The organism is Streptomyces albiaxialis (assembly GCF_039530985.1).
Taxonomy (GTDB): Bacteria; Actinomycetota; Actinomycetes; order Streptomycetales; family Streptomycetaceae; genus Streptomyces; species Streptomyces albiaxialis.
On the sequence record NZ_BAAAPE010000001.1, the window covers coordinates 894,091 to 949,991 of the forward strand.

Consider the following 55,901-nt stretch of genomic DNA (forward strand, 5'->3'; position numbering starts at 1 on the left):
TTCGGACCGTGCCGCCCTCTCCGCCCGTTCCGGCCGTTCCGGCCGTTCCGCCGCCGGGACCGGCGAGAGCGGGCTCGCCGCGCTGCTCGGGCACAGCCGCGCCGCCGTCCTCGAAACGGTCGCCGCGTACGACGGGCTGTCCACCGGCGCACTCGCCCGCCGTGCCGGGCTCTCGTCCCCCTCGGCCAGCGAGCACGCGAAGGTCCTGCGCGGCGGCGGGCTCATCGCGACCGTCCGCTCGGGCAGGACCAGCCGTCACACGGTCACCGAGCTGGGCGCCGAGCTCCTCCTGCGCGCGACGACGCCCGCCGAGCACACCGCCACCGCCAGCAGCGCCACGGCCAGCGCCGCCACCAACGCCGGGGGCACGAGGGCCGGTTCGCCGGGCGCGCGGGTCGCGCCCATGTAGTCGAGCGGGGGCATCCCGTTGACGACGACGTACCAGAGGGGCAGATAGACGGCCTGGAAGAGCCGGTGCGTGCGGCTCACCGTGCCCAGCGCGAGCGCCAGCGCGGGCACGAACAGCGCGCCCGCCGCCCAGGACGCGACCCCGTGCCCCTCCCCGTCGCGCACGAGCACCACGAGCGGGCCCAGCCCGAGCACGGCGGTGAGCGCGACGCCCGCCGCCCACTCGGCGCAGACCCGCCGCGCGGGGCGGGGCGCGGCGCCCAGCAGCGCCTCGACACCGTGCTCGCGCGCCTGCGTGCCCAGCCTCGACCACAGCACGACGGGCCACACCCACGCCATGGGCAGCACGACGCGCGTGGCGCCGCTGCCGGTCGCGGCCAGCGCGGTGAGCGAGATCAGCGCGGCACCCGCCCACCACCAGGGGGACACCCCCCGCACCAGCACCCGCAGTTCACCGCCGAGCAGCCGGGGCAGCGCGGGCCCGCCGGTGCGCGCCGGGGTCACGGGCAGCCCGGACGGGGGCGCCGACCAGGCCACGCGGGACTCCTCACGCCGCCCCCGCGTGCCCGTGCCCTCCGCCGCCGCCTCCTTCGCCCTCGCGCGCGCCGGGTCGAAGCGGGTGAACCAGAGCGCGGGCAGCAGCGCGCACGCCACGGCGCCCGCCATCAGCGCCGCGCGGCCCAGCAGAAAGCCGGTGTCCGGCGTGAAGCCGCCCCAGTCGAAGGGGGACAGCGGCTTCTCGACGTAGGTGAAGCCGAGGCTGAACTCCCCGCCGCGCACGTCCTCGCCGCGCAGCGCCTCCCGCATCGAGTCCGCCGCGACGTCCGTGCCGAGCGCGCCCTGGCCGCCGAGGACCAGCACCATCCACACGAAGAACCACACGACGTTGCCGAGCCCGCCGCGCAGCCCCGGCACCGCCTCCATCAGCAGCGCGGCGGCACCGGTCACCACGGCCAGCGGCAGCGCGATCACCACGAACGGCAGCAGCAGTTCGCCCGGACGCACCGCGTACGACTCGCCGCGCAGGAGCTGCATCGCGAGCGCGGTCACCGCCAGCACGCCGAGCATCGACGCGAGGACGAGCACGTTGCTCAGCAGCTTGCCCGCGAAGTACGTGAGGCCGCGCAGCGGCGTGGCCGCCAGGAGCCTGCCGACGCCGCCCGCCTCATCGCGCGTGACCGGCCCTCGTACGACGTAGAACCCGCCGAGCGCCAGCCACAGCGCCCCGGCGAGCGAGGTCGCGAAGCCGACGTACGCGCTGGTGTAGCGGCCTCGGAACGGGCCGATCTGGAGGATCGCCCAGTGCGATTCCGTGTCCGGCACGGCGAGATAGCCGAGCCCCACGGCGGCGAGCAGGATGACCAGGTACGCGGGCCGCCGCACCCGGTCCCGGAAGTCGGCGACCGCCACACCCCAGGCGCCGTTCACAGGGTCACCCCCGCGTTCACGACGGCCAGGTAGGCGTCCTCCAGGTCCGGCACGGCGGGCGCGGCGCCGGCCTGCGGGCAGGTGTGCGACAGCACCCGTACGCGCACGCCCTCCGCCGTGCGCACCATCCGGCTGACCAGGTGCCGCGCCCGTACGGCCGTGAGCGCGTCCGGCGGGATCGTCAGCTCCCACACCATCCCGGCGGTCTCGCGCAGCAGTTGCTCGGGCGTGGCCCGGCGCAGCAGCCGCCCGCCCGCGACGACGGCGATGTCGCGGGCCACGGACTCGACGTCGGAGACGATGTGCGTGGAGAGCATCACGACGCGGTCGGCGGCCAGGTCGCTCAGCAGGTTGCGGAACCGCACCCGTTCCTCCGGGTCGAGCCCCGCCGTCGGCTCGTCCACGATCAGCACCTGCGGGTCGGCGAGGAGCGCCTGCGCGATGCCGACGCGGCGCAGCATGCCGCCGGAGTACGCGCCGAGGGGGCGCTTGCCCGTCTCGGCGAGGTTGACGAGGTGCAGCAGCTCCTCGATCCGCGCCCGCGCGGCACGGGCCCGCAGGCCCTTCGCGGCGGCGAGGTACGAGAGGAACTCCCGCGCGGAGAGGTTGGGATAGACCCCGAAGTCCTGTGGCAGGTACCCGAGCCGGGCCCGCAGGGCGCCGGGCCGCGCGACGGCGTCCTCCCCGTGGAAGAGCACGCGCCCCGCCGTCGGGCGGGTCACGGTCGCCGCGACGCGCATGAGCGAGGACTTGCCCGCGCCGTTGGGGCCCAGCAGTCCCACCATCCCGGGCCCCATCCGCAGCGTCACGCCGTCGACGGCACGCTTCCCGCCCCGGTACGTCTTGCTGACGTCGACGAGCTCGAACACGCGGTTTCCTCCCGGCAGGCTGCTTTCGGTACGCCCCCGAGCCTGCGCCGGGACACCGGTCCCGCACATCTGCCGAACGGCAGATATCGCGCCCCCGCCTCAGCGCCCGCCCCCACGTCAGCGCCCGCGCCCGCTTCGGCGCCCGCGCCCGCTTCGGGCCCGCGTCAGCGGGGCAGCGTCGCCCGTACCCGCCAGCCGTCCCCGTGCGGCCCCCACTCCAGCGTTCCGCCCAGCGCCTCGACGCGCGCCGCGAGCCCCGCGAGGCCGGTGCCGCCGCCGTCCCGCGCGCGCTTCCTGCCCACGGGCGCCCCGCCGTCGTCCGTGACGGCCGCCTCGACGCCGTCCGCGCACCGCGCGACCCGTACCCGTACGGCCCGCGCGCCGGGCGCGTGCCGCCGTACGTTCGTCAGCGCCTCCGTCACCACCCGGTGCAGGGCGTCCTCGGCGGCGCGCGAGAGCGTGCCGGACACGTCGTCGGCGAGGTCGAGCCGCGCGCCCGGCACATGGCCGACCGTTTCCGGAAGGTCGGCGAGGCCCCTGACCCGTACGGGCGCCGACTCGGTCCGCAGCGAACGCACCGTGTGGTCCATGGAGTCCAGCGCCCGCGTCCCCGCCGCCTCGATACGGGACAGCGCCTCGCGGTCGTCCTCCTCGCCGCCCCCGAAACGGGCTGCCTGGGCCTCCAGCACGATGCCCGTCAGCTCGTGCGCGACGAAGTCGTGCAGGTCGGCGGCGACTTCGAGCCGCTGGGCGCGCAGCGCGTCGGAGACGGCACGGGCCCGGCGGTTGTCGAGCGTACGGAAGTACAGCCCGACGCCCACCGCGCAGCTTGCCGGGAAGAGGGCGAGCGCGCAGGTGAGGGCCACCGCCTGGCCCTCGGCGCCGGGGTGCGCGAACAGGAACCGCACGGGCAGTGCCACCAGCGCGCACACGGCCAGCGCCCCGGCCCCGGCCGCCTGCCGCTCGGGAGCCCGCCGTACGGCCCGCCCGGTGAGCACGAGCAGCGCCGGGAACTCCACCAGCGCCCACAGCACGAGCTGCGCCTTGGGCCCGTGGAACGCGACGTCGGCGCCGAGCGAGAGCAGGGCGGCACCGGCGACGAGCGGCGCGGCCCGTACGGTGCCGGGCAGCAGGGCCGCGAACGCCGCGCCCGCGGACGGTACGGCGACCACGAGCGCGAAGGGCAGCCCCGCGAGCGAGGGCAGCAGGACGACGGCTGCGGCGAGCCCGGCGAGGACCAGCCGCCCCCTGTCCCGCGCCACGGGCGTCACGGGGGGCGGCCCCGTCACGGCGTGCCCTCCGCGTACCCCATCTCCCAGGCGTGGACGGCGACGCCCACCCGGTTGCGGGCGCCGAGCTTGCGCTGGATCGCGGCGACGTGGGTCTTGACCGTGCCCGGCGAGATGAAGAGGGCACGGGCGATGTCGGCGTTGGTGAGGCCCTGCGCGACGTGCCCGGCGATCTCCTTCTCGCGCGCGGTGAGTTCCTCGTGCGGCGGCGCGGGCGCCTTCGGAGCCCTCGGGCCGGGGCCGGGGCCGGAGGCGTGGGCGGAGGCGGGCCCTCCGGTGACGTGCTTGAGGAGGCGGACCGTGACCGAGGGGCTGATCAGGCTGTCCCCCGCGACGGCCGCCCGTACCGCCTCCACCAGCAGCGCTGGCCCCGACCGCTTGAGCAGGAAGCCGGAGGCGCCGTACCGGAGCGCCGGGTAGACGTACTCGTCCAGGTCGAAGGTGGTCACGACCACGACCCGTACGCCCTCGGGGCCCCCGCAGAGGCGGCGGGTGACCTCGATGCCGTCGAGGCGCGGCATACGGACGTCCACGAGCGCGACGTCGGGCCGCAGCGCGCGGGCCTGCGCGAGGGCCGCCTCGCCGTCGGCCGCCTCGCCCACGACCTCGATGTCGTCCTGGCCGGAGAGGATGCGGCGGATGCCGCGCCGGACCATCTCCTGGTCGTCGGCGACCAGGACGCGGATCGGCGCGCTCACGCGGATTCCCCCTTCGGCGGCCAGTGGTCGAGCGGGAGCGGGCCCCGGCTCAGCGTCGTCCGGATCGCGAAGGAGCTGTGCGCGTCGCGCACGGGGTGGATGCCGAGGATGTCGTCGAGCAGCACCCGCTCGTACGCGGCGAGGTCCGGGACGACCAGCTCCAGCAGGAAGTCCGCGTCGGCGCCGGAGACGACATGGCAGGCGACGACGGCGGGCAGCGCGGTGAGCGCGTCCTCGATCTGGCGGGAGACGGCGCGCGAGTGCTGGTCGACCTTGAGCGAGACGAAGACGGTCAGCCCGAGGCCGAGCCGGGCCCGGTCGAGATCGGCGCGGTATCCCTCGATGAGCCCGTCGGCCTCCAGCGCCTTGGTGCGGCGCAGGCAGGCGGAGGGGGAGAGGCGGACGGCCTCGGCCAGCTCGACGTTCGGGATGCGCCCGGCGCGCTGGAGATGGGCGAGGATCTCGCGGTCCACACGGTCGTAGGCGGGGCGGGAGGAAGGCTTCGGCATGCTGTGCAGCGTAATCCCGCATTCGCGGCACGGAATTGTGCGGAAGCCCGCCGGCACGACCGAACTCGACACCGCGTGCGGCGCCTTCCGGGCCATTCTGCCGCCATGACTCCACCCGACACCTCCCTGTCCACGACCCGTGCCGCCTCCCTCTACATCGGTGCCCTCCTCGGCCCCGGCCTGCTCCTGCTGCCCGGCCTGGCGGCGCGCGCCGCCGGTCCCGCCTCGGTCCTCGCGTGGGCCGGACTGCTGGTGCTGTCGGCGCTGCTGGCGGCGGTGTTCAGCGGGCTCGGCACCCGCGTCGGCTCGGGCAGCGGCGTCGCCGGATACGCGGCGGCCGGGCTCGGGGCGCGGGCCGGTCGCGCGACCGCGTGGTCCTTCCTGGCGGGCGTGGTCGCGGGCGCCCCGGTGGTGTGCTGGATCGGCGGCACGTACGTGGCGGAGCTGACCGGCACCGGCCGCACCGGCACCTTCGTGGCGTCGGCGGCACTGCTGGCGGTGGTCCTCGCGATGCGGCTCGCGGGCGCGCGTACGGGCACGGGCGTGCAGCTCGCACTGGTGTCAGGCCTGACGGTCCTGGTCGTCCTCGCGGTGGCGGGCTCGGCCGGGTCGGTACGGGCCGCGCACTGGGAGCCGTTCGCGCCCCAGGGCTGGTCGGGGGTGACCCGGGCCGCCTCGCTGCTGATGCTGTCGTTCGTCGGCTGGGAGGCGGTCGCGCCGCTGACCGTGCGGCTGCGCGACCCGCGCCGGACGCTGCCGCGCGTCATGGTCCTCGCCTTCACGGTGACGGCCGCGCTCTACCTCGGCCTGGCCTGCGCGACGGTGGGCGCGCTGGGCCCGGACGCGGGCGGCGAGGTCCCGCTGGCCGACCTGCTGGAGCTGGCGATCGGCGGCGCGGGCCCCGCGGTCGCGGCGGCCATGGCGGTGGCGCTGACGCTGGCCGCGACCAACGCCTATCTGACGGGCGCCGCGGCGCTGGCCGCCGAGCTGTCGCCCCGGGCGGCGGGCCGGGGCGCCTCCCGCGCGCTGACGCTGGCGATCGGCGTCGCGGGCGCGGCGCTGCTGTCCCTGGCGGGCGCGGGCGCGGTCACCCCGGAGGCCCTGGTGACGGTGCCGACGGCGCTCTTCCTGCTCGTCTATCTGACGTGCACTGCGGCGGCGACCCGCCTGCTGACCGGCGGCTACCGCGCCGTCTCCGCCGTGGCCTGCGCCCTGGTGGCCCTGCTGCTGGCCACCTGCGGCTGGGCTGCTCCGGCGGCGGGCGCTGTGGCGACGGTGGCGGCGCTGGGCGCGCGAGAGCGCTCCGGCGGCAGCGGTGACGGCAGCGGCTCCGGCCTGTCCGGCACGGAGCCCGACCGGTCACGACGGCCACGCGGGCGCGCCCGCGTCCGCGCGGATTGACGACGCCGCAAGCCGCCCCCGCCGGGGACCGCTGGTCCGGCGTAGGCGCGCCCTCGCGTGCCCAGCGCCGCGTCCCCGGACGCGCCCGTGCTGTAGCGAACCTCGTGGCCGTCGCACGCGAGGTCACGCGCGTCCCCGAGACCGGCTGACGTCCCCGTACGGGCCCGTGGCTGCGCCCGCCTGCCGTCGGGCGTCAGCCGCGGGCCGTGGGGAGGGCGACCTGACCGGTGACGAACCGGCTCCAGAGCCCGAAGCCCAGGGCTTCCCGGGCGGAGCCGTGCTCTGCGCGAAGCTGTGCTTCGTCCCGTCCGCCTCCCGGACGGCGCCGAACGTCACCGTGAACCGGCTGACCGCCGGGCGGTCCTGAGGCGGGTCGGCGCTCGGAACGATCAGCTCGTCCAGGACTGGACGGCCGCGTCGAGCGTGTCGATGTCGACCGGCCCTTCGACCTCCGGTTCCCCGGGGTGCGCGGGCCCGCCCGGAGCCGGGTCGGGGAGTGCGGCGGCAGCGGACGGGGCGGCGAGTGGACCGGTCAGCACAGCGGCGGCGACGGCGGCCACGGCAGTGCGGACGGCGGCGGGCTTCGCGGAGCGGCGGGACGGGCGGGATCAGCGGCGGTTCACGGATCTCCGATCTCTTCGATTCGATTCCCTGCGATCCGATACGTATCGTCCGAGCGTTCGGGACGGAACACGGCGGCGCGGGCTACCGCACGTAGAGCAGGGTGCCGAAGCCCAACTCGTCGAAGCCGCCGCTGTTGCCGCCGTAGTCGCCGCCGCCGCCCTCCGGGGAGTTGGTCTCGGCCATCTTCCGCATGTTCGGGCAGTCCTGGTTCAGCCGGCCCGAGTAGTGGTGGTAGACCCGCTCCCAGACCGGGCGCGCCTGGCCGCGGCCTCCCTCTCCAGGAACGGTCTGGTTCACGTCGTCGCAGTTGTTGTAGGTGGTGTACGGCACATCGCGACCCAGGTTGTACCGGGCCACGTACTCGCACGCCTTGCGGAACCTGTGATCGTCCGCGGCGTAGAGGTCGACGCCCTGGCTGTACGCCATCTCGCACAGGGTGCCCATCAGGCCGATGCCCATGATGCTGTGCGCCTGGTCGCGGCCTGTCTCCTGCCACTGTGCGAGGCCCTCGTCGTCATGGACGAAGGGGATCGCGTTGGCGAGCGCGCCGGCGCCCGCGCCGTTGTGGAAGTAGTCCACCGCCTCGTCGAACGTGGCCTGGTCGTCGCAGAGGATGCCGATGGCCATGATCGAGGCCATGTTGCACAGGTCCCAGTTGGCCCAGTAATGGGTGTCACAGGTCCCGTTGTGACGGACCAGGAAGTCGCTGTTCAGCGGATAGAAGACGTCTTTCATCAGCTTCTGGAACCGCGGCAGGTCGAAGCCCTCGTAGTCGCGCATGATCTCGCCGACGTTGGCGAACTGATACCCGTAGATGCCCGACGCGAGCCGCGACTCGGAGTAGGTGGGGTCGAGGGACTTCAGCGTCTCCGACCATGCGTTGCAGATGTCCCGCGCGGTGTCGGCATGGGCGGTGTCGCCGGTCACCTTCCAGCGCAGCGCGTTCTGATACGCCGCGTGGACGTCTCTGTAGAGAATCCCGTAGTTCTCTCCCTTGCCGCCGCCGCGGATGATCGTCTCCTGCGGGTCGGGGGCCCAGTCCGCCGAGGAGTGCGGGTTGGCGGTGAGCCGTTCCCAGCCGGCCCGCCATGGCTGGTCGCCCGCTGCGACCTTCTCCGCCATCCGGTCGAAGGCCTCTTGGGTGTGCAGCGCACCCGGGTGCGTGAAGGGGGCTGCTTTGGCCCCTGCCCTGGTCCCTTCCTCGGCAGCGGCGTCGGCGGGGTCGCCGTTCCAGACGGCGGTCGCGCCGCCCACGGCCCCGGCCGCCGCCAGCCCTCCGGATATCTGCAGAACTCTGCGGCGGCTCATGCGGTGTGCGTTGTGGTGACCCATGTAAGGGCTCCTCTGAGTGGGGGGTGTGGGGATGTGGGGGAGAGATGGCGCGTCAGATGTTCCGGCCGAAACCTCGCACAGCGTTCGGAATTCCGAACAGAATCATCACGCCGCGCACTCAGCTTCGAAGTGGGCCCAAATGCTGTCAAGTGGCGTGCGCAGCATCGGATTTCCCCCCTGCCACGGCGGGGCCGCGGCCGACTCGGCCGCGGCCCCGCTCGGACATCGGGGGCAGGACGGGATCAGGACGGGATCAGGAGAGGTCAGGACGGGTCGCCGTACTGGAGGCCGCGCCCGTTGGTGCCGACGTAGACGCGGCCGTAGGTGTCGGGGTCGCCGGTGATGACGCCGGAGCCGCCGATGGCGCCCCACTGGTGGGCGTCGTCGTTGACACGGGTCCAGGTGGCGCCCTTGTCGGTGGAGCGGAAGATTCCGGTGACATCCTTGACGGTGCCGATCATGTACATGGTCCGGTAGAAGGCGCCGGGCTTGGCCTTGCCGAAGCCAAGTGCCGAGGCGGACTCGGCTGTCTTGAGCGTGGTGAAGGTCCGGCCGCCGTCGGTGGAGTGCAGCAGCCCCTTGTCCCCGCCGGCGATCCACAGGTCCCCGGCCTTGCCGGGCAGGGCCGTGAGCTTGCCGGAGAGCAGGCCGGAGGCGCGGGCGGTGAAGGTCGCGCCGCCGTCGGTGCTGGCGTACAGGGTGCCGCCGGACAGCGAGTAGAAGGTCCGGGGCGAGGAGCGGTCGGCGACGACCACGGCGCCGGTGTCCAGGCCGTCCGCCTTCTTCCAGCTCGCGCCCTTGTCGGTGGAGCGGTAGGGGGCCTGGCCGTCCTGGGTCCACACGATGCTGGAGCCGTCGGCGGCGAGCGCGACGTGGCCGGTGTCGGCGCCGGCGACCGGTTCCGAAGCGAAGCCGTGCCAGCTTCTGCCGCCGTCGGTGGAGTAGGCGCCGTCCTGCTTGCCGCCGCGGCCGACACGCACCATCGTCTCCGGCTCGGACTGGGCGAAGTCGATGTCGGTGCTGTTGGTCATCGTCGGGTTCTTCAGCCGGCCCGCGGCGGGCGACTTGGTCAGGGAGTCGTGGCGGAAGCCGCCCAGGTCGCCCATGGAAGTCACGACTTGGGCGCCGCCGGGCGGGGCGACCGCGTCCAGTACCGCGGTCTCCTCCAGCCCCCGGGCCCCCGGGGTCCAGTGGCTGGTGCCGCCGTTGTCGGTGGCGTCGGCGTCCTCGCTGCGCCAGATGCCGCTGCCGGTTCCGTAGAGCGCGTGCCCGGAGTCGAAGGGGTCGATGGCCAGGGCCGTCATCCAGTGCCCGACACCGTCACCGACGTAGGGAGCGGCGGAGGCGTCCCGGCGCGACCTCTTGCTCTGCGTCTTCCAGGACCTGCCGCCGTCCGTGCTGCGGTAGAGCTCGTCCTCGGGATACCAGCGGCCGAGCGTGGTGGCCATCACCGTGGACGGCTTGCGCGGGTCGACGGCCAGGCCGGAGAACCCGTAGTTGCCCTGGGAGGGGGAGATGTCCTTCCACTTCCCGCCGTCCGGCGTGTGCTTCCACACCGATCCCGCCGTCACGTCGTTGGGACCGAGGGTGTTGGTGTACGTCACGTACAGCGAGCCGTCACCGGAGAGCACGCCGTGCTGCGGTATCTGGCCGGTGGGCTGCCCGGGAACGGCCTGCCAGGTCCTGCCGCCGTCGGTGGAGCGGTACAGGGACCGGGACTTGTCGGCGACACCCACATAGACCGTCTTGCTCTTGGCCGGGCCGTAGGTCACGAAGGAGATGCCCCCGCCGCTGCTCGCCCCGTCCTTGACGGGAAACGAGGAGACCTGGCTCCAGGTCCCGCCGTGGTCGGTGCTGCGCCACAGGCCGTTCTTGCGGGTGCCCAGCAGCAGGGTGCCGTTGTCCGCGGGGTCGACCACGAGCCGTTCGCCCGCCCCGCGGCCGTCCTCGTTGGCGCCCAGCTTGAAGGGCAGGCTGGTGCGCTTGAAGGTGCGGCCCCGGTCGGTGGAGCGCAGGAGCGCGCCGTTGCCCGCCTTGTCGTCGGTGTAGGTGCCCGTCGCGAGGTAGAGCCGGTCGGGGTCGACGGGGTCGGTGGCCACCGAGTCGATGCCCAGGTGGTTCCAGTCCTTCTCGCCGAGCCAGTCGGTCAGCGGGATCCACCGCTCCGACCTGGCGTCCCAGCGGTAGGCGCCGCCCATGTCGGTACGCGCGTACAGCAGGCCCTTCTCCCGCTGGTTGAAGACCAGCCCGGTGACGTAGCCGCCGCCCACCACCTCCGCGTTCTTCCAGGTGTACGGTCCGGCTGCGCCCGCGGGGCCGGCCTGCGAGTCCTCCTGCGCGAACAGAAGATACGGCACGAGGATGGCGGACACACCGAGCGAGAGACCGGCGACGGTCCAGCGACGACGGCGGTGGCGCCCATGGCGTCTGCCGTTCGGAAGATCGTTCATTGGGGGGATGTTCTCCTTGCGGATCGTTCACCAGAAGAAGGTCGGATCCGGACGGTGGAGAGACCGGATCCGACTTCTTGTCGTCACCGACACCGCAAAGGGTTGCCACTGCACGGCGATCAGCCTCGTGGGAGGGGGAGGGCGTCAGAGACAGAGCTGACGCTCGCAGGCCCGGCGGTACGTCTCGCGTTCACCGACCCGGCCCACAGCACGCGCACGCTCGCGCGCCCGCGCGCCGGCAGTGCGGCCAACAGGTCCCCGTCACCCGCGGGTTCCGGTCACCGACCGCGCGACCAGCGGCCACCCGTCCCGCCCCGGTCGGCCGAAGGTCCCCAACGGCCCGGCACCGGTGATGGCGCCCGCCGCCTGGTCCTCGTTCATCGACGCCCTCAAGGGCGGGGACGGGGAACTCCCCGCCTGAGGCCGCGTCGGGGGCGGGGCCTCAGCCCAGGCCCCGCCCCGACAACGCCAGCGCCCGCTCGAAGTCCGAGGCCCCCGCCGGCACCGGCCGCGCCTCGGCGAAGCCGTCGTACTGGCGGTAGATCTCCGCGTGCTGCTCGACCACGCCGAGCACGAACGCACCCAGCGCGGGCGAGACCCGCACCTCCTGGCCCGTCGCCCGCGCGACGTCCCACCCGTGCACGGCCATCTCCTTGATGACCATCCCCGCGATCTCGGCGGCCGGCATGACCATGCCCCCGCCGAGGTCGATCTCCCCCTCCCATGGCTCCGGCGCGGCCCAGGCCGCAACCGCCCGTTCGAGCTGGGTGGCGTAGTCCGCCGCCCAGCCCGGCTCGGCCGGAAAATCGCGGGCCGACAGGCCCTCCGGCAGTGGTTCGCGCCGCGCACGCCGCTCCAGGCCGTGCGCGGTGTAGAGGACCCAGTGCTGGAGCAGCGCGCGCAGGTCCCAGTCGGCGCAGGGGGTGGGGGCGCCCAGGGGCGCGTCCGAGGGGACGCCGCGCGCGATGCGGGCCGCCTCGGCGGCGGCCTCGCGCATGCAGATCAGACCGTTTTCGTACACCTGTTCGCTCATGCGGCCCACGCTACGGCTCCGCCTCTCGGCCCTCTTGAAGAAATACGACACAGGGTGTCCGCATTACTGAGTACGCTGTACTCAATGAATCCCATGACCCACGCCGACGCCCACAACGTCATCGAGGTCCGCGGCGCCCGCGAGAACAATCTCGCGGACGTCGACCTGGACATACCCAAGCGCCGCCTGACCGTCTTCACCGGTGTCTCCGGCTCCGGCAAGTCCTCGCTCGTGTTCGGCACCATCGCCGCCGAGTCCCAGCGGCTGATCAACGAGACGTACACCGCGTTCATCCAGTCGTTCCTGCCGAGCCTGGGCCGCCCCGACACCGACACGCTGCGCAATCTGAGCGCGGCCATCGTCGTCGACCAGGAGCGGATGGGCGCCAACTCCCGCTCCACGGTGGGCACCGCCACCGACGCGTACACGATGCTGCGGATCGTCTTCAGCCGCCTCGGCACCCCGCACATCGGCACCTCGACCGCCTTCAGCTTCAACAGCGCCGAGGGCATGTGCCCGGAGTGCGAGGGCCTCGGGCAGGTCTCGACCATCGACGTCGACGAGATCCTCGACCGCGACCTCTCGCTCAACGAGGGCGCGATCACGGCGCCGGGCTTCGCCGTCGGCAACTGGTACTGGCAGGTGATGGTCTCCTCCGGGCTCCACGACCCGGACAAGAAGCTCAGGGACTACACCGAGCAGGAGTGGACGGACCTCCTCCACCGCCCCACCGGCAAGATCAAGCTCGACCCGGGCGCGGGGGTCACGAACGTCACGTACGAGGGCGTCGTCACCCGCATCCAGCGCACGATGCTCGCCAAGGACCGCGACTCGATGCAGTCGCACATCCGCGCGTTCGCCGACCGCGCCGTGGTCTTCGCCGCGTGCCCCGCCTGCGAGGGCACCCGGCTCGGCCCCGCCGCGCTCTCCTCCACCATCGGCGGCACGAACATCGCGCAGTGCTCGTCGATGCAGATCAGCGACCTCGCGGAGTTCGTGAAGACCCTGGACGACCCCGCGGTGGCGCCGCTGCTGGCCACCCTTCGCCAGACCCTGGACTCGCTGGTCGAGATCGGCCTCGGCTACCTCAGCCTCGACCGCACCTCCTCCTCGCTCTCCGGCGGCGAGGCCCAGCGCGTGAAGATGGTCCGCCACCTGGGATCGAGCCTGACGGACGTGACGTACGTCTTCGACGAGCCGACCGTCGGGCTGCACCCGCACGACATCCAGCGGATGAACGACCTGCTGCTGCGGCTGCGCGACAAGGGCAACACCGTCCTCGTCGTCGAGCACAAGCCCGAGGTCATCGCCATCGCCGACCACGTCGTGGACCTCGGCCCCGGCGCGGGAGCGGACGGCGGCCGGGTCTGCTACACGGGCGACGTCCCCGGACTGCGCGCCTCCGGCACCCTCACGGGCCGCCACCTCGGCCACCGCGCGCGGCCGCGCGAGACGGTCCGTACGCCCAAGGGCGAACTGCTCATCGAGGGCGCCTCGCTGCACAACCTCAAGGACGTCAGCGTGCGCATCCCGACCGGCGTCCTGACCGTCGTCACGGGCGTCGCCGGGTCCGGCAAGAGTTCGCTGATCCACGGCTATCTCGCGGGCAGGGACGGGGTGCTGGTCGCCGACCAGTCCCCGATCCGCGGCTCCCGGCGCAGCAACCCGGCCACCTACACGGGCCTGCTGAGCCATGTGCGCACGGCCTTCGCCAAGGCCAACGGGGTCAAGGCGGCGCTCTTCTCCGCGAATTCGGCCGGCGCCTGCCCCAAGTGCAACGGGATCGGGCTCGTCTACACCGACCTGGCGATGATGGCCGGGGTCGCCTCGGTCTGCGAGCAGTGCGAGGGCAAGCGGTTCACGCCCGAGGTGCTGACGTACACGCTGCGCGGCAAGAACATCAGCGAGGTGCTGGCCATGTCGGTCGCCGAGGCCCGGGAGTTCTTCCCCTCGGGCGCGCCCCGCGCGGTTCTCGACCGGCTCTCCGACACCGGGCTCGGCTACCTCCGCCTGGGCCAGCCGCTCAACACCCTCTCCGGCGGCGAGCGCCAGCGCGTGAAGCTCGCCATCCACATGGCCGAGAAGGCCACGACGTACGTCCTGGACGAGCCCACGACGGGCCTGCACCTGGCCGACGTCGACCAGCTCCTGGGCCTCCTGGACCGGCTGGTGGACGACGGCGGCACGGTCGTCGTCATCGAGCACCACCAGGCCGTGATGGCCCACGCCGACTGGATCGTCGACCTGGGCCCCGGCGGCGGGCACGACGGCGGCGAGGTCGTCTTCACCGGCACGCCCGCCGAGCTCGTCGCCCGCGGGGACACCCTGACGGCGGCCCATCTGCGGGAGTACGTCGGCGGCTGAGCGCCGCGCGGGCCCGGACGGCGCTCAGCGCGTGAGCAGTGCGGGGTCCAGTTCCCCGTCGAGGAGCTGCCGCGCGACGTCGGCCAGCCGGACCCCGTGCGCACGGGCGTACGTCCGCAGCACCGCGAACGCCTCGTCCAGGCTGGCCTGCCGGCGCTCCGACAGCACGCCCTTGGCCTGCTCGATCGCGATGCGGCTGGTGAGCGCGGCCTGCAACTGCGCCCTCTCCAGGTTGCTCTGGGCGAGGGTGCGCTGCTGCAGGATGGCGATGGTCGCCACGTCGGCGAGGGCCTGCGCCACCCGCGCGTCGGCCGGGGTGAGCGTGCCCGCCCGGGTGTGGAAGAGGCTCATCGCGCCGATGGGGCGGTCGCGCAGGCGCATCGGCAGCGCGTGGGCGACCAGATACCCGGCCTCCCGCGCCCGCCGCGCGAACGGGCCGAGCCCGTCGGCCTCCCCGAGCCCCGTCAGATCGACGTCGAGCCGGGCGACGCCGCTGCGGAAGCTCTCCGCGCTCGGGCCCCGGTCGTGCTGGAGCGCGAACAGCTCCAGCAGGCCCGCGTGTTCGTCGGAGGCGGCGATGGGCTGGAGCGCCCCGTGCTCGTCGGCGATCACCACGCCGACCGCGGCCACGCCGAGCAGCTCGACGCACCTCACCGACATCCGGTGCAGGAAGTCGATCAGGTCGAAGTCCTCGGTCAGCGTGTCGATGGCCTCGACGACGATCTCCAGAACCCGTTCCTCGCGGGCCATGTCCTTCATCCCCTCACCTCGACGGCAGGGTCGGTCCCCTGGCCGTCGTCTCGAAACCGCAGTCGCCGGGCGACGACGTCCTCCGCCACCTCCACCACCGGCCTGCCGTACCGGTACGCGTGGGCGCGCAGGAGCAGGAGCGCCTGGGCCACGGGAACGCCCGCCTGGACACTGACCATCCCGCTCGCCTGGTGCACCACCACCCGGTGCAGCCCGGAGCCGTCACCCTCCGGGCCCCCGGGCCGCCCGTCCCCGCCCAGCACCACCCCCGTCAAAGCGGCGCCGAGAACGATCGCGTCATCCATCTGTGCCGGGGAAAGCGGCCCGGCCCGTCCTCTGTGCAGCGTAAGTACCCCCACGCCCGCCGCACCCACCCTCAGCGGAAAACAGAAGACCGCGCCCACCGCGAGCGCGGTCAGCTCCGGGAGCAGCAGCGGCCACCGGGAGAGGGGGACTCTGCCGAGGTCGTGCTCCAGGACCAGCGAGAGGCTCTGGAGCGCCTCGACGCCCGGCCCCTCACCCAGGGTGAACTGGAGGTCGTCCAGCCGCGCGCTCACCCCCGGAGTGCTCCACACCAGCTCGCTGTGCCGGTCGCCGGCGGCCAGGGAGACGGCGACGCCGTCCACGCCCAGCACGCCCGCGTACTGCCGGGGGTCGCCCCCCACGAACCGCTGCGGCGCGGGGTCCCTGAGGGTGTGCAGCAACGCAGCCATCCGAGCACTGGCTACCATCGCTGTCCTTCCACGGTCCGGGCCCGGGGCCCTTTTTGTGCGCAGCCTAGCGCCGGGACCTCGGCCCCGGCGCGGTCCCGGCGCCCCGCCCGCCTCCGTCCGGATCACCGCCGGTAACGGCATAGCGCACCCCTGTCCAGAACTTCCCGGAATCCACACTCGAACGGGTGATTTCGCCCTCGGGTTGACGTGATGAATCGTCTCTTCGCACCACAGGCCGTACGGCGGCGATTAACCTCCCGGAATCCGGCCCCGGACCCCGGCCGCGCACACACCGGCATCTGCCGGGACCGCCGCCGCCAGGGATGAAGGTCCGCTCATGGTTACCACCCTGCACCACCCCACCACGGAACACAGCGGTTTCTGGCTCGTCCAGGCCTCCGGCGAGCTGGACATCGACACCCTCCCCGGACTGGAGCGGGAGCTGTTCCAGGCGCTCGGCGCCTCCCCGCCGCCCTCGACCCCGCTGCTCGTGCTGGACCTGCTGCCCGTGACGTTCCTGGACTGCGCGGCCGTGCGCCTGCTGCACCGGACCCGGTCCGCCGTCCTGGGCCGGGGCGGCTGGTTCAGCCTCGTCCACTCCGAGCGGCCCGCCGGGCTGCTGCTGCGCAGGCTCCACCTCCAGCACCTCTTCCCCGGCCACGCCTCCGTCGCGGACGCCGTACGCGCGGCCTCCGTGCCCGCGTGCGGTGGCGGGCCCGAGGGTTCCGCCCCAACAATGGCATATGAGCGGAATACCGGGTAACGACCCTCTCGCACCTTTCGCCCGGCTCGCCAAGAGCGCCTGGCAGACGGTGCTCACCGGCGGCGTGCTGGCGCTGGCCCTGGGCGTGCTGGTGCTGGTCTGGCCGGGCGTGACACTGCTCGTCGTCGGCGTCCTCTTCGGCATCTATCTGCTGGTCAGCGGCGTCGCCCAGCTCGTCGCCGCGTTCGGCACGCACACCGCGACGGAGCTGCGCGTGATGGCCTTCATCAGCGGCGCCCTCTCGGTCCTGCTGGGCCTCTTCTGCTTCCGGGGCGCGTTCCAGTCGATCCTGCTCCTCGCCCTGTGGATCGGCATCGGCTGGCTCTTCCGCGGCATCACCCAGACCGTGGCCGCCGCCTCCGACCCGGGGATGCCCGCGCGCGGCTGGCAGGTCTTCCTCGGCGTCGTCAGCGCGCTCGCGGGGATCGTCCTCCTCGTCTCCCCGTTCGAGTCGGTCGCCGTCCTCACCGTCGTCGGCGGCTGCTGGCTGATCGCGCTGGGCGTCGTCGAGATCGCCACGGCGCTCCGCGTCAGGGGCCGGCTCCGCGAGCACGGGACCACATCCCCGGCTCCGTGAACACAACGACCACAACAACCAATACTTTCCTTACCGCACGCGTGCAGACACCGCCCCGGCACCAGGGCACGATGTGGGCCACCTCACCCCCGTCCCCCTCGAAAGGCGGTGCCGCGCGTGCGCCTCCGCGCCGTCCTCCCCCCGCTCGCCGCCCTCGCGGCGACGCTCCTGGTGCCCCCGCTCCTCACGACCGGCAGCGGCGCCGAGACCGGCACGAACATCCCCGGCCTGCGCATCATGGTCCCCAACACCCCCGGCGGGGGCTACGACATCACGGCCCGTACGGCCGCGAAGGACGCGGAGGACGCCGGGCTCAACCACAACATCGAGGTCTTCAACCTGCCCGGCGCGGGCGGCACCGTCGGCCTCAGCCGCCTCGTGAACGAGCGCGGCAACGGCAAGCTCGCGATGTCCATGGGCCTCGGCGTCGTCGGCGCCGTCCACACCAACAAGTCCCCCTCGACGCTCGCCGACGCCACCCCCGTCGCGCGGCTCGTCGAGGAGCCGAACATCGTGGTCGTCGCCAAGAACTCGAAGTACGAGACCTTCGAACAGCTCCTCGCCGACTGGAAGAAGAACCCCCGCTCCCTCCCCGTCGGCGGCGGCTCCTCGGCGGGCGGGCCCGACCACCTCGCGCCCATGCTCATGGCCCGCGCGGCCGGGATCACGCCCAAGTCCGTGAACTACGTGCCCTTCGACGGCGGCGGCGAACTCCTCGCCTCCGTCCTCGGCGGCAAGGTCAAGTTCGGCGTCTCCGGCATCGGCGAGTACCGCGACCAGATCAAGTCCGGCGAACTCCGCCTCCTCGCCGTCACCGGGCCCGAGCGCGTCAAGGGCTTCAAGGCCCCCACCCTCAAGGAGACGGGCCTGGACGTCGAGTTCACCAACTGGCGTGGCGTCATGGCCCCGCCCGGGCTCTCCGGGGCCCAGCGCGACAAGCTCGTCCACTTCGTCTCCGAGCTGCGCCGCTCGAAGGAGTGGAAGAAATCGCTCCGTACGAACGGCTGGGACGACGCCTTCCTCCCCGGCGAGAAGTACGGCCGCTTCCTCAAGGCCCAGGACAGACGGGTCGACACCGTGCTGAAGGAGCTGGGCCAATGAGCGAGGCACGGACCATTCCCTCCTTCCTGCGCGGCCGTTCCGAACTCGGCGTCTGCGCCCTGCTCCTGGCCGTCGGCGTCCTCGTGCTGACGGACGCCCTCACCATGGACACCGTCGCCTCGGTACGCGGCCCCGTCGGCCCCCGCACCGTCCCGCTCGTCGTCGGCGGCGCGCTGCTCCTCGTCGCCGTCCTCCTCGCCGTGGACGTGCTGCGCGGCGGCCGCGGCGAGGCCGAGGGCGGCGAGGACGTCGATCTGACCGAGCCGGGCGACTGGCGTACGGTCGCGCTGCTGGCCGGTGTCTTCCTCGCGTTCGCCGCGCTCATCGAGCCGCTCGGCTTCCCCCTCGCCGGGGCGCTGCTCTTCTGGGGCTCGGCGTACGCGCTCGGCAGCCGCCAACACGCCCTCACCCGCGACCCGTTGATCGCCGCGGGCCTCTCCCTCGTGACGTACGTCGTCTTCGACACCCTCCTCGGGGTCCCCCTCCCCGGCGGCCCGCTGATGGAGGTGATCTGAGCATGGATTCCCTGAACAACCTCCTCGACGGCTTCGGCACCGCGCTCACCCCGCTCAACCTGCTGTGGGCCGCGCTCGGCGTGCTGCTCGGCACCGCCATCGGCGTCCTGCCCGGCATCGGCCCCGCGATGGCCGTCGCGCTGCTGCTCCCGGTCACCTACGGGCTCGACCCGACGGCCGCGTTCATCATGTTCGCGGGCATCTACTACGGCGGCATGTTCGGCGGCTCGACGACCTCGATCCTGCTCAACACCCCGGGCGAGAGCGCCGCCGTCATCGCCGCGATCGAGGGCAACCCGATGGCCAAGGCCGGACGGGGCTCGCAGGCCCTCGCCGCCGCCGCCATCGGCCACTTCGCGGGCGGCATCATCGGCACGGTCCTGCTCGTGGCCCTCGCGCCGACGGTCGCGGACCTGGCCGTGGACATCGGCGCCCCCGACTACTTCGCGATCATGGTGCTGGCCTTCGTCGCCGTGACCTCGGTCCTCGGCTCGTCGCGGATCCGGGGCTTCGCCTCGCTCCTGATCGGCCTCACCCTGGGCCTCGTCGGGCTCGACCAGATGACGGGGCAGCAGCGGCTGACGTTCGGCAGCCTCCAGCTCTCGGACGGCATCGACGTCGTGATCGTCGCCGTCGGCCTCTTCGCGATCGGCGAGGCGCTGTGGGTCGCCGCGCACCTGCGCCGCGAGCAGGACCGGGTGATCCCCGTCGGCCGCCCGTGGCTGAGCCGCGACGAGCTGCGCCGCACCTGGAAGCCCTGGCTGCGCGGGCCCGCGATCGGCTTCCCGTTCGGGGCGATCCCGGCGGGCGGCGCGGAGATCCCCACGTTCCTCTCGTACATCACGGAGAAGCGGCTCTCGCGCCACAAGAAGGAGTTCGGCAAGGGCGCGATCGAGGGCGTGGCCGGACCGGAGTCGGCCGCCTCGGCGTCGGCGGCGGGAACGCTCGTCTCGATGCTGACGCTGGGCCTGCCCACGACGGCCGTCGCGGCGGTCATGCTGGCGGCCTTCCAGCAGTACGGCATCCAGCCGGGCCCGCTGCTCTTCGAGCGCGAGCCGGAGCTGGTGTGGGGCCTGATCGCCTCGCTGTTCGTCGGTATGGTCATGCTGCTGGTGCTGAACCTCCCCCTGGCCCCGGTCTGGGCGAAGCTGCTGCGCATCCCGCGTCCGTACCTCTACGCGGGCATCCTCTTCTTCGCGGCGGTCGGCGCGTACGCGGTGGGCGGCGAGGCGATCGACCTGGTCATCCTCCTGATCATCGGCCTGATCGGCCTGATGATGCGCCGCTACGGCCTGCCGGTGCTCCCCGCGATCATCGGCGTGATCCTCGGCCCGGCCGCCGAGCAGCAGCTCCGCAGGGCCCTCCAGATCAGCGACGGCAGCGTGACGGGACTGGTCGACACCCCGTTCTCGGTCACGGTCTACGCGGTGATCGCGCTGCTCCTGCTGTGGCCCTGGCTCAAGAAGGGACTCAAGAAGGCCGTCACGCGCGGGAGTTCACGCGCGACCTGACCCCACCGTCCCTCCCAGACCCCGTGCCCCGCCGCGAGCCCCCCGCGCGACGGGGCACGGTCACGTTTCCGCAGGTCAGAGGCTTTGTAAATGGTTTGGTAAAGTAACTATTAACGCTTCCTTGACGATCTCTTGACCTTGCCGGAGGAGCCATCCCCTTGCTCACGCCTGCCCGCACGCCCATATCCGTCCACGGAGGCGGGTGATCATGGGGCACGCAGACACCCTGCTCGCCATGGGCGGTGCCTTCGTCGCCGCCGCCGTCCTCGCCCGCCTCGGCAGCCGTATCGGCCTGCCCACCATCCCCCTCTTCATCCTGGCCGGGATCCTGCTCGGGCCGAACACGCCCGGTTTCGTCCTGCTCCACGACCCGCACGACCTGGAGATGCTCTCCGCCCTCGGGCTCGTGCTGCTGCTCTTCTACCTCGGCCTCGAGTTCCACATGGACGACCTCAAGACCGGTGGCCGCAAGATGGCGACGGCCGGCGGCCTCTACCTCGCGCTGAACGTCGGCGCGGGCCTGGCGTTCGGATTCGCCCTCGGCTGGGGCACGTCCGAGGCCCTGGTCCTCGCGGGCGTCCTGGGCATCTCGTCCTCCGCGATCGTCACCAAGACGCTCGTCGACCTGAACCGGATCGGGAACCCGGAGACCAAGCCCATCCTCGGGATCATCGTCGTCGAGGACATCTTCCTGGCGCTCTATCTCGCCGCGCTCCAGCCGGTGCTGGCGGGCGCGGAGGACATCGGCAGCGCCGTCGTCCAGATCGGCAAGGCGTTCGGCTTCCTGCTCGCCCTCGCGCTGCTGGCCCGCTTCGGCACGAAGGCCATCGGCAAGCTCTTCGCCACCAAGGACAACGAGCTGCTGGTGATCTCCTTCCTCGGCGCGGCCGTGCTGGTCGCGGGCATCGCGGAGGAGTTCGGCGTCGCCGACGCGATCGGCGCCTTCATGGTCGGCCTGATGCTGGGCAACACCTCGTCCGGCGAGCGCATCCGCGAGCTGGTCCACCCCCTGCGGGACGCCTTCGGCGCGATCTTCTTCTTCGCCTTCGGCCTCTCGATCGACCCGGGGGACCTGCCGAGCGTCCTCGTCCCCGTGCTCATCGCGGTCGCCGTCACGATCGCCATGAACGTCCTCGCGGGCCTCTGCGCCGCGAAGATCTACTCCTTCGGCCCCGGCCAGGCGGCCAACGTGGCGACCACGCTGCTGGCCCGCGGCGAGTTCGCGCTGATCCTCGCGACGATGGCCGCGGCGGCGGGCCTCGACGCCCGCCTCTCCCCGTTCATCGCGGGCTACGTCCTGATCCTCGCGGTGGTCGCCCCCCTGGTGGCGGGCCGCAGCCACTGGCTGGCCCGCGTTCTGCCCGGCGACCAGGAAACCCCGTCAGGGGCGCGGGGAACTGCGCGGGAATCCACGGAGCAGCCGGAGTCCGCGACGCACGGCTAGGGGCAGCCCCTGCCCGGCCCACTCCACCGGAACGGCGAAAGGTCAACGACGAGCGTGCTTGCCCCGCCCGCCGGGGCGCGGCGGCACCTGACCGGCCGGAGAAGGAGCGGCGGCCTCCGCGGGGGCGCCGCTCTTCTTCCGGGAGCGGAGATACTCGATCACGATCGGCAGGACGGACAGCAGCACGATGCCGATCAGCATCGCCTCGATGTTCTCGTGCACGAAGTCGATCTGGCCCAGCGCGGCGCCCAGCAGCGTGACGCCCGCGCCCCACAGCGTGCCGCCGATGATGTTGAAGAGCACGAACGTCCGGTAGCGCATCCCGGAGACACCGGCGATGATCGGTGTGAACGTCCGCACGATCGGCACGAAGCGCGCCAGGACCAGCGCCTTCGGCCCGTGCTTCTCGAAGAACTCGTGTGCCTTCTCCACGTTCTCCTGCTTGAACAGGCGCGAATCGGGCCGCTTGAAGAGCGAGGGGCCGACCTTCTTGCCGAAGAGATAGCCGACCTGGTCCCCGAGGATCGCCGCGATCACGATCATCACGCACATCAGCCACAGCGGGAGGTGCAGATACTGATCGGTGACGATCAGCAGACCCGTCGTGAACAGCAGCGAGTCGCCCGGCAGGAAGAAGCCGATGAGCAGGCCCGACTCCGCGAAGACGATCGCCAGGATCCCGACCACGCCGAAGGTCTGGATCAGGTAATCAGGATCCAGCCAGCTTGGTCCGAGTGCGAGTTGGGTCACGGAGGGCTCCTGATCAGGGGCACGGGAGAGCGGAGTCGGAGATTACACGCTACCAACGCGGCCCCTCGCCCCACCGTTCCCCACCGGCCAACCACGGGCCGTAAGCAGTCATCGGCACCCGTGGCAATCCGTAAAACAGGCGTTCCGCACACCCCTGGGGCCCGCTACGTTCCCGCCGAACGGCACAGCACTGCGGCACCGTCCCTCGTACGGAAGGACCAGGTCTGTGAACGTACCGATCCGCAAGAGACCCCGGCGCGCGAAGGCGCTGGCCGTGCTCGCGGCCACCGCGCTCGCCGCGCCGCTCTTCCTCTCCACCGCCGACGGCGGCCCCGCCTCCGCGGTCGGCGACCCCGGCAAGGAGGGCGACAAGCTGGCCCGCAAGCTCGTCCAGCGCACCGGCGCCAAGGGCGCCATGAAGCACATGGTCGCCCTCCAGGCCATCGCCAGGGCCAGCGGCGGCGACCGCGCCGCCGGGTTCGAGGGCCACGAGCGCTCGGCGAAGTACGCGGGCGCCGTGCTGAAGGCGGCCGGGTACAAGGTCACGTACCGGAACTTCGAGTTCACGTACCGCGAGACCCTCGCCGAGAAGCTGAACGTCCTCACGCCCGAGCAGCGTGACGTGCCCATCACGCTGATGACGTACACGAAGTCGACACCCGTCGGGGGTATCGAGGCGCCCGTGGCAGAGGTGCCCGTGGACGCCGACGGCACGACCGGCTGCGAGGCGGGCGACTACGCCGCCGGGGCGTTCACCGGCAAGATCGCGCTGATCCGGCGCGGCGGCTGCTCGTTCGCCCAGAAACAGGCCACGGCCGCCGACGCGGGGGCGGTCGGCGCGGTGATCTACAACAACGTCGACGGCGCCCTGAACGGCACCCTCGGCGAACCGGCCGCCGCCCGCATCCCCACCGGCGGGGTCAGCAAGGCGGACGGCGAGGAGCTCTCCTCGCTCGTCGCCAAGGGCGGCGTGACCGTCAAGCTGGAGGTGCGCGAGCACCAGGAGCAGCGCACCACGCCGAACGTCCTCGCCGAGACCCGCGGCGGCGACCCGGACAATGTCGTCATGCTCGGCGCCCACCTCGACTCCGTCTCCGACGGCCCGGGGATCAACGACAACGGGTCCGGCACCGCCGGCATCCTGGAGGCCGCCCGCCAGCTCGCCAAGGCCGACCACAAGGGCAGGCACGCCAACAAGGTGCGCTTCGCGCTCTGGAGCGCGGAGGAGCTGGGCCTGGTCGGCTCCGAGAAGTACGTCGAGCAACTGCCGCCCGCCGAACGCGAGAAGATCGCCCTCTACCTCAACTTCGACATGATCGCGAGCCCGAACTACGGCCTGTTCGCGTACGACGGCGACGACTCGGACGGCACCGGCGCGGGCCCCGGCCCGGAGGGCTCGGCCCAACTGGAGAAGGACATCGTCGACTTCCTCGCCGGGCGCGGCCTGAAGACCCGCGGCACGGACTTCGACGGCCGCTCCGACTACGGCGCGTTCATCGCCAACGGCATCCCCGCCGGGGGTACCTTCACCGGCGCCGAGGGGATCAAGACGGAGGAGCAGCGCAAGCTCTGGGGCGGCAAGGCGGGCGTCGCGTACGACCCCTGCTACCACCAGGCGTGCGACGACATCAGGAACGTCAGCACCAAGGCGCTCGACGCCAACGTCAAGGTGATCGCGAACGCCGTCGGCCACTACGCGTGGGACACCGGCGGCATCGGCGGCGCCACGAAGGACGGCAAGTCCCTCTCCCGCGAGGAGAGTTCCGCCCCGTACCGGGGTGGCCTGCTCGTGCGGTGAGCGAGCGGCCGGGGAGTTGTGCACAGGCTGTGCACAACTCCCCACACCCGCGAGCGCGACCCCCTTCGAGCGAATCGCGCGCGGCCTGCCCTTTTTCGCCGCGAAAAGCCGGGATTGCACCAGTGACACAAGGCTGCGCCCGGTACCGCAAGCCCGGTAGGCTTTCCGTGTGATCTTCAAGCGAATCGGAAACGGGCGGCCGTACCCCGACCACGGCCGGGAGAGCACCCGCCAGTGGGCGGATGTTGCCCCACGCCCGGTGCGCCTTGACCAGCTCGTCACCACCAAGGGCCAGCTCGACCTGGAGACCCTCCTCGCGGAGGACTCGACCTTCTACGGCGATCTCTTCGCCCACGTCGTGAAGTGGCAGGGTGACCTCTATTTGGAGGACGGCCTTCACCGGGCCGTTCGGGCGGCTCTCCAGCAGCGCCAGGTGCTCCACGCCCGGGTCCTTGAGCTGGACTGACGCCCGTGGCGCGCCCCTGAGCGGGCCCGTACCCGCGTGTGGGGGTTGGCCCGTTCGGGTTGGCGCTGCGACCATTCGCTGATCGTTCAATAGGCAGCCCGACCTCAGCGCATTACGCTGCGCACATGAGCATGCTCACTCCCCCCGGCATGGGCGGAAAGTACCGCATCAAGGGTGACCGTTACCCGCGTATGCGCAGGTCGCGGGGGCGGGGAAAGATCATCGCGTCGTCCGTCGCCGCGGTCGTGGCCCTCGCCGTGACCGGGTGGGGGACGCTCCAGCTCATCGACATCTTCTCCGGCGGCGACAGGACCGCGAGCGCCTCCGACGGCCGCGACGACGGCCCCTCAGGCTGCGCGAGCGCGTCCGCCTCCGCGTCCCGCGCCGCGAAGAAGGCCGCCCCGCTCCCCTCCCCCGGCTCCGTCGAGGTCAACGTCCTCAACGCGACGTCCCGCGCGGGCCTGGCCAAGTCCACCGCCGACGAGCTGAAGAAGCGCGGCTTCAAGATCGGCAAGGTGGGGAACGCGCCGAAGGCCCTCGACAAGAAGGTCAAGAAGACCGGCGTCCTCATCGGCGCCCCCGGCACCGGCTCCGCGGCGGGCCTCAAGGTGCTCGGCACCCAACTCGACGGCGCCGACACCCGGCTCGACAAGGCACGCAAGGGCGCGGCCGTCGACCTGGTGATCGGGGAGAAGTTCAAGAAACTGGAGAAGGAGGGCGCGGCGGCCAGGACCCTGGCCGAGCTGAGCAAGCCCTCACCGGGCCCGAGCGCCACCCGCTGCTAGGCGTCCCGCCGCCGGACGGTCAGCCGGCGGTCCCGTACATCCGGTCCCCGGCGTCGCCGAGGCCCGGGACGATGAAGCCCTGCTCGTTCAGCCGCTCGTCGACCGAGGCCGTCACGACGGTGACCGGCGTGCCCGCCAGCTCCCGCTCCATGACCTCGACGCCCTCGGGCGCCGCCAGCAGGCACAGCGCCGTCACATCGTCGGCGCCGCGCTCGATCAGCTCGCGGATCGCGGCGACCAGCGTCCCGCCCGTCGCGAGCATCGGGTCCAGCACGTAGACCTGCCGCCCGGACAGGTCGTCGGGCATCCGGTTCGCGTACGTCGACGCCTGGAGCGTCTCCTCGTCGCGGATCATGCCGAGGAAGCCGACCTCCGCCGTGGGCAGCAGCCGGACCATCCCCTCCAGCATCCCGAGTCCGGCCCGGATGATCGGCACGACCAGGGGGCGCGGGCGCGAGAGCTGCACGCCGGTCGTCTCCGTCACCGGGGTCCGGATCCCCACCTCTTCGACGCGCACGTCCCGCGTCGCCTCGTAGGCGAGCAGGGTCACCAGTTCGTCGGCGAGCCGACGGAAGGTGGGGGAGTCGGTGCGCGCGTCGCGCAGGGTGGTCAGTTTGTGCGCCACCAGCGGGTGGTCGACGACGTGGGTCCGCATGCTCCGACAGTATCGGAGGGGAGGCGTGCGGGACCCGGGCGGGACCCGCGCGCGTGCACGGCGGCCCGCACTGGCGTACGCCCGCGCGGAGAGGGAAGGTAGGCAGGTACGCCGGAGGTGTGCATATGCCAGAACCGCAAGAGCCCACGAACTCCCGGGAGTCGGTCCAGGCGGCCCGACGCCGCGCCGCCGACGCCGAGCGGCTCCGCCGCAGGGCGCGTTTTCTCCGAGAGCTGAACGAGGCGAGGGAGCTGCGCGAACGCGTCCAGCCGCGCCGTACGCGCGTCGCCCGCATGCGGCAGCAGGCGCTGCGCATGCGCTCGTTCCGCTGGTGACCCCGGAGGCGAGCCTCCACGAAGTGGTCCAATCCTCAACCAGCTCACGCGCTCCGAGGTATCTCTGAGTCGCGAGGGATGACGGTGCGTCGCCGCCGCGCCGGATCTGCGCAAACACCGGCACGACGCACTGTCGAAGACCCTTCGCGCGGCGCGGGTTTCTGCCACGATTCCGATGGGGCGGGGGCACGGTCCTCGTCAGCACTCGGGCACATCTTGAATCAGTGGGAGAGTCACGGTGTATTTCGCCGCACTGCTCGCGCGCACCGAAGACGGGTGGGAAGCGAGCGACACGGAGCTGGATGATGTGGAGACCCTGGCAGACCTGGCCGACCTGGCCCGGGAGGCCACGACCGACGACGAGACAGTGCTGGTCTGCATCGAGCAGGAGGGCGCCTGGTTCGGCGTCGTCCGCGTGGACGGCGAGGACGATCCCCGTGTCTTCGTCTCCGACGCGGCGGCGGCCATGCGCAGCTCGTACGGCGAGATACTGCTCTCGGACGAGCTGCTGGGCCGCGAACCGGAGGACCCCGCAGCACTCGACCAGCTCGTCGACCTCGACGGCACGGAAGAAGGGGAGCCGGAGACCGGGTCCGACGCGGACGACGGCACGGACGGGGACGGGGACTCGGAGGCGGCCCCGCTCGGCCCTCTCGGCGACGCGAGCCTCCTGACCGACCTCGGCCTGGAGGACAAGGCCCTCCTCTCCCTCACACCGGAGGACGCCCTGAGCGAGATCGCCGACGCCCTGGGCTGCACCGACGTGCTGGAAGCGGTGCGCTGACCGGGCACCGCCGACGGAAGCGGACGCGCGGCGGGAGGGCCACCCCTTCCCGCCGCGACGGGCCCCCGGGCGACACTGTCCGTATGACCGCACCGACCGGACCCACCGGGCCGACCGGGCCGACCGGGCCCCGGGAAGAGCCCGACCCCGTACGCGATCCCTGGCTGCCCGCCATGCGCCAGGCCCTCGCAGAGGCGGCCGCGGCCCGTACGACCGGCGACGTCCCGGTCGGCGCCGTGGTGCTCGGCCCGGACGGCACGACGCTGGCCCGTGCCCACAACACCCGCGAGGCCGACGGAGATCCCACGGCCCACGCCGAACTCCTCGCCCTGCGCGCCGCCGCGCGCGCCCGCGGCACCGGCGACTGGCGGCTGCGCGGCTGCACCCTCGTCGTGACCCTGGAGCCCTGCGTGATGTGCGCCGGCGCGAGCGTCCTCGCCCGCGTCGACCGCGTCGTCTACGGCGCCCTCGACCCCAAGGCGGGCGCCGCGGGCTCCCTGTGGGACCTGCTGCGCGACCGCCGCCTCAACCACCGCCCCGAGGTCGTGAACGCCGTCCTCGCCGACGACTGCTCCCGCCTCCTCACCGACTTCTTCCGCTCCGGTCCCCCCACCCCCGAATCGGATTTCGGCTCAGGGCCCCCCTTGGGCTAGAGTTCCTCTCGGTAGCGTGTCCGAGCGGCCGAAGGAGCTCGCCTCGAAAGCGAGTGAGGGGGCAACTCCTCCGTGGGTTCAAATCCCACCGCTACCGCTGTGAGCAGCACCGGAGAAGGTCCGGATCCCCTCGGGGGTCCGGGCCTTCTTCGCGTGCCGGGCCCCCGGCCCTGGCGTACGTTGAGAAGGCCGACTGTTCCCAGGGGGGAGCGAGGAGCGGGCCATGCGTGCTGTGGCGGTGAAGGAGCCGGGAGCCGGGCCCGAGGTGACGGACGTGGCGCGTCCCGAGCCCGTCGGCAACGAGGTGCTGGTGCGGATCGAGGCCGCCGGGCTCAACCCGGTGGACTGGCAGATCGCCGACGGCACGCTGAAGGACGCGCGGGCGTACACGTTCCCGATGACGATAGGCGTCGACTTCGCGGGATACGTCGAGGACACCGGGCCCGACGCACGCCGCTTCCGGATCGGCGACGCGGTGTACGGACAGGTGATCGACCCCGACCGCGGCGGGACGTACGCGGAGTACGTGGTGGTGCCCGACGACGGGGCCGTCGCGCCGTCGCCCTCGTCCGTGCCGCACGACGTCTCGGCGGGCGTGCCGACGGCGGGCATGACGGCGCGCGGGATCGTCGAGGCGGCGGCGCTGCGGTCGTACGAGAGCGTGCTGGTCGTGGGCGCGGCCGGGGGCGTGGGCACCTTCCTCACCCAGTTGGCGGCGGGCCACGATCTGCGGGTCGTCGCGGCGACGCACGGGAACGACCAGCGCCGCATGGGCACCTTCGGCGCCGCCCTCACGCTCAACAGCAAGGAGAGCCCGCTGGCCGAGGGCGTACGCGCGGAGTACCCGGACGGGGTGGACGCTCTGGTGGACCTGGCCTCGGGCCCGGAGGATTTCGCGGAGCACGCGCGGCTCGTACGGAAGGGGGGCGTGGCCGTCAGCACGCGCTACGCGGCCGACCCGTACGCGCTGTACGCGGCGGGGGTGGAGGGCCTCAACTTCTCGGTCGGCGCCTCGGCGGAGCTGCTGGACGGGCTGGCCCGGGAGATCGACAGCGGGGCGCTGATCGTGCCGATCGAGGCGCGGGTGCCGCTGGACCAGGCACCGGGCGCGGTCGCCAGGAACCGGGCCGGCGGGGCGCGCGGGAAGACCGTCATCACCCTCTGACCCGGAGGTCCGGAGGTCCGGAGACCCGGGGGCCCGGCGGCCCGGCGGAGGCCGGAGAGGCGACAGGGGCGGGGAAAGCGGCTACGGGGGGACAAGCCGCTTCCCCCACCGTGGACGCGGCCCGGGCCCGGCGCCGCGCACGGGGGAAGCCGCGGTCTGCCGGGCCCCGCAGTGCGGGGCACGTCCCGGCCCGGGGGATTCCTGCCAGATCCTGCCCGGGCCCTGCCTCCATGGTTCCGGGCGGCCAGCCCCGGCGGGACAGGCAAAGGACCTTGTTCGCCGGGCCTTTGGTCCCCGAAGCCTGGTTCGCGCGGCGCGCACGGCCGCTACACTCACACAACTGCACAGGTGTACGCACGGGGAACAGGGACAGCATGGACCGCGTCCGGGGGGAGAGGCAGGACGATGGGTAACGCGAAGAAGGTCATCACGTACGCGGCCATCGTCTTCGTGCTCTACACGATCATCACGTCACCGGCCCGGGCGGCCGACCTCGTCCAGATCGGCTTCGAGGGCATATCGGACGCCGCGCAGGGCGTCGGCACCTTCATGACGGAGCTGATCAGCTAAAACCTCCGGTTCCTTTCCGCCCCTCGGCCGTTCGCGGCACGGGGGGCTTTTCCGTGTCCTGGGGGCGTTTTCGCTGGTCTCCCCTCCAACTGGCAAGCAACACGGAGTTATCGGGTGCTTGCACACGGTGCACATGTCTTGTGATGCTATGACCGCTTTTGGCGGATGAATGACCGAACCGTAAAGGGGTGGTGGCTGAGTGGACGGGACAGGGACCACCGAGGCTCCGCCTTCCCCAGCCGAAGCCCAGCGGGAGCGGGCCGCGCGGACCCGCGCGTTGACCCAGTCACTCTTCGAGCAGTTGACCGACCTCCAGCCGGGCACGGCCGAGCACGAGCGGGTGCGCTGCGCGCTGATCGAGGCGAACCTGCCGCTGGTGCGGTATGTCGCCGCGCGCTTCCGCAGCAGGAACGAGCCGATGGAGGACGTCGTCCAGGTCGGCACGATCGGCCTGATCAACGCCATCGACCGGTTCGACGCCGGCCGGGGCGTGCAGTTCCCGACGTTCGCGATGCCCACCATCGTCGGCGAGATCCGGCGGTACTTCCGGGACAACGTCCGCACCGTGCACGTGCCCCGGCGGCTGCACGAGATGTGGGTGCAGGTCAGCGGCGCGACCGAGGACCTGACGACGCTGCACGGGCGCTCGCCGACCACGTCCGAGATCGCCGAGCGGCTGAACATCACCGAGGAGGAGGTCCTCGCCTGCGTCGAGGCCGGACGGGCGTACCGCGCCACGTCGTTGGAGGCCGCCCAGGAGCGCGAGGACGGGATGCCGGGCCTGCTGGACCGGCTCGGCTACGAGGATCCGGAACTGGACGGGGTCGAGCACCGCGATCTGGTCCGGCACCTCCTCGTCCAGTTGCCGGAGCGGGAGCAGCGGATCCTTCTCCTCCGGTACTACCGGAATCTGACGCAGTCCCAGATCAGCGCCGAGCTGGGGGTCTCGCAGATGCATGTGTCGCGCCTGCTCTCGCGCAGCTTCGCCCGTCTGAGGGCCGCAAATCGAATCGACGCCTAACCGGATCGGGCGACCCTTGTCCCGGTCCCACAGCCCTCATCTGTGCAGTTTTATCGACATGAGGCTACGTCGCGTTGCCTACTTGTGACATTCTGCAAGAGCTGCGTTTGCCGCGGCGGCGGTTCCGGTAGGCAGGGGAGGGTGCTTCCCTCTCCCGGTGGCGCCGCAGCGACCCGTCCGCGACCTCAAGGGGGTGGCATGTCCGTAGAACTGGGCAGCTCAAAGGTGCTCACCGAGAACACGACGGCGGGAGGACCCCCGCCAGGGCCTCCGGCACCCGTGACCGCGCCGCACGACCTCGCGGAGACCCCAGGCACCCCCGAACTGGCCGGTGCCGCCGCCTCCGCGCTGTCCCCGCTGCCGTCTTCCAGTGACGCGATCGACACCCGCACGCTCTCCCGCTCGCTCTTCCTGCGCCTCGCGGCGCTCGACAAGGCGGCGGCCGAGGGCGGCCAGGGAGCGCCCAGCGCGGAGCGGATGTACGTCAGGGACACGCTCATCGAGCTGAACCTGCCCCTGGTGCGGTACGCGGCGGCCCGCTTCCGCAGCAGGAACGAGCCGATGGAGGACATCGTCCAGGTCGGCACCATCGGCCTGATCAAGGCGATCGACCGCTTCGACTGCGAACGGGGCGTGGAATTCCCGACGTTCGCGATGCCGACCGTCGTCGGCGAGATCAAGCGGTTCTTCCGCGACACCTCCTGGTCGGTGCGCGTCCCGCGCCGCCTCCAGGAGCTGCGTCTCGCGCTCACCAAGGCGAGCGACGAGCTGTCGCAGACCCTCGACCGCTCCCCGACCGTGACCGAACTCGCCACCTGCCTCGGGGTGTCGGAGGAGGACGTGGTCGACGGCCTGGCCGTGGGGAACGCGTACACGGCGTCGTCCCTCGACTCCCCCTCCATGGAGGACGACGGCGGCGAGGGCTCGCTCGCCGACCGGCTGGGGTACGAGGACACGGCGCTGGAAGGCGTCGAGTACCGCGAGTCGCTCAAGCCCCTGCTGGCCAAACTCCCGCCGCGTGAGCGCCAGATCATCATGCTGCGCTTCTTCGCGAACATGACGCAGTCGCAGATCGGCGAGGAGGTCGGCATCTCCCAGATGCACGTCTCCCGGCTGCTGACCCGCACCCTGGCCCAGCTCCGCGAGGGTCTGATCGCCGAGGACTAGCGGCGGAGGAGGCGGAACTGATTGCGGGGGATACGCTTCACATCTGACGTAGCGTCAGCAACACTGCGCGCATGCGACGGACTCATACGACGAGCCGCCGGGGCGGCCTGACAGCCGCCTCGGCGGCTCTGGTCTGTCTCGGCGGCGCCGCGCTGACGGGCTGCGGCGCGGGCCAGGACGACGGGTACGTGGCGGTCGGCACGGAGCGCTCCGGAACAGCCGAACGCCCGAAGGACGAGGTCTCCCTCGTCCCCTTGCCCGCGGACAAGCGCCGGGGACAGGACCGCGCCGAGAAGCGCGGCACGGCACGGGAGACGGGCGGGGCGCCCTCCTCACCCTCCTCGCCGTCCCCCTCGCCGTCGAACCGGGCCTCGGGCACCCCCGGCCCCGGGCCGAGCGGCAGCACGGGAGCACCGAGCGGCTCTTCCGATGCCCCGGAGCCGAGCGGGGGCGACAGCCCCGGCACACCGCCGGGCTCCGGATCCGGTTCCGAGCCCCCGAAGGGGCCCGCCCTCCTCAAGACCGGGAAGCCCGAGCGGGCGGAGGCGGAGGACCGGTGGTGCGAGAAGGTGACCGTGACGTTCCGGAACGCCGGAGGGCGGCCCGTGGACTCCGGCACCGTCACCTTCGGGACGCACGTGATCGACGCGCTGGGCACCGACTGGGCCACCCGGGAGAGCACCCGGAAGCTGCCCGTGCCGATCGCGCCGGGGAAGAAGAAGGAGAAGACCTGGAAGGTCTGCCTCGACGCGTGGCGCGTGCCGCTCGGCATGCACGTCGAGACGCGGGACGTGAAGGTCAGCGGCTGGCGCTAGGGGGTGTCTTGTGGGTCAGGGCGCCGTCAGCCGAAGGCCAGCCATCCGACGGCGGCGAGGACCACGACGACGGCGACGATGCCGACGATCATGCCGATCCGCGGACCGGACTGCGGCTGGACCGCCGCCGTGCGCTGCTGCGGGCCGCCCTCGTCGACGAAGGCGCGGAACATCTGGGTGCTGCCTGCCGGGTCCTGGTGACCGTCGGGACCCTGCGGAGCCTGCGGGTTGTGAGCCATGGGGCAGGACACTAGCGAACCGTGCGCGCGCGTTACAGCCCGGGCTCGCGGCCCGACTTGGGGCCCGACTTGGGGCCCGGCCCGGGGTCCGGTTCGGGGTCCGGTTCGGGGGTCCGGCGGGGCCCGGCGGGGTGTCCGGCCCGGGACCCCACTTGGTGTTCCGCACACGCTTCCTTTGTTGATTGTTTGCCTCGCATGCCCGAAATCAACTTGCGTGCAGCAACTAACCGACTCTATGGTTGCCCTAAGCAACAAGTTCATGGGGTACAGATGGCCGAACGCAGTCAGTACGAGGAGCTGGCCCGGCAGATCAGCGCCATCGGTGCCGTCAAGCGCGGAATGGCGCGCGAGCTTCCGCACGACTGTCCCCCCGCCTCAGCGGCCGTTCTGATGCTGCTGAGCAGGCACGGGGAGATGCGGACGAGCGGCCTGGCCGAGCTGATGGCCATCGACATGTCTGTCATGAGCCGCCATGTGGCACACGTGGCGGAGCGCGGCTGGATCGAACGCCACCCCGACCCGCAGGACGGCCGCGTACGGCTGCTGCGGATCAGCGAGGCGGGCGAAAGCCTGCTGGACGACCTGTCCGAGCGCACGGCCCTGGCGCTGGAGCGGCATCTGAGCGAGTGGAGCGACACCGACGTCGCCCAGCTCAGCGCGCTGCTCCACCGGCTCCGCACGAGCTTCGGGGACTGCCGCGCTCGCGGCCCCCACCACGAGACCAGCACCACCGCATCCGTAACGAGCACGACCGAGTAAGAAGGACGCCGAATGGCAACCACCCGCCCCCAGGCGCAGGGAGCACACGGGGCCGGGGGCGGAGCGAAGCACGCGGCACACGGCCACGCGCACTCCGCCTCAGCACCGACCCCGGCTTCCGCGTCCGCACCCCCGGGCTCCGGCGACGCGGCGCCGATGACCCACCGGCAGATCATGGAGGCGCTCTCCGGGCTGCTGCTCGGCATGTTCGTCGCCATCCTGTCGTCGACGATCGTCTCCACGGCCCTGCCGAAGATCATTTCCGATCTGAACGGCAGCCAGAGCAGCTACACCTGGGTCGTCACGGCCTCGCTGCTGGCCATGACCGCCTCCACGCCCCTCTGGGGCAAGCTCGCCGACCTCGCCAGCAAGAAGGTGCTGGTCCAGAGCGCGCTGATCCTCTTCGTCCTCGCCTCGGCGGGCGCCGGGCTCTCCCAGAACCCGGGCATGCTCATCAGCTTCCGCGTGGCCCAGGGCATAGGCATGGGCGGTCTCTCCGCCCTGGCCCAGATCTGCATGGCCGCGATGATCTCCCCGCGCGAGCGCGGGCGGTACAGCGGCTACCTCGGTGCCACGTTCGCCGTCGCCACCGTCGGCGGGCCGCTGCTCGGCGGCGTGATCACCGACACGAGCTGGCTCGGCTGGCGCTGGTGCTTCTACGTCGGCGTCCCGTTCGCCGTCATCGCCCTGATCGTTCTGCAGAAGACCCTCCACCTGCCCGTCGTGAAGCGCCAGGGCGTCAAGGTGGACTGGCTCGGCGCCTTCTTCATCGCCGCGGCCGCCTCGCTGCTGCTGATCTGGGTCACCTTCGCCGGGGACAAGTACGACTGGCTGTCCTGGCAGACGTACACCATGGTCGCGGGAGCGATCGTGCTCGGGCTGATCTTCGTGCTCGTCGAGTCGAAGGCCAAGGAGCCGATCATCCCGCTGCGGCTGTTCCGCAACCGCACCATCACCCTGGCCTCGGTCGGCTCGCTCTTCGTCGGCATCGCGATGTTCGGCGCGACCGTCTTCCTGAGCCAGTACTTCCAGCTCGCGCGCGGCAAGTCGCCGACGATGGCCGGCGTCATGACGATCCCGATGATCGCGGGCCTCTTCGTCTCCACCACCGTCTCCGGCCAGGTCATCAGCCGTACGGGCAAGTGGAAGTCGTGGCTCATCTCCGGCGGCGTGCTGATGACCGCGGGCATGGCCCTGCTGGGCACGCTGCGGTACGACACCGAGTACTGGCACATGGCGATCTTCATGGCCCTGCTCGGCCTGGGCGTCGGCATGATGATGCAGAACCTCGTCCTCGCCACCCAGAACCAGGTGTCCCCGCAGGACCTCGGTGCCGCCAGCTCCACGGTCAACTTCTTCCGTTCCCTGGGCGGCGCGGTCGGCGTCTCGGCGCTCGGCGCCGTGCTCTCGAACCGCATCACCCACTACATGGAGGACGGCTTCGCCAAGATCGGCGTGAAGCCGGGCGGCGGCGCGACGGGCGGCGGCGGCAGCGCCCTGCCCGACCTCGACAAGCTGCCCGCGCCGGTCAGGACCGTCGTGGAGAGCGCGTACGGGCACGGCATCGGCGACATCTACCTGTACGCGGCACCGATCGCGTTCGTCGCGCTGATCTGCGTGCTGTTCATCAAGGAGGTCCCGCTGAAGACCCAGTCCGGCATCGAGCAGGGCAAGGCCCCTGCCGCCACTCCGTCCGACGAGGTCCCCGCCGTTGAGCGGACCGCGCCGCAGCCGGTCGCGGTGGGCGCCTCCCAGGCCTCCCCGGCTCCGCAGGCCAACGGCAACGGTCAGGAGCAGGCACAGGCCCAGGCCCAGACCCAGCAGCTCCGCGAGTACGCGGCCATGGCCGCCGCGCCTGCCGCTCCCTCGGGCTCCGGCATCCACGGCACCGTCCGCAACGCGGAGGGCGTCGGCGTCGCCCGCGCCGCCGTCACGCTGATCTCGCTCAGCGGGCGCCAGTTGGGCCGCTCCGTCACCCGCGAGGACGGCTCGTACGGACTGGACGCCCCCGGCGCCGGCTCGTACGTGCTGATCGCCGCCGCCGACGGCCACCAGCCGCAGGCGTCGACGGTCGTCGTCGGCGACGAGCCGCTCAGCCACGACCTGCTGCTCTCCGGCACCAGCGGCCTCGCGGGCCAGGTGCGCAGCACGGTCGACGGCGCGGCCGTCCAGGGCGCGATGGTCGTCGTCACCGATGTGCGCGGCGAGGTCCTGGCCACCGGACTCACCGGCGAGCAGGGCGAGTTCCGCTTCGACGAGCTGGTGACCGGCACCTTCACGGTCGCCGTCAACGCCTCGGGCTTCCGCCCGACGGCCATCCCGGTCGACGTGCAGGGCCAGGGCATCACCCGCCTGGACGTCGAACTCGCCGCGGGCGCCCGGGTGTCGGGTGTCGTGCGTGCCGGGGCCGACCGCAGGCCGCTGGCCGACGCCCGGGTCACGCTCGTGGACGCCGCGGGCAACGTGCTCGCCACATCCACCACCGGTGAGGACGGCGCGTACGCCTTCACCGACCTGGACGCGGGCGACTACTCGGTCATCGCGAGCGGCTACCCGCCCATGGCCAACGCCCTGCACGTCACGGGCCCCGGTGTCGACGCGTACGACATCGAGCTGCACCACCCGGACGAGTGACCCGGGCGCCCGGGCACCAAGGACACCACCGGTGCCCGGGCGAGTAGACCCCCCGGTTCCGGACGGCGCGCGGATCGAGCGGAGCGCGCGGCGTCCGGCCCGGGGCGGGGAAGGGCCCCGGCAGCCGCGGCCGTGAGGCGGGCAGGGGACGGCCCGCCGGCACGGCGGCCGGGGCCCCGTATGCGAGCTATTGAGGAGCGAACAGGGATGTCAGCCGCAGGAGCGGGCGTACGCGCACGGGTGCGCACCCGGGACGGATGGGCGGTGCAGCACGCCGTGCTGACCGTCACGGACATGACGGGGACGCAGGTGCTGCGCGCCGAGGCCGACGACGAGGGGCTGGTACGCAGCGCGGAGCCGCTGCCGTCCGGCCCGTACACGGTCATCGCCACCGCCGTGGGCTACGCCCCCGCGGCCTCCACCGCGATGGTCACGGCCTCCGGCCGGGCCGACCTGGGCACGCTGGTGCTCGCGCGGCAGGGCGGCGTCGAACTGCCGCCGCCGGGCGCCTGGACCATCGACCCGATGCACTCGACGATCGCCGCGAGCGCCCAGCACCTGGGGATGACCAGCGTGCACGGCCGGTTCACGGAGTTCGGCGGGCGCGTGGAGATCGCGCAGGACCCGGAGAAGTCCCGCGTCGAGGCGGTCATACGGGCCGCGAGCATCGACACGGGCAACGAGATGCGCGACCAGCACCTGCGCTCGGCGGACTTCCTGAACGTCGAGGAGTACCCGGAGCTGACGTACCGCAGCACCGGCATCGTGCCCGCCGGGCCCGACCGCTGGACGGTCGAGGGCGAGCTGGCGATGCACGGCGTCGTCCGCGAGGTCGGCCTCGACCTCAGCTACCTCGGCACCGGCCCCGACCCCTGGGGCGGCGTCCGCGCCTCGTTCCGCGCGACGGCCGAACTGCGCCGCTCGGACTTCGCGATGAACTACAACCAGGTCGTCGCCGCCGGGATCGCCGCGATCGGCACCACCCTCAAGGTCGAGCTGGACATCCAGGCGGTGCAGGGGGAGTCACTGCCGTTCGGCTGAGCCCCGCGTGCGCCGGCCCGGTCGGCGCCAGCGCCCCGATGCCCTCGATCACGCAGTCGAGCGCGACGGCGAAGTCCCGCTCGCGCGCGTCGAGCCCGTCCCCGTCCCGCTGCCCCACCACCGGGACGGAGCCGGGGGAGGACTCCCGCAGGGCACGGCGGCACTCCCCGGGGCTGAGCCCCGCCTCCCGGCAGCGGCCGTCCCACCCCGTCTCGGCGGCCGCGTGCCCGTGCACGAACGAGAACAGCGCGGTGAGCGCCCCGTCCGCCTGCCGCTCCGGAATCCCGGCGTCCAGCAGAAGGAGGCGCACGCCGCTCGCGTACGCCCTCGCGCGGGGGCCGATGTCGAGGCACCGGCCGATCAGCGCCGGCGCCCACGGGTGACGGCGCAGGAGCGCGCGCCGGTCGTGGGCCACGGCCCGGAGCTGCTGCCGCCAGTCCCCCGCGCCGCCGGGCGCCTCCAACTCGCCCTGCGCGGCGTCCAGGGCGAGTTCGAGCAGGTCCTCCTTGCTGTCCACGTACCAGTACACGGACATGGCCGTCACGCCCAGCTCGGCGGCGAGGCGGCGCATCGAGAACCGCGCCAGCCCGTCCGCGTCCAGGATCCGCACCGCCGTGGCCGTGATCCGCTCGCGGTCCAGCCCGTCCGGCTGCGCGTCGCTCCCCGACCCCGAACGCCTTTTCACCCCGGGTCTCTTCGCCGCGGGCCTCTTCTCCAGCCACACGCTGACCCGGCCCCTGCCCTGCGTCATACGCGCCCGCTCCTTCGAGGGATGCCCGCCCCGTAACCCCTTCGATACTAAACCGTGTCCCGCTATACGGACGCCTGTCGGGCGCGGGTGCCAAGTCGCATACGTCCCTCTCGCGGCATGCGTCACGAGCCGGGCAGTTCCGAGAAGTTCGGGGCAGGTCCGGGGAGTTGAGGCGCGCCTCAGGCGCGGGCGCGCCGTGGACGTACGGCCACACCGAGCACGGCGTCGGCGCGGACGTAGCCGAAGTGCCGGGAATCCTGCGTGTTCTGGGCGTCGCCCCGGACGACGAGGCGGCCCCGGGGCACCCGCGTACCGGGGCGTGCGCCGACCGCGCGCAGCACCTCGGGCGGCACCGGCGCGCCCGGCAGCGCGGTGGCCCGCTTCACGAGCCAGCGCGGCCCGTCCGGGCTCCGCTCCTCCAGCGGGTTGCGGAAGACGACCACGTCACCGTCCCGTACGCGCGCGCCCGTTCGTACGAGCAGCCGTTCCCCGTCCTCGTACGTCGGCGTCATGCTCGTCCCCGTGACGCGGATCAGCCGGAGTCGGCGGCGGGCGGCGGCCCTCGCCCCCATGACGAGGACCGCCGCGGTCACCGCGAGGACCGTGCGGCGCCCGTGCCCGTGCCCGTGCCCGCGCCTCACCGCTCCCCCGCCGTCGCCTCGCTCACCGGTGACGCCTCGCCCACCCGCGCGTCCTGGTAGCCAGCCGCCTGGACGGCGAACAGGTGTGCGTAGCGGCCCTGTTCGCTCATGAGCGCGTCGTGTGTGCCCGTCTCGACGACCGCGCCGTCCTCCAGGACGACGATCACGTCCGCGTCGCGCAGCGCGCTGAGCCGGTGCGAGACGAGGAGGCTGGTCCTGCCCTCACGGTGCGCGCGCAGCGTCCGGTTGATGTCGTGCTCGGCCTGCGCGTCCAGCGCCGAGCTGGGCTCGTCGAGGATCAGCAGTTCGCTGTCGCGGCGCATCAACGAGCGGGCCAGCGCGACGCGTTGCCACTGACCGCCGGAGAGGGTGACGCCGGGCGCGGCGTCGTAGTCGTCCACCTGGACCCGGCTGAGCAGCGTGTCGTAGCCGCTGGGCAGGCCGGCCAGCTTCTCGTCGATCTCGGCCTCGCGCGCCGCCGCGCGCACTCCCTCGCGGTCCTCCAGGCGCGGGAGATCGCCGACGCCGATGTTCTCCTGGGCCGTGAGGTCGTACGCCATGTGGTCCTGGAACGTCACGCCGATACGGCGGCGCAGCTCCTCGACGTCGAGGGCGCGCAGGTCCACGCCGTCCCACAGGATGCTGCCGCGCACCGGGTCGTAGAACCGGCACAGCAGCTTGACCAGCGTGCTCTTCCCCGCGCCGTTCCGGCCCACCAGGCCGACCGCCGCGCCCGCCGGCACGGTCAGGTCGACACCACGCAGCACCCACGGCCCCGAGTCGTCGTACCGGAACCAGACGTCGCGCAGCTCGATGCCGCGCGCGAGGGGCCGTACGGGCGCGGAACCGTCACTTTCTTCCGCTGCCGTACGGAGGTCGTCCGGCAGTTCCATCACGTCGAGGTAGTGCCCGAACAGCCGGATGCCCTCGACCGCCATCCCGGCCTGCATCACGAACCCGCCGAACGTCGACTGGATCCCGGCCGCCGCGGCGATGAACAGGGTCACGTCGCCGACGCTGAACCGCCCCTGCGCCGCGCCCGTCGCGACGATGACCGTGCCGAGCCCGGTGACGGCCGCGTTCAGCAGCGCGAAGCCGGACTGGACGAGCGTGCCCCGGCGCGCGACGCGCAGTTCGGCGTCCGTCGCGTCGCCGAGCGCGGTCACGAGCCGGGAGTGCAGGAACCCGCCGAGCCCGAAGAGCCGTATCTCCTTGGCGGCCCGGGGGTCGGTCAGCAGACCCCGGTAGAACAGCCTGCGGCGGTACTTGCCCGAGACGATCTCGGAGACCTCGGCCTGGCGGCGGGCCTGGAAGAGCTGCGCGACGAGCGCGGCGCCGCCGGAGAGGAAGAGCAGCCCCACCATCGGCGGCCACACCGCGAGCAGCACCCCGGTGAAGCCGGAGACGGTGGCAACGGCCTGGACGCTGAGCTGGCTGAACATGGTGATGTTGTGCGGCGCGTCCTGCGCCGCCTCCTGCGCCAGCCGCAGCCGGTCGTGGAACGCGGGCGACTCGAAGAACCGCAGCCCCCGGAACTCGTTGACGCGCGCGAAGAGCCGGTCCTCGACGGCCACCACGAGCCGCTGCCGTACGACCTCGTCGAGGTACCCGGCGAGCTGCTGGAGGAGGGCGGTCAGCGCGCCGACGGCCGCCACGGAGAGGGCGAGATAGGTGGCGCGCGCGGTGTCCGCGTCGCCGCCGCGCCCGATCTCGTCGAAGAGCAGCTTGCCGAGCCACGCGCCGAAGGCGGGCAGCAGCCCGGCGGCCACGGCGGTGCCGAACATCGCGCTCGCACCCGCCCGGGTGGCCTGGAACTGGAGCGCCACACAGATCAGCGCGGCCCGCAGCCGCAGCCGGGAACGGGGCACGGTTCCGGGCGCTGTTTCGGGCACTGTTTCAGGCACGGTGCCGGAATCCTTCGCTGTGGGCGGCCCGTATGACGACAACGGCTATGACTGCGGATTGACGACGGCTGTGGCGACGGCCATGGCGACGGCTATGGCCACGAACGGCACGGCTCCCGGGCGATATCCGCGGTTCACCCGAGAGCCCTTCAGAACTGCCGGATCAGCAGCCCTTGGTGCTCTTGGTGCAGATCCCGTAGCAGTTCATGTAGTACTTCTTGCCGCTGCGGCAGTAGCAGTAGTTGCCGTGCTCCGGAACACACGCACCCGCGCGCTCCTCGCGCAGAACGAGCCCCAGAACCTTGTCGCTCAACTTGCCAAGCATGGGTTCTCCCCTCGGTGGCTGATCAGGACAGCCGGAACCCTACGTGGCCGAACACCCCCGCGCCAGAGGGGATTTGGGAACTCCGCTTCTCGTCGAAATGTTCTGGAATTCAGAACTCCGCTTTTCCCGCCGCCCGCTTCCGCCCGCCATTCCCCCCGACCCGTTTCCGGGGTTAGATTTCCTCCGACACCGAGCGGCACACGGGGGATTCCATGGACTACGCGCTGCTGACCTGCCGACTTCTGCTGGGCGGGATCTTCGTGGTCTCCGCCGCGAGCAAGCTGCGCGGGCGCGTCGCCTTCCGGGAATTCGAGTCCGCCGCCCGCGGAATGGGCGCCCCCGCACGGTTTCTGCGCCCGGTCGCGGTGGCCGTCGTGGCGGTGGAGTGCCTCATTCCGCCGCTGCTCCTCGTCCCGCCGGGCGGACTGCCCGGCCTTCTGCTCTCCGGCGCGCTGCTCCTCGTCCTCACCGCCGCGCTCGCGGGCGCCCTCCGGCGCGGCACGCGCACGTCCTGCGCCTGCTTCGGCTCCTCGACCGCGCCGGTCGGCCGCCGGCACGTCGCGCGCAACGCGGCGCTGCTGGCGGTCGTGGCCGCGGGCGTCCCCATGTCCCTCTCCGGCGCGCCCGAACTCCCCGCCCACCCCGGCGGAATCGCCACGGCCGCTTTCGCCGCCCTCGTCGGCGGCCTGCTGGTCGTCTCGCTGGACGCCCTGACCGCCCTGCTGACAGACGCCCCCGCAACACCCCGGGAGACCTGATGCCGTTCCTGACCGCAGCCGTCGTGATCCTGGCGGTGCTGTGCCTGCTGAACCTGCTGCTGACGTTCGGGATCATCCGCAAACTGAAGGCGGGAGGCGGGACGGGGGCCGCCTCCTCCGCCCCGGCGCTGATGCTGCCGAACGGCTCGGCCGTACCGGAGTTCGAGGCAGAGACGCTGGACGGCGACCGCGTCTCGGCGGAGACCCTGCGCAACGCGCTCGTCGGCTTCGTCTCGACGTCCTGCCCCGCCTGCAAGGAGAAGCTCCCGCACTACGCGAAGCTCGCCGAACGCCACCGCGCCCTCGGCCGTACGGTCGTCACCTTCGTCCACGGCGACACCACCGAGGCCCTGGAGATGGCCGAGCCGCTCCGCTCCCTCTCCCACGTCGTGATCGAGGACACGGAGGGCCAGGGCCCGACGGAAAAGGCGTTCGCCATCGAGGGCTACCCGGTCTTCGCCCTCACGGACGCCACGGGCACGCTGACGACGAGCCACTACGACCCCGCGAAGCTCCCCACCCCCGCGGAAAACCTCACCTCGGCCTGACGCCTCCTGACGCCGCCTGAGGCCCCTGACGCTCCAACGCAAGAGGGCCCCGGGATGACCCGGGGCCCTCTCACCTGCTGCGCGCTCGGCAGGATTCGAACCTGCAACCTTCTGATCCGTAGTCAGATGCTCTATCCGTTAAGCTACGAGCGCTTGTGCTTTCCGGCCTTTCGGGCCGGGCGGCGCGTTGCGGGAACAACATTACATGACCTGCGGCGCGAGGCGAAATCCGATTCGGATACCCGGCCTGACCTGCGAAAACGCAAGAGCCCCGGCCGATGGCCGGGGCTCTGGTGACTGCGGAGGCTGAGGGATTTGAACCCTCGATCAGGGGGTTACCCCGAAACCGCATTAGCAGTGCGGCGCCATAGACCAGACTAGGCGAAGCCTCCAGACACACTCGGGCCGTGGCCACGAGGTGTGTGCAGATGATGGCACAGCCGCGCGGGCTGTCTCCAATCGGCCCCTACCGTACTCGGTCCGGGGACCGCTGGGCAAAGGCGTTGTGCGGGAGGGCGCGAGGGCGCAACGAACCGCGCATATGGGCGTTAGTCGGAAGAGAGGGGTGGCTGCCCCTCGGTCCGTTCCCCTGCCGTACTGACGCCCGAACCGGGAGTGCCCATGCGCCGTCGCCGCCGCCGTCACCTCACCAGCACCACCACCCTCACCGCCGCCACCGCGCTCGCCGCGCTCGGCATGCTGGCGGAGGCGCTGTCCGCCCCGGCCGCGCTCGCGCGCGGCGGGGCCGACGAGCTGACCTTCACCGTCACGGACAGCGGGGGCAACGCGACGGACGGTACGTACACCGTGCGGTGCCGGCCCGCGGGCGGGGACCACCCCGAACCCGAACGCGCGTGCGCGGCGCTCGACGAGGCGAGCAGGGGCGGACGGGATCCGTTCGCGCCGGTGCCGCACTCCGAGCGATGCACGATGATCTACGGCGGTCCCGCGACGGCCCACGTCACCGGCGTCTGGCGCGGCCGTTCCGTGGACGCGCGCTTCAAGAGGAGCAACGGCTGCGAGATCGAGCGCTGGGACGCCCTCGTTCCCGCGCTCCCCAGGGCTTCCTAGCCGTACGTACGGCCGCGCGCCCCGTACGCCCGTACGTCACGTCCGTACCTCACACCCGTACCTCGCATCCGCTCCGTTCCGTATTCGTTCCGCATCCGTCAGAACTCATCCGTACTCGTTCGCACTCGTTCCTACTCGTCCGTACGAGGCCGTGGCGGCGGGCTTCGAGGAGGGGGCTTTCTCCCCGCCCCGGTTCACGTTCCTCCCCCACATCCGCCGCCGCGCGCACAACCGCTGCCCGTAGACTCCCCCTAGTGGCACGCCCGGGGCGAGCGGCAGACTGACTGCCGTGATCTGACCGACCGGCCCCCGACGGGCGGACAGTCACGCGCACCGTGGGGTCAGCAGGGAGGAAGAGTCGCCGTGAGCAGCAGGCCATCCCGAGGCGCTGCTCGCCTCGCCGCCATACTCGACGCGCTGCCCGATGCGCTGCTCCTGGTCAACTGCAACGGCACGGTGGTGAACGCGAACGCCATCGCGCTCGAAGCCTTCGAGACCCCGGGCACGGCGCTCGTCGGGCGCGGGCTGCTCGACCTGCTGCCGGAGTTCGACTCCAAGCGGATCCCGGGTTCGATGCGGCGGCCGGACGAGATGGCCGCGCAGGCGCAGGGGCGTACGAAGCCGACGCGCATGGTCGCGCGGCGCACGGACGGCACCGAGTTCCCGGTCGAGGTGACCAGCGCCAACCTGGAGGACGGGCGGACGCCGTACGCCTCCGCGTTCGAGGCCGCGTTCGCCGACCACGGCGGGGGCCCCGGGTACACGGGGGACGAGCTGCTGATGCTCGTCGTCCGCGACCTCACCGGGACGCTCGACACCGAGGCGGAGCTGGGGCGCCAGCAGCGGCAGACGGAGATGATCCTGCGCGCCGCCTCCGAGGGCGTCGTCGGTGTCGACGCCGAGGGCCGCGTCGTGCTCGTCAACCCGGCGGCCGCGCAGATACTGGGCTACCGCGCCAGCGACCTCGGCGGCCAGCCGCTCCACCCCCTCGTCCACCACTCGCGCCCGGACGGCACGCCCCTCGCGTACGAGGAGACGCCGCTCGCCGACACGCTGCGCTCCGGGCGCAAGCACCGGGTGCGGGCCGGGCAGGTGCTGTGGACGAAGGACGGCACCGCGGTGTCCGTGGACATGACGACGGCCCCGGTGCGCGACGGGGAGCAACTGGTCGGCGCGGTGCTGGCCTTCACCGACCGCCGCCCGTACGAGACCGTGGTCGCCCGGCACCGGCAGCTCCGGGCCCTGCTCGGCGAGGCGCTGCGCGGGCCGCTGGAGCAGTTGCGCGGCGACCTGTCCGGGCTCGCCGCCGACCCGGCGGGTCAGCTCTGGCCCGAGGCCAACCAGGTGCTGCACCACCTCGCCGCCGGATACGCCCGGATGACGACCCTGGTGGACAACGTGCTGGGCTTCCAGCGCCTGGACGCCGGGCAGGACAAGCTCGCGACCGAGCTGGTCGCGCTCGACGGCGTGGTGTCGGCGGGCGTCGAGGGCGCGGTCGAGCTGATCGGTCCGGGACGGGCGCAGTTCGCGGTGCACGCGCCGCCGATAGAGGCCGAGGTCGACCCGGAGCGGATGGCGACGGCGCTGGCGCACCTGATCGCCGACGTCGCGGGCGTCGACGCCACGGGCCAGTCGGCGGTCGCCCCGCCGCCCGGCGTGGACCCCACGATCGTGGTGGCGGCGGCCCAGCGCGGCGATGTCGTACGGATCGAGGTGCGCGGCCCGCACAGCGGCGGCAGCCCCGTCCACGAGCCGATCGTCCGCGGCATCGTGCGGCGCCACGGCGGCGTGCTCCAGACCCACGAGGTGCCGGGGGCCGCCGGGGGCAGCGCGTACGTACTGGAGGTGCCCGTCGCTTCCACGGGCGGTACGGGTGGTACGTCCGGTACGGGCGGTACGGGCGCCGGTCACGCCACGAACGGGCGGGGGAAGGCGACCGGCGAGACGACGGTCATGCCCGTCCCCGCCGAACCGGCGCGCGGCACGGAGCAGGCGCCGGGGTCCGCGCCGGGGCCGGCCGCCCCGATGATCCCGGCACAGCCCGCGCAGGAGCAGCCGCAGGAGCAGCCGCAAGGCTCCCCGGTGCCGGAGGCGCAGGGTCAGATTCCGGGTCCGGTTCCGGGTCCGGAGACCGGTGGCGGCGGCGTCGAGGCCGTACCGCGGCCGACCGGGCGGCGCCGCGGGCGCCCGAGCCCCGCCGAGGAGCAGCACGAGCAGGCGGCGGCGCTGGAGCAGGCCGCGACGCGCGGCGGCGCCATCGCGCTGCCCCCGGGCGGGAGCCCGGGCGGGAGCGAGGGCGCGAACGCGCCCGTGCCCGCGCAGGGTTCGGGACGGCGCGCCCGCCGCGCCCTCGCCGACCCCACCGAGAACCAGAGCCGTCAGCCGATGCCGCTCCCCGCGGGCGCGAGTACGGGCGAGGCCACGGGCGACACGCCGGGGCACGCGATTCCCGCCCAGGGGCACGCGCAGCAGCAGCCGGAGGAGACCCAGCAGGCTCAGCAGGCCCAGGCCCTCCAGGTGCAGCCCGGTACGGGCCGGCGCGCACGTGGCCGTGCCGTCGAGACGGCCCAGGCCGAGGGCGTGTCCGGCGTCCAGGAGACCGACCCCGGCGCCGCCGGGCAGAGCATCGGCGAGGGCGAGCAGCTCGCGCCCGGAACGGCCGGGGCACCCGAAGCGCCCGGAAGCGCGTTGGAGGTGCCCGCGAGCGGCGGGCGCCGCGCGCGGCGTATCGCGGCGGCGCAGGCGCGTGCGCGGGCGCAGGCGGAGGCGCAGCAGGGCCCGCAGCACGCCCCGTTCGCGCTGCCGCCCGCTCCCACCAGCGCGGACGACGCCGAGGGGGCGGCCGTGGCCGTCCCCACCGAGCCCGCCCCGCCCGCCGCCCCCGTCGAGCCCACCGCCGACCAGGCCGCGTTGCCCGCGCAGGCCGATGAGGCCGCGCAGGAGGCCGCGCCGCAGGCCGTCGAGCACACGGTCGTCGCGGCGAGCCCCATCCTGGGCGGCGGTCCGTTCCCGCAGCAGCCCTCGTCGCAGCCGCAGGGCCTGCCCATGCCCGAGCGGACCGCGCCGCCCTCGTACGGGGACGACCAGGGCCCGCGCGTACGTACCCTCGGGCAGGGGATGCCGTTCAGCCAGCGCGTCGCCGAGCAGGCGGCGCAGCAGTGGCACGGCCAGGCGCCCTCCGCGCCCTCACCGGCGCCCGCCATACCGTCCACGCCCTCCACGCCCCTCCCCGCGCCCGGTTCGGGCCGTCGGCGGAAGCTGGGGACCCCGCAGGAGAAGAGCGAGGGCGACAACGGGACCGCTCCGGCCCCCCAGGCCGGGCCCGGACCCATGCCGATGCCCCACGAGCAGCAGCAGGGCGGCGGGCTGCCGACCTCGCCGCGCGAGTTCAGCATCGGCTCCATCGGCACGCCCGGCGGTTCCGTGACCGAGGGGCCCGAGCCCCTGGACGGGCCCGACAGTCCGGTCGAGATGACCGACGGGCGCGGCCTGTCGCTGCCGCCCCAGGCGGTCGACGACGAACTGCCGCCCGAGCCGCTCGACAACCCGCGTCGGCTGCTCGTCTGGCCGGAGCCGGACGTCTCCACGCAGCAGGCCCTGTCCGACCGCGGCTACCGCCCCGTGCTGGTGCACTCGCGTGAGGAGGTGGACGCGCAGATCGCGGCGTATCCGGCCGCGCTGTTCGTCGACCCGCTGACGGGCCCGATCACCAGGACGGCGCTCCAGTCGCTCCGTACGGCCGCGGTGGCGGCCGAGGTGCCGGTGCTGGTCACGGCGGGGCTCGGGCAGGCGACGCGCGAGGCGGCGTACGGCGCGGACCCGGCCGTGCTGCTCAAGGCGCTGGCCCCGCGCGACAGCGAGCAGCATCCGCCGCGGGTGCTGCTGGTGGAGGAGCACGAGGCCATCGCGGGCGCGTTCGCGGCGACGCTGGAGCGGCGCGGGATGCAGGTCGCGCACGCCCCGACGGACTCGGACGCGGTGAACGTCGCCGCGCAGGTCCGGCCGAACCTGGTCGTGATGGACCTGATGCAGGTGCGCCGCCGCCGCGCCGGGATCATCGACTGGCTGCGCGTGAACGGGCTGCTGAACCGCACGCCCTTCGTCGTCTACACCTCGGCCGACATGGACCCGGCCGAGCTGCCCCGGCTCGCTTCGGGCGAGACGGTGCTCTTCCTCGCGGAGAGGTCGACGAACACGGAGGTGCAGTCCCGGATCGTCGACCTCCTCACGAAGATCGGCGCGAGCTGACGGCCGTACGGGCTCAGTCGTCGAGGCGGGTGACGTCCAGCTCCCCGTCGGCGTACTGCTTGCGCAGTACCTTCTTGTCGAACTTGCCGACGCTCGTCTTCGGCACGGACCCGACCGTCGTCCAGCGCTCGGGGAGCTGCCAGCGGGCGAGGTCCTTGCCCAGGTGGGTGCGCAGCTCGTCGTAGGGGACTGCGGATTCGTCCTCGTGGAAGACGACGGCGGCGAGCGGGCGTTCGCCCCACTTCTCGTCCGGTACGGCCACCACGGCGGCCTCGGCGACCGCGTCGTGCGCCATCAGGGCGTTCTCCAGCTCGACCGAGGAGATCCACTCGCCGCCGGACTTGATGACGTCCTTGGCGCGGTCGGTGATCGTGAGATAGCCGTCCGGGGAGATGCTGCCGACGTCACCGGTCCGCAGCCAGCCGTCCGGGCTGAACTTGTCGTCGGGGCGGATCGGCTCGCCGTCGGCACCGCCGTAGTAGGCACCGGCGATCCAGGGGCCGCGCACCTCCAGTTCGCCCGTGGAGGAGCCGTCCCAGGGCGCGAACGTGCCGTCGGGCGCCGCGAGCCGCGCCTCGACGCCGGCCGGGAAGCGGCCCTGGGTGACGCGGTACGCGAACTCCTCCTCGGCGCTCACGCCGCCCGGGGGCATCGCGACGCTGCCCAGCGGGGAGGTCTCCGTCATGCCCCAGGCGTGGCACAGGGTCACGCCGTGCCGCTCCTCGAAGGCGGACATCAGAGAGGGCGGGCAGGCCGCGCCGCCGATGGTCACGCGCTTCATGGAGGACACGTCGCGCGGGCGCGCGTCCAGCTCTGCCAGCAGCCCCTGCCAGATGGTGGGCACGGCGGCGGCGTGCGTGGGGCGTTCGGTGGCGATCATCTCGGCGAGGGGCGCGGGCTGGAGGAAGCGGTCCGGCATCAGCAGGTTCACGCCCGTCATCAGCGCCGCGTGGGGGAGGCCCCAGGCGTTCACATGGAACATGGGGACGACGGGGAGGGACGTGTCCGCGTCCGTCAGCGCCATCGACTGGGTCATGTTGACCTGCATGGAGTGCAGGTAGATCGAACGGTGCGAGTAGACGACGCCCTTGGGGTCGCCCGTCGTGCCGGAGGTGTAGCACATGGCCGCGGCGGAACGCTCGTCCAGCTCGGGCCAGTCATAGGCGTCGGGACGGCCCGCGAGCAGGTCCTCATAGGCGTGCACGCGCGCCGGGTGGCCCTCCAGGGCCGAGTCCAGGGCCGAGGTGTCGCCCGGGCCGACGACGACGATGTGCTCGACCGTCTCCAGCCGGGGCATCAGGGGCGCCAGCAGCGGGATCAGGGAGCCGTTGACGAGGACGACGCGGTCGGCCGCGTGGTTGACGATCCAGGCGAGCTGGTCGGCGGGCAGCCGGAGGTTGAGGGTGTGCAGGACGGCGCCCATGGCGGGCACCGCGAAGTACGCCTCCACGTGCTCGCTGTTGTTCCACATCAGGGTCGCGACACGGTCCTCCTCGCGCACCCCCAGTTCGTCGCGCAGCGCGTGGGCGAGCCTGGCCACGCGTTCACCGGTCTCGGCGAACGTCTGGCGGTGCGGCGCGCCGTCGCCCGTCCATGTCGTGATCCGCGATCCGCCGTGCACGCGCGTGCCGTGGCGCAGAATGCGCGCGATGGTCAGCGGTACGTCCTGCATCGTGCTCAGCACCGGGGCCTCCCCAGGTTTCCGGTTGCCTGTGCCTACGCGTGAGTAGGCGCGGGTTTTCGCGGAAGCCTGCCACCGACCGGGCGGTATGTCACGGGGTCGCGCACAGGAGCAAGGGGCGGCGAGAGTGCCGTACGCGGCGGCGGGAAGACGCCGTACGCTGCGGCGCCGCGATCTGTCAGGCCGCGGCGCGCGCCTCCACGGTCCCCCCTGCCGTTCCCCCGTCCGTGGCCGCTCCGAGGACGTCGGAGGCGAGCTGCGCGTCCTCGCGCAGCTTGGCCAGCGCGCGGGAGACCGCGCTCTTCACGGTGCCGACCGAGACCCCCAGCACCTCGGCCGTCTGCACCTCGCTGAGGTCCTCGTAGTAGCGCAGCACGACCATGGCGCGCTGCCGCGCGGGCAGCTTCAGCACGGCCCGCCACATCGCGTCCCGTACCGCCTGCTGTTCGGCGGGGTCGGGCGCGGGCAGCGGGTCGGGCTCCGGCAGCTCGTCGACGGCGAACTCGTCCACCTTGCGCCTGCGCCACTGCGAGGTGCGGGTGTTCACGAGCGCCCGGCGCACGTAGCCGTCGAGGGCGCGGTGGTCCTCGATGCGCTCCCAGGCGAGGTAGGTCTTGGTCAGCGCGGTCTGCAGCAGGTCCTCGGCGTCGCACGGGTTGGCGGTCAGCGAGCGGGCGGTGCGCAGCAGCACCGGCCCGCGCGCCTGCACGTACGACGCGAACGTCAGCGGTGTTCCCCCCGAGCCTGGGGGCACGGGAGGACGACCCGCGTGCTTCGTCTCTGTGGTCCTGACCCTCTCGGTGAGAACGGGCCGGACTGTCCCAGGCGTGGTCATGGCTCAACGCTAGAAGTCGAGGGGGGTGCCACGGATCGCCCGGAGGTCCCGATGAGACGTCCGCCCTAGGGCGTAGGGGTGGTGCTGCCTACACCTCCTGAAGGTGGAGACCGTCCACCGAGGGGATCAGGGACGCCCTCAGGGTCTCATCCCATCACCGCGACGGGCGCGTCCACCAGATTCTGGTCGATGTGGAGCGTGCGTCCACCGTACGTCCGCTTCACGTTCCCCGTGAACTGGTGGATACGGCGGTGCGGCTGCCAGGCCTGGGGGTGCATACGGTGCTCGGCCCCCGTGGAGGCGGGCACCCTCCAGCGGGCGAACCACATGGCCGTCGGCAGCCCCCTGCTGCCCGCGGCGCGTGCCCTCTCCATGTGGGAGATCCCGGAGTCCGCACTGCTGTAGAAGCCGGGGATGTACCGCTGCTGGCGTACGGCCGCGTTCCAGCCCTGGACGAACCGCAGGGTCGTCGCCGCGCAGCGGGACTGCTTGTGCCGGTATGCCTCCATGTCGAGGTAGATCGTGGTGCGGGGGACCATCCCGAGGGCGCGTGCCCGCTGCACCGCGTCCAGGCCCTCGCGCTGCCCGCGCGTGTAGGGCGCGCTGTGGCTCATGGCGAACTTGCGCTTGTGCTTCGCGATGACGCAGGGCGCCTGCGAGCCGACGTACAGGGGGAGCATCTTCCAGCCCATCCGGTGCACACCACGCGTCCAGGAGGGGGTGAGGTTCTTCTGGTCCGGGCAGCCGCGCCCCCGCCCTCCGATGTAGACGCCGACGGCGCCGTACGGGGAGGACTTCCGCCAGGCACGCATCGTGGCGTACGAGGGGGCCTGGCAGGCGTCGAAGGCGTAGCCCTTGAAGGTCTCGGCACCGAAGCGGCGGGGGTCGCCCTGGATGAGCGAGGGAGGCCCCGCGGCGGCCTCACCGGTCCGTTCACCGGGGGCCGTGCCGGCGCCGGTGCTCGCAGGCGCGTCGCCGTTCGTGCTCGCGTCCGCGTTCGCGTTCGCGGGCAGGGAGCCGCCCGTCAGGAGGGAGGCGAAGGCCGCGAGGAACACGACCACATGTCGCATAGTGTGACTTTTCTGGCGCATGGGGCGAGTGAAGCGAGCCCGCGCCCCGCGCGCAGGTCACCACGCCCGCCGCCGCCCCGGATTCAGCCGTCTGAGCCATCCGACGCGAGGACCAGCCCCGAGGTGGGCACACCCGTTCCCGCCGTCACGAGGACCCGCTCGGCTCCCCGCACCTGGTTGACCGACGTCCCGCGGAGCTGGCGCACGGCCTCGGCGATGCCGTTCATCCCGTGCAGATACGCCTCGCCGAGCTGTCCCCCGTGCGTGTTGAGCGGCAGCGTCTCCTCCGCCACGAAAGGGCCGCCCTCGCCGCGCCCGCAGAAGCCGAACTCCTCCAGTTGCGCCAGCACGAACGGCGTGAAGTGGTCGTACAGGATCGCCACGTCCACGTCCGAGGGGCCGCACCGGGCCGTGCGCCAGAGCTGGCGGGCGACCACACCCATCTCGGGCAGCCCGGTCAGGTCGTCCCGGTAGAAGCTCGTCATCTGCTCCTGCCCGCGCCCCGCGCCCTGCGCCGCCGCCGCGACGACCGCGGGCGGGTGCCGCAGGTCCCGGGCGCGCTCGGGGGTCGTGACGACGAGCGCCTGACCGCCGTCCGTCTCCTGGCAGCAGTCCAGCAGCCGCAGCGGCTCGACGATCCAGCGCGAGGCGGCGTGCTCGGCGAGGGTGAGGGGCTTGCCGTGGAAATACGCGGCCGGGTTGGCCGCCGCGTACTTGCGGTCCACCACCGCGACATGGCCGAAGACCTCCGGCGTCAGCCCGTAGACGTGCAGATAGCGGCGGGCCGCCATCGCCACCCACGACGCGGGCGTGAGCAGCCCGAAGGGCAGCGCCCAGCCGAGCGCGGCGCCCTCGGCGGTCGGCTCGCGGTGCTGGACGCCCGCGCCGAAGCGGCGGCCCGAACGCTCGTTGAAGGCGCGGTAGCACACGACGACCTCCGCGACGCCCGACGCGACCGCCATCGCCGCCTGCTGGACGGTGGCGCAGGCGGCGCCCCCGCCGTAGTGCACCCGCGAGAAGAAGGACAGCTCGCCGATCCCCGCCGCCTGCGCGACGGTGATCTCGGGGCTCGTGTCCATCGTGAAGGTGACCATGCCGTCGACGTCGGCGGGGGCGAGCCCCGCGTCGTCCAGTGCCGCGCGGACGGCCTCGACGGCGAGCCTCAGCTCGCTGCGCCCGGAGTCCTTGGAGAACTCGGTCGCGCCGATGCCCGCGACGGCCGCCCGTCCGCCCAGCTCGTCACGGTGCCGGACGCTCATCGCACGGCCTCCTCGGACGCCGGGAGGGCCGTCGCCCCGGCCGGGACGACCGTGACCCTGGCCGTGACGTGACTGCCCAGGCCGTTCGTGCCCGTGACGGCCAGCTCGACGGCCCCGTCGTCCGCGAGGGCGGTGACCCGGCCGCGCAGGGTGAGCGTGTCGCCGGGGTAGTTCGGTACACCCAGCCGTACGGCGACGCGGCGCAGCACGGCGTCCGCGCCGGCCCATTCGGCGACGTAGCGGCCCACGAGCCCGTTGGTCGTCAGGATGTTCATGAAGATGTCCGGGGAGCCCTTCTCCCTGGCGGCCTCCGCGTCGTGGTGCACGTCCTGGTGGTCGCGCGAGGCGAGGGCGCCGGAGACGATCAGAGTGCGGGTCACGGGGATCTCCAGCGGCGGCAGCTCCTCGCCCACGGCCGCCCTCGTCCCCGTCCCTGTCGCCGCCCCCTCTGCCTCCGTCCCCGTCTCCTCTGCCTCTGCCTCTGTCCCTGTCCCCTCTGGCCCTGCCCTCGTCATACGTCCTCCCGCCATTCGGTGTCGTTGCCGGGGTCGGCGAGCACGTCGCCCAGTTCGGCCAGCAGCCGGCCCGGGGCGCCCAGGTGGGCGTCGAGCTGGCGCCCCCAGAGGAAGTGCCGGTGCACGGGGTGGGTGAGGTCGGCGCCGATGCCCCCGTGCAGGTGCTGGCCCGCGTGCACGACGCGCCGCCCCGCCTCGGAGGCCCACCAGGCGGCCGTCAGCGCGTGCGTACGGAACGGGAGTCCCTGGTCGTGCCGCCAGGCCGCCTCGTGGACGGTCACTCGGATCGCCTCGGTGTCCATATGGGCCTCGGCAGCGCGGAGCTGTACCGCCTGCCGGGTGGCGAGAGGGCGGCCGAACTGCTCGCGCCGGGTCGTATGTTCCACCGCCCGGGCCACCGACCCGGCGCACACGCCCACTTGGAGCGCGGCGAAGGCCGTACGGGCGCGGGCGAGCGTCGGCCCGTACGCGCCCTCGCGCAGGGGCTCGCCGACGGCGCCGTCCAGTTCGAGGCGTCCGCACGACCAAGGGGCGGTGGTTTCGACGGGGGCGACGGTGGCCTCCGCACGCGCCGTCTCGACGAGATGGCACCGACCGGTACCGTCTGCCACCAGGACGTGCGTGGCGTCCCGCAGCCAGGGGACGACGGGAACGGTCCCGGACAGCCGCGTTTCCTCGCTCCCTACGGACGCCGAAAGGGCCGCACCGTTCCCTGGTGTTCCTGGTGTTCCTGGTGTTCCTGGTGTTCCTGGTGTTCCTGGTGTTCCTGGTGTTCCCGGTGTTCCCGGCCCTCCCGGGAGCGGAAGGGCGCCCGTCACCACCGCCGTACCGTCGCGCAGGGACGGCAGCAGACGGGCGCGCTGTTCGTCCGTACCGTGCGCGGCGACCGTCAGCACGCCGAACGCGCAGGCCGCCGCGAGCGGCACCTGCGCCGTGGTGCGGCCCTGCTCCTCCAGGACGAGCGCGAGGCCCAGCAGCCCGGTCTCCTCGACGGCCTCGGGAAGTCCGGCCGCACACAGGGTCTTCCACAGCGCGCGGTCGGTCTCCGTGCGCTCCGTCCGGAGCGCGGATAGCCGCTCGGGCGTGGACTGGTCGGCGAAGATACGCGCGGCGAGCCCGCGCGCCGCCTCCTGCTCCTCGGTGGGCGTGAAGTCCATCAGTCCCCCTCGACGGCCCGGAAGACGGGCAGTTCCAGCTCGTCGTCCACGCGCAGGAACTCCAGCTCGACCGGCATCCCAACGCGCACCCGGTCGTGCGGGACGCCCGTGATGTTGCTGATCACCCGCACGCCCTCGGCGAGTTCGACCAGCGCGACCGCGTACGGCACGTCGAAGGCGGGGAAGGGCGGATGGTGCATCACCACGTACGAGTAGACGGTGCCGCGTCCCGAGGCCTCCACCTCCGACCAGGCGTCCGAGCCGCACGCGTTGCAGCCGGGCAGCCAGGGGAAGCGGAGGGTCTCGCAGGAGTCGCAGCGCTGGACGAGCAGCCGGTGCCGGGCGACGCCCTCCCAGAAGCCCGCGTTGTCGCGGTTGACGACGGGGCGGGGGCGGGGAGGCCTCGTCCTCGTGCCCGCCGGGCGGTACTTGAGGATCCGGAACCGGTGCGTCCCGACGAGCGCGCCGTCCCCGCTCCTGCGGACGTCCATCCGGGTCGTCACGAAGTAGCCCGTGCCGAGCTTGGTGGTCTTGCGCGGGGAGACGGATTCGATCACCGAGTCATAGGTGACCCCGTCGCCCGGCCGCAGCGGGAGGGCGTACTCCTGCTCGCTGTCGGTGGCCACGACCGAGGTGCAGCCCGCCTCGTCAAGGGCGCCGAGGAGTTCGTCGTACGCGGACGCGCGCGCGGCACGGCCGCGGTCGAGGCCGGGCATCGTCCAGACCTGGAGCATCGTGGCGGGGGCCGAGCCGTCGGGTGGCGCGGGGTGGCCCATGGCCTCGCACCAGTGCCGGATCATGGGCGCGTTGACCGGATCCCGCCCCCGTGCCCCCTGAGCCGCGGGCTGCCCCTCGTACGCCCTGAGCTTCTCGTGGAGCGCGTCGGCGGCTCCGGCCGGGCCTCCGCCTCCGTCACCGCCTCCGTCGCCGCCGTCACCCCCGCCCCCGCCTCCGTCCGGTTCGCCCTTCGGGACCGCTTCGCTCACCGTTTCGTCCTCCGCATCCCCAGCCGGGTGGTCGCGACGATCTCGCGCTGGACCTCGCTCACTCCGCCGCCGAAGGTGTTGATCTGCGCGGCGCGGTTCATCCGTTCCAGCTCGCCGTCCCCGAAGGCGCCGGGCGCGCCCGCGCGCAGCAGGCCCTGCTCGCCGAGGACCTCCTGGCAGAGCGCGTAGACGGCGACGGTGCTCTCCGTGCCCGCGAACTTCACCCCGCTCGCGTCCCCGGGGGCGAGGGAGCCCGCGCCCACGTCCCCGACGAGGCGCCAGTTGAGCAGCCGGGTCGCGGCCAGGCGCGCGTACGCCTCCGCGAGGCGCCCCCGCGCCCAGGGCTGTTCGAGGGCACCGGACGCGCGTACGGCGTCCAGGACCTCGGTGAAGTGGTCGCCCGCCTGCATGCCGAGCGCGGCGAGGGCGACGCGCTCGTGGTTGAGCTGGTTGGTGATCAGGTCCCAGCCCGCGTTCTCCTCGCCGACCAGATGCGCGGCGGGCACGCGGACGCCGTCGTAGTACGTCGCGGTGGTGGTGAGCCCGCCGACGGTCTCGATGGGCGTCCAGGAGAATCCCGGCGCGTCGGTCGGCACGAGGAGGATCGAGATGCCACGGTGCTTGGGCGCCTCGGGCGCGGTCCGGCACGCGAGCCAGATCCAGTCCGCGTGCTGGGCGTTGCTGGTGAAGCTCTTCGCGCCGTCGATCCGCCAGCGCCACCCCACGCCACCGCCCG

52 protein-coding genes and 3 tRNA genes (1 of these 55 running past the window's edge) are annotated in these 55,901 nt (G+C 72.8%); 27 read left to right on the forward strand and 28 right to left on the reverse strand.

Translation table 11 applies throughout. From position 1 onward, the window contains the following. Positions 1-255 precede the first annotated feature (255 nt). The 5 genes from ABD343_RS03885 to ABD343_RS03905 all read right to left on the reverse strand — a co-directional run bounded on the left by ABD343_RS03885 (position 256) and on the right by ABD343_RS03905 (position 5,201). Positions 256-1,836 carry a hypothetical protein gene (locus ABD343_RS03885; protein ID WP_344523927.1) on the reverse strand — a complete coding sequence of 527 codons (1,581 nt, stop codon included), beginning with the start codon at positions 1,834-1,836 and terminating at the stop codon, positions 256-258. After that, a complete protein-coding gene (locus ABD343_RS03890; RefSeq protein WP_344523929.1) occupies positions 1,833-2,705 on the reverse strand; it encodes an ABC transporter ATP-binding protein in 873 nt (290 codons plus the stop codon). The genes ABD343_RS03885 and ABD343_RS03890 overlap by 4 nt, the downstream gene beginning before the upstream one ends. A 164-nt stretch (positions 2,706-2,869) precedes the next feature. After that, complete coding sequence (locus ABD343_RS03895) at positions 2,870-3,994, reverse strand: sensor histidine kinase (RefSeq protein ID WP_344523931.1); 1,125 nt, start codon at positions 3,992-3,994, stop codon at positions 2,870-2,872. Continuing rightward, the gene (locus ABD343_RS03900) at positions 3,991-4,698 is read right to left on the reverse strand and encodes a response regulator (protein WP_344524381.1); all 708 of its coding nucleotides are present in this window, start codon (positions 4,696-4,698) and stop codon (positions 3,991-3,993) included. The genes ABD343_RS03895 and ABD343_RS03900 overlap by 4 nt, the downstream gene beginning before the upstream one ends. After that, complete coding sequence (locus tag ABD343_RS03905) at positions 4,689-5,201, reverse strand: Lrp/AsnC family transcriptional regulator (protein ID WP_344523933.1); 513 nt, start codon at positions 5,199-5,201, stop codon at positions 4,689-4,691. The genes ABD343_RS03900 and ABD343_RS03905 overlap by 10 nt, the downstream gene beginning before the upstream one ends. A 105-nt stretch (positions 5,202-5,306) precedes the next feature. Between ABD343_RS03905 and ABD343_RS03910 the strand changes: the two genes are divergently transcribed. Beyond that, positions 5,307-6,602, forward strand: a complete 1,296-nt coding sequence (locus ABD343_RS03910) for an APC family permease (protein WP_344523935.1) — start codon at positions 5,307-5,309, stop codon at positions 6,600-6,602. 389 nt (positions 6,603-6,991) lie between these two features. Here the strand turns inward: ABD343_RS03910 and ABD343_RS03915 are convergent, their stop codons facing one another. The 4 genes from ABD343_RS03915 to ABD343_RS03930 form a co-directional block, all read right to left on the reverse strand. Then, positions 6,992-7,162 carry a hypothetical protein gene (locus ABD343_RS03915; RefSeq protein ID WP_344523937.1) on the reverse strand — a complete coding sequence of 57 codons (171 nt, stop codon included), beginning with the start codon at positions 7,160-7,162 and terminating at the stop codon, positions 6,992-6,994. A 145-nt stretch (positions 7,163-7,307) separates the two neighbouring features. After that, entirely contained in the window at positions 7,308-8,558 is a 1,251-nt protein-coding gene (locus ABD343_RS03920; RefSeq protein ID WP_344523939.1) for an alginate lyase family protein, read from the reverse strand. 263 nt (positions 8,559-8,821) lie between these two features. Next, complete coding sequence (locus ABD343_RS03925; RefSeq protein WP_344523941.1) at positions 8,822-11,008, reverse strand: WD40/YVTN/BNR-like repeat-containing protein; 2,187 nt, start codon at positions 11,006-11,008, stop codon at positions 8,822-8,824. Between the two features lie 442 nt (positions 11,009-11,450). Next, positions 11,451-12,041, reverse strand: a complete 591-nt coding sequence (locus tag ABD343_RS03930) for a TIGR03086 family metal-binding protein (protein WP_344523943.1) — start codon at positions 12,039-12,041, stop codon at positions 11,451-11,453. Positions 12,042-12,125: 84 nt separating this feature from the next. Here ABD343_RS03930 and ABD343_RS03935 point away from each other — a divergent pair, with 84 nt between their 5' ends. Continuing rightward, positions 12,126-14,405: an ATP-binding cassette domain-containing protein gene (locus ABD343_RS03935; RefSeq protein WP_344523945.1), complete on the forward strand. Its 2,280-nt coding sequence runs from the start codon at positions 12,126-12,128 to the stop codon at positions 14,403-14,405. A 24-nt stretch (positions 14,406-14,429) separates the two neighbouring features. On the opposite strand, the gene ABD343_RS03940 is transcribed toward ABD343_RS03935, so the two are convergent. Next, entirely contained in the window at positions 14,430-15,164 is a 735-nt protein-coding gene (locus tag ABD343_RS03940; protein WP_344523947.1) for an ANTAR domain-containing protein, read from the reverse strand. Next, a complete protein-coding gene (locus ABD343_RS03945; RefSeq protein WP_344523949.1) occupies positions 15,161-15,868 on the reverse strand; it encodes an ANTAR domain-containing protein in 708 nt (235 codons plus the stop codon). Before ABD343_RS03945 ends, ABD343_RS03940 begins: the two co-directional genes overlap by 4 nt. A gap of 337 nt (positions 15,869-16,205) precedes the next feature. Here ABD343_RS03945 and ABD343_RS03950 point away from each other — a divergent pair, with 337 nt between their 5' ends. From ABD343_RS03950 to ABD343_RS03975, 6 genes are all read left to right on the forward strand, one after another. After that, the gene (locus ABD343_RS03950) at positions 16,206-16,631 is read left to right on the forward strand and encodes an STAS domain-containing protein (RefSeq protein WP_344523951.1); all 426 of its coding nucleotides are present in this window, start codon (positions 16,206-16,208) and stop codon (positions 16,629-16,631) included. Beyond that, complete coding sequence (locus ABD343_RS03955; RefSeq protein WP_344523953.1) at positions 16,612-17,208, forward strand: HdeD family acid-resistance protein; 597 nt, start codon at positions 16,612-16,614, stop codon at positions 17,206-17,208. The genes ABD343_RS03950 and ABD343_RS03955 overlap by 20 nt, the downstream gene beginning before the upstream one ends. Before the next feature lie 117 nt (positions 17,209-17,325). Further along, positions 17,326-18,309: a Bug family tripartite tricarboxylate transporter substrate binding protein gene (locus tag ABD343_RS03960; RefSeq protein WP_344523955.1), complete on the forward strand. Its 984-nt coding sequence runs from the start codon at positions 17,326-17,328 to the stop codon at positions 18,307-18,309. After that, positions 18,306-18,824 carry a tripartite tricarboxylate transporter TctB family protein gene (locus tag ABD343_RS03965; protein WP_344523957.1) on the forward strand — a complete coding sequence of 173 codons (519 nt, stop codon included), beginning with the start codon at positions 18,306-18,308 and terminating at the stop codon, positions 18,822-18,824. Before ABD343_RS03960 ends, ABD343_RS03965 begins: the two co-directional genes overlap by 4 nt. Positions 18,825-18,826: 2 nt before the next feature. Beyond that, positions 18,827-20,335, forward strand: a complete 1,509-nt coding sequence (locus ABD343_RS03970; RefSeq protein WP_344523959.1) for a tripartite tricarboxylate transporter permease — start codon at positions 18,827-18,829, stop codon at positions 20,333-20,335. A 235-nt stretch (positions 20,336-20,570) separates the two neighbouring features. Continuing rightward, positions 20,571-21,779, forward strand: coding sequence for a cation:proton antiporter (locus tag ABD343_RS03975; protein ID WP_344524383.1), 1,209 nt, complete (start codon positions 20,571-20,573; stop codon positions 21,777-21,779). A gap of 42 nt (positions 21,780-21,821) precedes the next feature. On the opposite strand, the gene ABD343_RS03980 is transcribed toward ABD343_RS03975, so the two are convergent. Next, positions 21,822-22,529: a DedA family protein gene (locus ABD343_RS03980; RefSeq protein ID WP_344523962.1), complete on the reverse strand. Its 708-nt coding sequence runs from the start codon at positions 22,527-22,529 to the stop codon at positions 21,822-21,824. Between the two features lie 226 nt (positions 22,530-22,755). On the opposite strand from ABD343_RS03980, the gene ABD343_RS03985 reads away from it, so the two are divergent. The 3 genes from ABD343_RS03985 (at position 22,756) to ABD343_RS03995 (ending at position 25,578) form a co-directional block, all read left to right on the forward strand. Further along, positions 22,756-24,327: a M28 family metallopeptidase gene (locus ABD343_RS03985; RefSeq protein WP_344523964.1), complete on the forward strand. Its 1,572-nt coding sequence runs from the start codon at positions 22,756-22,758 to the stop codon at positions 24,325-24,327. A 169-nt stretch (positions 24,328-24,496) separates the two neighbouring features. Further along, positions 24,497-24,793, forward strand: coding sequence for a type II toxin-antitoxin system VapB family antitoxin (locus tag ABD343_RS03990; RefSeq protein WP_003999914.1), 297 nt, complete (start codon positions 24,497-24,499; stop codon positions 24,791-24,793). 125 nt (positions 24,794-24,918) lie between these two features. Next, on the forward strand, positions 24,919-25,578 hold the full coding sequence (locus ABD343_RS03995; RefSeq protein ID WP_344523966.1) for a LytR C-terminal domain-containing protein: 660 nt from the start codon (positions 24,919-24,921) through the stop codon (positions 25,576-25,578). A 19-nt stretch (positions 25,579-25,597) separates the two neighbouring features. On the opposite strand, the gene upp is transcribed toward ABD343_RS03995, so the two are convergent. Beyond that, the gene (gene upp, locus ABD343_RS04000) at positions 25,598-26,233 is read right to left on the reverse strand and encodes a uracil phosphoribosyltransferase (RefSeq protein WP_344523968.1); all 636 of its coding nucleotides are present in this window, start codon (positions 26,231-26,233) and stop codon (positions 25,598-25,600) included. 125 nt (positions 26,234-26,358) lie between these two features. Between upp and ABD343_RS04005 the strand changes: the two genes are divergently transcribed. From ABD343_RS04005 to ABD343_RS04045, 9 genes are all read left to right on the forward strand, one after another. After that, on the forward strand, positions 26,359-26,568 hold the full coding sequence (locus ABD343_RS04005; RefSeq protein ID WP_344523970.1) for a hypothetical protein: 210 nt from the start codon (positions 26,359-26,361) through the stop codon (positions 26,566-26,568). Positions 26,569-26,806: 238 nt separating this feature from the next. Further along, positions 26,807-27,352 (forward strand): tRNA adenosine deaminase-associated protein, encoded by a 546-nt coding sequence (locus ABD343_RS04010; protein ID WP_344523971.1) that lies wholly within the window; start codon positions 26,807-26,809, stop codon positions 27,350-27,352. Positions 27,353-27,435: 83 nt separating this feature from the next. Then, complete coding sequence (locus ABD343_RS04015) at positions 27,436-28,005, forward strand: nucleoside deaminase (RefSeq protein ID WP_344523972.1); 570 nt, start codon at positions 27,436-27,438, stop codon at positions 28,003-28,005. A gap of 10 nt (positions 28,006-28,015) precedes the next feature. After that, a tRNA-Ser gene (locus ABD343_RS04020) sits at positions 28,016-28,102 on the forward strand. A 126-nt stretch (positions 28,103-28,228) separates the two neighbouring features. Next, positions 28,229-29,170 carry an NADP-dependent oxidoreductase gene (locus ABD343_RS04025; RefSeq protein ID WP_344523974.1) on the forward strand — a complete coding sequence of 314 codons (942 nt, stop codon included), beginning with the start codon at positions 28,229-28,231 and terminating at the stop codon, positions 29,168-29,170. A gap of 405 nt (positions 29,171-29,575) precedes the next feature. Continuing rightward, complete coding sequence (locus ABD343_RS04030) at positions 29,576-29,740, forward strand: hypothetical protein (protein WP_344523976.1); 165 nt, start codon at positions 29,576-29,578, stop codon at positions 29,738-29,740. A gap of 199 nt (positions 29,741-29,939) precedes the next feature. Then, the gene (locus ABD343_RS04035) at positions 29,940-30,761 is read left to right on the forward strand and encodes an RNA polymerase sigma factor SigF (RefSeq protein ID WP_344523978.1); all 822 of its coding nucleotides are present in this window, start codon (positions 29,940-29,942) and stop codon (positions 30,759-30,761) included. Positions 30,762-30,959: 198 nt separating this feature from the next. Further along, positions 30,960-31,928, forward strand: a complete 969-nt coding sequence (locus tag ABD343_RS04040; protein ID WP_344523980.1) for an RNA polymerase sigma factor SigF — start codon at positions 30,960-30,962, stop codon at positions 31,926-31,928. Between the two features lie 71 nt (positions 31,929-31,999). After that, the gene (locus ABD343_RS04045; protein WP_344523982.1) at positions 32,000-32,743 is read left to right on the forward strand and encodes a hypothetical protein; all 744 of its coding nucleotides are present in this window, start codon (positions 32,000-32,002) and stop codon (positions 32,741-32,743) included. Positions 32,744-32,769: 26 nt separating this feature from the next. On the opposite strand, the gene ABD343_RS04050 is transcribed toward ABD343_RS04045, so the two are convergent. Then, the gene (locus ABD343_RS04050) at positions 32,770-32,982 is read right to left on the reverse strand and encodes a hypothetical protein (protein WP_344523984.1); all 213 of its coding nucleotides are present in this window, start codon (positions 32,980-32,982) and stop codon (positions 32,770-32,772) included. 270 nt (positions 32,983-33,252) lie between these two features. On the opposite strand from ABD343_RS04050, the gene ABD343_RS04055 reads away from it, so the two are divergent. From ABD343_RS04055 to ABD343_RS04065, 3 genes are all read left to right on the forward strand, one after another. Next, entirely contained in the window at positions 33,253-33,741 is a 489-nt protein-coding gene (locus ABD343_RS04055; RefSeq protein ID WP_344523986.1) for a MarR family winged helix-turn-helix transcriptional regulator, read from the forward strand. Positions 33,742-33,897: 156 nt separating this feature from the next. Then, positions 33,898-36,375, forward strand: a complete 2,478-nt coding sequence (locus ABD343_RS04060) for an MFS transporter (protein ID WP_486387845.1) — start codon at positions 33,898-33,900, stop codon at positions 36,373-36,375. 207 nt (positions 36,376-36,582) lie between these two features. Continuing rightward, entirely contained in the window at positions 36,583-37,416 is an 834-nt protein-coding gene (locus ABD343_RS04065; RefSeq protein ID WP_344523990.1) for a YceI family protein, read from the forward strand. On the opposite strand, the gene ABD343_RS04070 is transcribed toward ABD343_RS04065, so the two are convergent. The 4 genes from ABD343_RS04070 to ABD343_RS04085 form a co-directional block, all read right to left on the reverse strand. Then, positions 37,361-38,167 (reverse strand): TetR/AcrR family transcriptional regulator, encoded by an 807-nt coding sequence (locus tag ABD343_RS04070; protein WP_344523992.1) that lies wholly within the window; start codon positions 38,165-38,167, stop codon positions 37,361-37,363. The two genes, ABD343_RS04065 and ABD343_RS04070, sit on opposite strands and share 56 nt — an antisense overlap. A 179-nt stretch (positions 38,168-38,346) precedes the next feature. Continuing rightward, positions 38,347-38,808: a S26 family signal peptidase gene (locus ABD343_RS04075; RefSeq protein WP_344523994.1), complete on the reverse strand. Its 462-nt coding sequence runs from the start codon at positions 38,806-38,808 to the stop codon at positions 38,347-38,349. Continuing rightward, entirely contained in the window at positions 38,805-40,712 is a 1,908-nt protein-coding gene (locus tag ABD343_RS04080; protein WP_344523996.1) for an ABC transporter ATP-binding protein, read from the reverse strand. The genes ABD343_RS04075 and ABD343_RS04080 overlap by 4 nt, the downstream gene beginning before the upstream one ends. Before the next feature lie 163 nt (positions 40,713-40,875). Beyond that, positions 40,876-41,025, reverse strand: a complete 150-nt coding sequence (locus ABD343_RS04085) for a hypothetical protein (protein ID WP_344523998.1) — start codon at positions 41,023-41,025, stop codon at positions 40,876-40,878. A 224-nt stretch (positions 41,026-41,249) separates the two neighbouring features. Here ABD343_RS04085 and ABD343_RS04090 point away from each other — a divergent pair, with 224 nt between their 5' ends. Beyond that, positions 41,250-41,795: a MauE/DoxX family redox-associated membrane protein gene (locus ABD343_RS04090; protein WP_344524000.1), complete on the forward strand. Its 546-nt coding sequence runs from the start codon at positions 41,250-41,252 to the stop codon at positions 41,793-41,795. Continuing rightward, positions 41,795-42,343, forward strand: a complete 549-nt coding sequence (locus ABD343_RS04095) for a TlpA family protein disulfide reductase (protein WP_344524002.1) — start codon at positions 41,795-41,797, stop codon at positions 42,341-42,343. The genes ABD343_RS04090 and ABD343_RS04095 overlap by 1 nt, the downstream gene beginning before the upstream one ends. 80 nt (positions 42,344-42,423) lie before the next feature. Here the strand turns inward: ABD343_RS04095 and ABD343_RS04100 are convergent. Both ABD343_RS04100 and ABD343_RS04105 read right to left on the reverse strand, forming a co-directional pair. Then, positions 42,424-42,496 (reverse strand) — tRNA-Arg (locus ABD343_RS04100). A 147-nt stretch (positions 42,497-42,643) separates the two neighbouring features. Beyond that, positions 42,644-42,735 (reverse strand) — tRNA-Ser (locus tag ABD343_RS04105). Between the two features lie 229 nt (positions 42,736-42,964). Here ABD343_RS04105 and ABD343_RS04110 point away from each other — a divergent pair. Further along, positions 42,965-43,414 carry an SSI family serine proteinase inhibitor gene (locus tag ABD343_RS04110; RefSeq protein ID WP_344524004.1) on the forward strand — a complete coding sequence of 150 codons (450 nt, stop codon included), beginning with the start codon at positions 42,965-42,967 and terminating at the stop codon, positions 43,412-43,414. Between the two features lie 363 nt (positions 43,415-43,777). After that, a complete protein-coding gene (locus ABD343_RS04115; protein WP_344524006.1) occupies positions 43,778-47,662 on the forward strand; it encodes a response regulator in 3,885 nt (1,294 codons plus the stop codon). A 13-nt stretch (positions 47,663-47,675) separates the two neighbouring features. Here the strand turns inward: ABD343_RS04115 and ABD343_RS04120 are convergent, their stop codons facing one another. The 8 genes from ABD343_RS04120 to ABD343_RS04155 form a co-directional block, all read right to left on the reverse strand. Continuing rightward, the gene (locus ABD343_RS04120; protein WP_344524008.1) at positions 47,676-49,346 is read right to left on the reverse strand and encodes a long-chain fatty acid--CoA ligase; all 1,671 of its coding nucleotides are present in this window, start codon (positions 49,344-49,346) and stop codon (positions 47,676-47,678) included. A gap of 175 nt (positions 49,347-49,521) precedes the next feature. After that, positions 49,522-50,178 (reverse strand): SigE family RNA polymerase sigma factor, encoded by a 657-nt coding sequence (locus tag ABD343_RS04125; protein ID WP_425578089.1) that lies wholly within the window; start codon positions 50,176-50,178, stop codon positions 49,522-49,524. 146 nt (positions 50,179-50,324) lie between these two features. Continuing rightward, positions 50,325-51,248, reverse strand: a complete 924-nt coding sequence (locus ABD343_RS04130) for a DUF1906 domain-containing protein (protein WP_344524012.1) — start codon at positions 51,246-51,248, stop codon at positions 50,325-50,327. Positions 51,249-51,331: 83 nt separating this feature from the next. Next, positions 51,332-52,507: a lipid-transfer protein gene (locus ABD343_RS04135; protein WP_344524014.1), complete on the reverse strand. Its 1,176-nt coding sequence runs from the start codon at positions 52,505-52,507 to the stop codon at positions 51,332-51,334. Then, the gene (locus ABD343_RS04140; protein ID WP_344524016.1) at positions 52,504-52,920 is read right to left on the reverse strand and encodes a MaoC family dehydratase; all 417 of its coding nucleotides are present in this window, start codon (positions 52,918-52,920) and stop codon (positions 52,504-52,506) included. Before ABD343_RS04140 ends, ABD343_RS04135 begins: the two co-directional genes overlap by 4 nt. A 98-nt stretch (positions 52,921-53,018) precedes the next feature. Further along, entirely contained in the window at positions 53,019-54,179 is a 1,161-nt protein-coding gene (locus ABD343_RS04145; protein WP_344524018.1) for an acyl-CoA dehydrogenase family protein, read from the reverse strand. Beyond that, on the reverse strand, positions 54,179-55,165 hold the full coding sequence (locus tag ABD343_RS04150; protein WP_344524020.1) for a Zn-ribbon domain-containing OB-fold protein: 987 nt from the start codon (positions 55,163-55,165) through the stop codon (positions 54,179-54,181). Before ABD343_RS04150 ends, ABD343_RS04145 begins: the two co-directional genes overlap by 1 nt. After that, positions 55,162-55,901 carry the 3' portion of an acyl-CoA dehydrogenase family protein gene (locus ABD343_RS04155; protein ID WP_344524022.1) on the reverse strand. Its footprint extends 499 nt past the window's final position, so the window shows 740 of its 1,239 coding nt (coding positions 500-1,239); its start codon lies beyond the right edge, outside the window; the stop codon is at positions 55,162-55,164. Before ABD343_RS04155 ends, ABD343_RS04150 begins: the two co-directional genes overlap by 4 nt.

Excerpts from the sequence above, each read along its gene's own strand:
- ABD343_RS03905 (WP_344523933.1), bottom strand. The coding sequence starts at position 5,201 with ATGCCGAAGCCTTCCTCCCGCCCCGCCTACGACCGTGTGGACCGCGAG.
- ABD343_RS03910 (WP_344523935.1), top strand. The coding sequence starts at position 5,307 with ATGACTCCACCCGACACCTCCCTGTCCACGACCCGTGCCGCCTCCCTC.
- ABD343_RS03920 (WP_344523939.1), bottom strand. The coding sequence starts at position 8,558 with ATGGGTCACCACAACGCACACCGCATGAGCCGCCGCAGAGTTCTGCAG.
- ABD343_RS03925 (WP_344523941.1), bottom strand. The coding sequence starts at position 11,008 with ATGAACGATCTTCCGAACGGCAGACGCCATGGGCGCCACCGCCGTCGT.
- ABD343_RS03930 (WP_344523943.1), bottom strand. The coding sequence starts at position 12,041 with ATGAGCGAACAGGTGTACGAAAACGGTCTGATCTGCATGCGCGAGGCC.
- ABD343_RS03935 (WP_344523945.1), top strand. The coding sequence starts at position 12,126 with ATGAATCCCATGACCCACGCCGACGCCCACAACGTCATCGAGGTCCGC.
- ABD343_RS03940 (WP_344523947.1), bottom strand. The coding sequence starts at position 15,164 with ATGAAGGACATGGCCCGCGAGGAACGGGTTCTGGAGATCGTCGTCGAG.
- ABD343_RS03945 (WP_344523949.1), bottom strand. The coding sequence starts at position 15,868 with ATGGCTGCGTTGCTGCACACCCTCAGGGACCCCGCGCCGCAGCGGTTC.
- ABD343_RS03950 (WP_344523951.1), top strand. The coding sequence starts at position 16,206 with ATGGTTACCACCCTGCACCACCCCACCACGGAACACAGCGGTTTCTGG.
- ABD343_RS03955 (WP_344523953.1), top strand. The coding sequence starts at position 16,612 with ATGAGCGGAATACCGGGTAACGACCCTCTCGCACCTTTCGCCCGGCTC.
- ABD343_RS03965 (WP_344523957.1), top strand. The coding sequence starts at position 18,306 with ATGAGCGAGGCACGGACCATTCCCTCCTTCCTGCGCGGCCGTTCCGAA.
- ABD343_RS03970 (WP_344523959.1), top strand. The coding sequence starts at position 18,827 with ATGGATTCCCTGAACAACCTCCTCGACGGCTTCGGCACCGCGCTCACC.
- ABD343_RS03975 (WP_344524383.1), top strand. The coding sequence starts at position 20,571 with ATGGGCGGTGCCTTCGTCGCCGCCGCCGTCCTCGCCCGCCTCGGCAGC.
- ABD343_RS03995 (WP_344523966.1), top strand. The coding sequence starts at position 24,919 with ATGAGCATGCTCACTCCCCCCGGCATGGGCGGAAAGTACCGCATCAAG.
- upp (WP_344523968.1), bottom strand. The coding sequence starts at position 26,233 with ATGCGGACCCACGTCGTCGACCACCCGCTGGTGGCGCACAAACTGACC.
- ABD343_RS04005 (WP_344523970.1), top strand. The coding sequence starts at position 26,359 with ATGCCAGAACCGCAAGAGCCCACGAACTCCCGGGAGTCGGTCCAGGCG.
- ABD343_RS04015 (WP_344523972.1), top strand. The coding sequence starts at position 27,436 with ATGACCGCACCGACCGGACCCACCGGGCCGACCGGGCCGACCGGGCCC.
- ABD343_RS04025 (WP_344523974.1), top strand. The coding sequence starts at position 28,229 with ATGCGTGCTGTGGCGGTGAAGGAGCCGGGAGCCGGGCCCGAGGTGACG.
- ABD343_RS04030 (WP_344523976.1), top strand. The coding sequence starts at position 29,576 with ATGGGTAACGCGAAGAAGGTCATCACGTACGCGGCCATCGTCTTCGTG.
- ABD343_RS04040 (WP_344523980.1), top strand. The coding sequence starts at position 30,960 with ATGTCCGTAGAACTGGGCAGCTCAAAGGTGCTCACCGAGAACACGACG.
- ABD343_RS04045 (WP_344523982.1), top strand. The coding sequence starts at position 32,000 with ATGCGACGGACTCATACGACGAGCCGCCGGGGCGGCCTGACAGCCGCC.
- ABD343_RS04050 (WP_344523984.1), bottom strand. The coding sequence starts at position 32,982 with ATGGCTCACAACCCGCAGGCTCCGCAGGGTCCCGACGGTCACCAGGAC.
- ABD343_RS04055 (WP_344523986.1), top strand. The coding sequence starts at position 33,253 with ATGGCCGAACGCAGTCAGTACGAGGAGCTGGCCCGGCAGATCAGCGCC.
- ABD343_RS04060 (WP_486387845.1), top strand. The coding sequence starts at position 33,898 with ATGACCCACCGGCAGATCATGGAGGCGCTCTCCGGGCTGCTGCTCGGC.
- ABD343_RS04065 (WP_344523990.1), top strand. The coding sequence starts at position 36,583 with ATGTCAGCCGCAGGAGCGGGCGTACGCGCACGGGTGCGCACCCGGGAC.
- ABD343_RS04070 (WP_344523992.1), bottom strand. The coding sequence starts at position 38,167 with ATGACGCAGGGCAGGGGCCGGGTCAGCGTGTGGCTGGAGAAGAGGCCC.
- ABD343_RS04090 (WP_344524000.1), top strand. The coding sequence starts at position 41,250 with ATGGACTACGCGCTGCTGACCTGCCGACTTCTGCTGGGCGGGATCTTC.
- ABD343_RS04095 (WP_344524002.1), top strand. The coding sequence starts at position 41,795 with ATGCCGTTCCTGACCGCAGCCGTCGTGATCCTGGCGGTGCTGTGCCTG.
- ABD343_RS04110 (WP_344524004.1), top strand. The coding sequence starts at position 42,965 with ATGCGCCGTCGCCGCCGCCGTCACCTCACCAGCACCACCACCCTCACC.
- ABD343_RS04125 (WP_425578089.1), bottom strand. The coding sequence starts at position 50,178 with ATGACCACGCCTGGGACAGTCCGGCCCGTTCTCACCGAGAGGGTCAGG.
- ABD343_RS04130 (WP_344524012.1), bottom strand. The coding sequence starts at position 51,248 with ATGCGACATGTGGTCGTGTTCCTCGCGGCCTTCGCCTCCCTCCTGACG.
- ABD343_RS04135 (WP_344524014.1), bottom strand. The coding sequence starts at position 52,507 with ATGAGCGTCCGGCACCGTGACGAGCTGGGCGGACGGGCGGCCGTCGCG.
- ABD343_RS04145 (WP_344524018.1), bottom strand. The coding sequence starts at position 54,179 with ATGGACTTCACGCCCACCGAGGAGCAGGAGGCGGCGCGCGGGCTCGCC.